Genomic DNA, 57,671 nt, shown 5'->3' with positions numbered 1-57,671 from the left:
TATTGATTTCACGCTGCTTTCCGGCCAGGTGCACGCGCTGATGGGCGGCAACGGCGCCGGAAAATCGACGCTGATGAAGATTATTGCCGGGGTAGAGACCCCTGACAGCGGTGAGCTCATCCTCGGCGAACGTACATTTGCGCGCCTTACTCCCGCCCAGGCCCATCAGCAGGGCGTGTATCTGGTGCCGCAGGAACCGATGTTATTCCCCAATCTGACGGTGCGGGAAAATATTCTTTTTCGTCTGCCGAAGCGGGCGGATAACGAGGCCCATCTGCAGGAAAAGCTTCAGCAGCTTAATTGCCAGCTTAACCTTGAGGCGGCGGCCAGCACGCTGGAAGTGGCCGATCAGCAAATGGTGGAGATCCTGCGCGGGCTGATGCGCGACGCGCAGATCCTGATCCTCGATGAGCCCACCGCCTCATTGACACCGGGAGAAACCGATCGCCTGTTTCGCCAGATCCGCTCTTTGCAGGCGCTCGGTGTCGGGATCGTGTTTATCTCGCACAAGCTGCCGGAGATCCGCCAGGTCGCCAGCCACGTTTCGGTGATGCGCGATGGCGCGGTGGTGCTGAGCGGGGAAACCGCGCACTACGGCGACAACCAGCTGATTGGCGCAATGACGCCGGTCAGTCGCGATCGAGCCCTGAGCGACACGCAAAAGTTGTGGCTGGCGCTGCCGGGCAATCGTCGCACTCAGGCGCAGGATTTTCCGGTGCTGCGGGTCGAAGATCTGACCGGAGAGGGCTTTATCGATCTCAATCTGGAGATCCGCGCCGGGGAGATCGTCGGCCTCGCCGGGCTGGTCGGATCCGGGCGTACCGAATTTGCTGAAACGCTCTATGGTCTGCGACCGGCTCGCGCAGGGCGGGTGTGGCTGGAAAACCGCGATATCAGCCGCGACAGCACGCGCGCCAGGCTGGCCAGCGGGCTGGTCTATCTGCCGGAGGACAGACAGGTTTCCGGCCTGTTTCTCGATGCGCCGGTGCGCTGGAACACGGTGATGTTTAACCAACCGTCGCTGTGGCAGCAGAACCGGCGCGAAGCGGCGGTGGTGGAGCGCTATCACCGGGCGCTGGGGATCAAAATGGCCGATGGCGATCGCCCGGTGCGCACGCTCTCCGGCGGTAACCAGCAGAAGGTACTGTTGGCGCGCTGCCTGGAGGCTAACCCGCTGCTGCTGATCGTCGATGAACCGACCCGCGGCGTGGACGTTTCCGCCCGCGCCGACATCTATCAGCTGCTGAAAAGCGTCGCCGCGCAGAACGTGGCGGTATTGATGATCTCCAGCGATCTCGACGAGTTCGTTGGCCTGGCCGATCGGGTGGTTGTAATGCATCAGGGCAGGCAGAGCGGCGAGCTGGCGCAGCAGGCGGTCAGCGTTGACCGGATGATGACCCTGGCCTTCGGAGGGCAGGCATGAAAACGTTATTAAAGAATCGCGAACTGAGCGCCTTCCTCGCCATCGTGGTGCTGTTTGCCGGGCTGGTGGCGCTCAACCCGGCTTATTTCAGCTTACAAACCCTGGGCATGATTTTCGCCAGCTCGCAAATCCTTTGCCTGCTGGCGCTGGGGGCGACGCTGGTGATGCTCACCCGCAATATTGACGTTTCGGTGGGCTCCACCGTTGGCCTGAGCGCTATCGCGACAGGCGTGGCGCTAAATAGCGGGTATGGGCTGATGACCGCCATCGCCTTTGCGCTGGCGATCGGCGCGCTGGCTGGCGCCTTTAACGGCCTGCTGGTGGTGGGGCTGCGCATCCCGGCGATTGTCGCCACTCTCGGCACCCTCGGCCTTTATCGCGGGGTGATGCTGCTGTGGACCGGCGGTAAGTGGATTGAAGGTTTGCCGAACAGCCTGAAAGCGCTGTCGGAACCGGCATTCATCGGCATTTCTCCGCTGGGCTGGCTGGTGCTGGCGCTACTGCTGGCGGGCGGCTGGATACTATCGCGTACTGCCTTTGGCCGTGATTTTTACGCCGTCGGCGATAACCTTGCCGCTGCCCGCCAGCTTGGGGTGGCGGTGAACCGCACGCGGATGCTGGCATTCACCCTTAACGGCATGCTGGCGGCCTGCGCCGGGATTGTGTTCGCCGCGCAGATTGGCTTTGTGCCCAATCAGACCGGCAGCGGCCTGGAGATGAAAGCCATCGCCGCCTGCGTGCTCGGCGGGATCTCGCTGCTGGGCGGTACCGGCACGCTGCTCGGTGCTTTTCTCGGCGCCTTCTTCCTCACCCAAATCGATACCGTGCTGGTGCTGTTTCGTCTCCCGGCGTGGTGGAACGACTTCATTGCCGGCCTGGTGCTGCTCGGCGTACTGGTGCTCGACGGGCGGCTGCGTCAGGCGCTGACCCGCCATCAGCGGGCGCTGAAATACAGTCGCTTTCAGCCCGGCAATAAAGGGGGCAAGCGCGTGGCCCCGTTTCCTGAACGCAAAAATAAAGAGGTGGCGTAAATGAAGCTCAACTGGGAAAGCGCGCTGCTGGGATTACTGGTGGTGGAGATCCTGCTGTTTGGCACCCTCAATCCGCGCATGCTCGATCTCAATATGCTGCTGTTCAGCACCAGCGACTTTATCTGCATCGGCATCGTGGCGCTGCCGCTGACGCTGGTGATCATCAGCGGCGGGATTGATATTTCGCTCGGTTCCACTATCGGCCTGTGCGCCATCGCGCTGGGGGTGATGATGCAGGCGGGCTGGCCAATGAGCCTCGCGATCCCCCTGACGCTGCTGCTCGGCCTGCTGTGCGGGCTGCTGAACGCGGCGCTGATTCACTACACCGGTATTAGCCCGCTGGTGATTACCCTTGGCACCCTGTACCTCTACGGCGGCGGCGCGCTGCTGCTTTCGGGCATGGCCGGGGCGACCGGCTACGAAGGCATCGGCGGATTCCCGGATAGCTTTACCGCCTTCGCCAATCTGACCCTGTTCGGCCTGCCGATACCGCTGGTGCTGTTCGCCGTTATCACCTTTTTCTTCTGGCTGCTGGCCCACCGCGGGCGCTTTGGGCGGCACCTTTTTCTGCTTGGCCAGAACCCGCGCGCCGCGCGCTACGCCGCGCTTTCCGTTAACGGGATGCCCTACGCGCTGTATGGCCTGGTGGGCGTGGCGTCGGCGGTGGCGGCGCTGGTGATGGTCTCCTATTTCGGCTCGGCGCGCTCGGACTTAGGCCGCGACCTGCTGATGCCGGCGCTGACCGCCGCGGTGCTCGGCGGGGCCAATATCTACGGCGGTTTCGGCTCGATCGTCGGCACGGCGCTTGCCGCGCTGCTGGTGGGCTATTTACAACAAGGTTTGCAAATGGTCGGCATCCCCAACCAGGTGTCGAGCGCGCTGTCAGGGGCGCTGTTGGTTGTGGTGGTGATGGGGCGTTCGCTGAGTCTGCACCGTGAGTGGGTGCGGATGACCTGGCGGCGTCTTTCTCGCGCATAAGACAATCGGAGCATAAACATACGATGAAAACCAAACGAATCCTGCAAACGAGCGCCCTGGCGCTGGCGTTAAGCGTGGCAACCGCTCAGGCGGCGGACCGCATCGCCTTTATTCCTAAGCTGGTCGGCGTCGGCTTCTTTACCAGCGGCGGTAACGGCGCGAAAGAGGCGGGCAAAGCGCTCGACGTGGACGTCACCTACGACGGCCCGACCGAACCGAGCGTCTCCGGCCAGGTGCAGTTGATCAACAACTTCGTCAACCAGGGCTACAACGCGATTATCGTCTCCGCCGTATCGCCGGACGGCCTGTGCCCGGCGCTGAAGCGGGCGATGCAGCGCGGGGTCAAGGTTCTGACCTGGGACTCCGATACCAAACCGGAGTGCCGCAGCATCTATATCAACCAGGGGACGCCGCAGCAGCTTGGCGGCCTGCTGGTGGAGATGGCGGAAAAACAGGTGACGAAACCCACCGCCAAAGTCGCGTTTTTCTACTCCAGCCCAACGGTGACCGATCAGAACCAATGGGTAAAAGAGGCGAAAGCCAAAATTGAAAAAGCGCATCCGCAGTGGGAAGTGGTGACCACGCAGTTTGGCTATAACGATGCTACCAAATCGCTGCAAACCGCCGAGGGGATCTTAAAAGCGTACCCGGATCTCGACGCCATTATCGCCCCGGACGCCAACGCGCTTCCGGCCGCCGCCCAGGCGGCAGAGAACCTTAAGCGCCAGGGCGTGGCGATTGTCGGCTTCAGTACCCCGAACGTGATGCGCCCCTATGTAGAGCGCGGCACGGTAAAAGCCTTCGGCCTGTGGGACGTGGTACAGCAAGGCAAGATCGCGGTTAACGTCGCCGATCGTCTGCTGAAAAAGGGCGATCTTAACGTCGGCGACAGCGTTGATGTGAAAGATCTCGGCACCCTGAAAGTCGAGCCCAACAGCGTGCAGGGTTATCAGTATGAAGCGAAAGGCAACGGCATCGTGCTGCTGCCGGAGCGGGTGGTGTTCACCAAAGAGAATATCAATAACTACGATTTCTGATGGAGGATGAGATGGCTGATTTAGACGATATCAAAGAGGGAAAAAACTTCGGCTTAGACCGTCCGCAGCAGAACACGCTCTATACGCTGAAGGGCTGTGGGTCGCTGGAGTGGGGGATGCAGTCGCGGCTGGCGCGTATCTTTAATCCGCAGAGCAATCGCACGGTGATGCTGGCGTTCGATCACGGCTATTTTCAGGGGCCGACTACCGGTCTGGAGCGTATCGATCTCTCTATCGCGCCGCTGTTCGAGGAGACCGACGTGCTGATGTGCACCCGCGGCGTACTGCGCAGTCAGGTGCCAGCCGCGACCAACAAACCGGTGGTGCTGCGCGCTTCCGGCGGCAACTCGATCCTCAGTGAACTTTCCAACGAGTGCGTGGCGGTGGCGATGGAAGATGCGCTGCGCCTGAACGTCTGCGCGGTGGCGGCGCAGGTCTATATCGGCAGCGAACATGAGCATCAGTCCATCAACAACATCATCAAGCTGGTGGACGCCGGCAACCGCTACGGTATGCCGGTGCTGGCGGTAACCGGGGTGGGTAAAGAGATGGCCCGCGACGCCCGCTACTTCTCGCTGGCCAGCCGCATTGCCGCTGAAATGGGGGCGCAGTTTGTAAAAACCTACTTTGTTGAGGAAGGCTTTGAGAAAGTGACTGCCAGCTGCCCGGTGCCGATCGTCATCGCCGGGGGTAAAAAGCTGCCGGAGCAGGAGGCGCTCGAGATGTGCTGGCGGGCGATTGACCAGGGCGCATCCGGCGTCGATATGGGGCGGAACATCTTCCAGTCCAGCGCGCCGCGCGCGATGCTGAAGGCGGTGAAAAAAGTGGTGCATGAGAACCTGAGCGCCCGCGAGGCGTATCAGTTCTGGCAGGAGGAAAAACAGGGAGAGCTGCAATGAACGTAACGCTGGTAGAAATCAATATCAAACCGGAACGGGTCGACGAGTTTCTTGAGGTATTCCGCGCCAACCACGAAGGGGCGCTGCAGGAGCCGGGCAATCTTCGCTTTGATGTCCTGCAGGACCCGGAGGTGAAGACGCGCTTTTTTATTTATGAAGCCTATAAAGATGATGAAGCGGTGTTGGCGCACAAGAAAACCCCGCACTATCTGGCCTGCGTAGAGAAGCTGGAGGCGCTGATGTCGCAGCCGCGGCAGAAACGCAGCTTTATCGGCCTGCTGCCGGAGGTGTAAGACGAGTCCTCTCCTACGGGAAGAGGGGAAAAGAGGAGCCGTCTGTTAAATCGGGAGCCGGACCGTTCCCTCTCCCTGTGGGAGAGGGTTAGTAGCCTATGGTTTACGGAAAAACTCGTTATACAGCATGTACAGATGCGCCGCGCTCCAGGAGAAGTTCGGCGCGCCTTGCTGAGCGCCGGTGAGCGGATTGTAGTTCTCCTGAATCGGGCCATCGGAGGTGAGCCCCCGGGCGTGCCTGAAGAAGGCGTCCGCCAGCTGCAGCGCCTCTTCGCGGTGGCCGTAGCGCTCCATCCCCTTCAGGCCGAACCAGAACTGGTCCACCCACACGCGGCCGCGCCAGTAAATATCCGCGCCAAACGCCGGATTCGTTAATGCGGCGGTACCCAGCGGTACGAACGTGTTGAACTCTTTGGCGTCCAGCATCACCGAAATGACGTCATCGGCATGCGCCTGAGTGGCTGCGCCGTTGAACAGCGGCGACCAGCCCTCCGGGCCTTTGCCGCGCTCGACGATCGGCCTACCGGCGCAGCCGTTTGCCAGCGGCTGCGCTTCAATGCGAATGTCGTAATAGAATTTGCTCTGCGGGTCGAACATGCAGGTGTTGATATAGTCGGCGAGCTTTTTCGCCAGCGCCCGGTAGCGTTTTGCCTCCTCCGGCTTGCCGAGAAGGGCCGCCATCTCCGCCAGATAGTGGTTGTCGCTGTACATGTAGCTGGCCTGATCGACCGACTCCTGCAGTAGCGAATAGCCGAGCAGATTGCCGCTTTTATCCCGGTTTTCAGCAAATTTCACCGTCCAGTCGCTACGCTTGCCGCCGCCAGCAATGTACTTATCCAACTGATCTTTATCGATAAAGCCGAAAACCGCCGCGTCGTCGCGCCCCGACTCCCAGGAGGCGGCCACCTGCGCCGGGATCTCCAGGCTGTCGTAATCGCCTTTCGCCGTCACCTGCTCGTAGGTTTTCAGGCCGGAAAGCGTCCGTTCTTTATCGCCCTTTTTCACGGTAAACAGCATCGCGCCATCGGCGGTGTTGTGCGCTTTATCGCGGGTCGCGCCGTACTCCGGCACGCCGTTGCCGTTGTGGTCGCGGTTGCGCAGCCACCAGTCATGGTAGGCCACTAGCTTCGGATACATCTCCGCCAGCCAGGCTTTATCTTTCGTAACGTTATAGACTTCCATCACCGACCAGGCCGCCAGGCTCGGTTTGGTATTTCGCTCGTTCCAGTTGCTGCCGTCGCCGCCGCGTTCCGGGCTCAGGTTCCAGGCGATCAGATCCGGAATGAACCCGGCATCCTGCGGCCGCACTTTATCGTCGGCGGCAATCTGCCAGGAGAAGACGGCACGGATGTTCTCTTTCGCGATCTCCGGGTTGAAGTGGGCCATGGCGTAGGCTTGCTTCCAGGTATCCCACGGCCAGGTCTGGTTGCCTGAGAACCAGCGCCCGGTTACCGATGGCGTGACGGTGTTGTGCTTAACGGCGCCGCCCGGCGCGCGCCAGTTACCGTTAAGGGTTTCGATCGCTTTTACCGCCACCCGGGTTTGCTGCGCCGTAGCATCAGGATTGGTCAGCCCCTTTTGCAGATAGCCGTTCCAGCGCGCCTCGGAAGCGCGCAGATAGTGTACCGGTCGCGCAAGAATATCGCGGATTTGCGCTTTCTCGAGCCGAACCTGCTCGGCGTTCAGCAGGTGCGAGTAGGTGGTATAGAGCGTGGTCGAGCCGTTGATTTGCGCGCTGCTGGTGAATCGATGGCCGTCGATTTGGGTGACCGTCGGCAGGGAGCGATGGATCTGATACTGCGATTCGCCGGAGGTCATTAAATCCGATGCGGAGCGGACTTTGCCGAAGCTGACGGTCAGGCCGTCGTGGGTCGCGCTCAGGCGGCGCTGATAGTCCGGGAAAGCCTGGTCGATGGTTTGCGTTGACTGCGGTTTCCCCTCTTTGGCGGAGAGTTTCTCCAGCAACTCGCCGTCCCAGACCAGCTTAAGCGGGCTGCTACTGGTGATTTTAGTCTCCAGTAAAGAGGTGTGCGCGCTGGCAAAGCGTAGGGTCATCTCGATCTGTACCCCGGCAGCGGAGAGCTTTTGCACCAGCGCGCCGGGCAGGCTCCAGGCCTGCAGGGTGAAGGCGACTTTTTTGCCGTTCTGGTATACCGTCAGGCGATCGAAATTGGTCGCCATAAAGTTGATGTACTCCTCAGTGAGCAGCGCGGGTCCGGGAAATCCGCCCATGGTGGCCGGACCATCAGGCAGCAGATGCCCATGCCATGCGCCCAAATCGAAAAACGGGTTGAAGCGCTGGTGGTCATCGTTATCAAAATCCTGCATCGCCTGCGGCGCGCCGCTGCGGTTGATAACATTTTTAAAGTCATCCGCGGTCAGCGCGTGGGCGGAAAAGCTTAGCAGTAGGGCGCAGGCCAGCGGCGTAAGAGTAGTGGTAATCTTCACGGTATTGATATCCCTTTTTACCAATAGAAATATTGCATCAGGAAAACCTGATCGCTCGGGTTGCCGGAGGCATTTTTCATGTAGAAGCGGCTGTCCGCAGCGGTGGCAAAACGTCCGCCGCCGTATTCGTACCAGATGCCGAACTGCATAAACGAGGTGGTTTCCTCGGCGGCGCGATCCGGGCGGTGTTTGGCGTAACTATAGGCGGTAGAGAGATACACGCCCTTGAGCGCTTCATACATAGCGCTGGCCATAAAGCCGGTCTCCGTTCCCGGCACGTCTTTTCCCCTGGCGCGCCCGGTATGATGCCAGGCGCGGGCGGCGAGGTTGGGGGTGAGAATACCGGTCAAAAATAGCTGGCCGGTCCCATCCGTCACCTCAAGCCCATTCATCCAGGTCACCTCGTTCGCGAGATCGTACTGGATGTAGCCGTTGACCATCGCCGGGTAGGTATATTTATCGTCGTAGCGGTCGTATTTGCCGAAATGGAGCCACGCTTTGCCTTCATCGTGGTGCCCGGAGGGGGTCGCGGTCACGCTGTAGCGAAAATCTCCCGCCAGGTTCTGCACCTTGAGCGCGTACATGATATCGCGCGTATTGGGGATCACGTAGCCGAGGTCGGGCGTGAAATCGCCCCACCACTGCAGATCGTCGAGCGATGAATCCTGGCGCAGGCTGAGCATAATCTCGGTGCTGCTCTCGGTTTTATATCCGCCGTAGAAGCGGTTTATTCCACCTTCAAATCCGCCCCAGCCATGGTCCGCTACCCAGGCATTTCCCTGACGATCGGCCTGAACCGTCCAGCCTTCGCCATAAATTAAACCAAACCAGCTGCCATGCTTTATTTCCAGTCCGCCTTCAATATAGGTGCCATCACTATATTTATGCTTGTCCTCGCCTTCTAGATCCATATATCCGCCAACCCCCAATTCACCGTAAAAACGGTATGAGGTGGCATTAAGTTCAGGCGTTTTCATGTCATCATGTTCCGCCGGATGCGCCACATCGACGGCAATAGCCGGTGTGCAAAAAGCCAGGGCGGCAAGCGCCCAGTAAATAGGCCTGTTCTTTTTCATCATTTTATTTAGAGGTACTGTGGTTTTTTGTTTAAGAAAAATAGATTAAGACGCGTCAGAGGCTGGCGCTGCTTCAATTATTTTTTCTTCCCGAGTTAATCCCTTTACGTATTTGCTGTATTTCCACCATGCAAATCCGAGGAAGATAACGATTCCGCCGACGTTATAGAAAATAATCGTCAGAATATTGCCGCCGGTGGGAAAGGTTGAGGCGACGAAGCCGATAGCGAAAATAACAATCAGCATGGAGACCACCGTAATACCGGTGGTGCGGGAACCCATTTTAAAATCGCGCGGCAGATGATCGAGCTTGCGGCGCAGATTAAGGTACGCCAGCATGATAAACAGCGGCGGCAGCATCGAGGCGGCGGCGGTCATATTGATGATGGTATTCATTAAATCCTGCACGGTACTGGAGCCCATCATCGGAATTATCATTAGCGGAATCACAATCAGGAACTGGATCCACGCCGCGCGCACCGGTACGCCGTTTTGATTGAGCTCAACGGTTTTTTTACCAAATATTCCGGGCGGGATTTCGGAGAAAAAGATTTTGACCGGCGTCGCGGTCCACATTAATAACGAACCAAACATGGCGGTAAAGGAGACCAGGCCGACAAAACGGTTGACCACGATTTCGGGCAGGCCAAACCATACCGCCATGCCGTGGAAGACCTGTACCGATCCGCCGGTAAATTTCAGCTCTTTACTGCTGATAAACACGTTTATCAGTACCGAGGAAATGGAGTACAGCACGCCAATCACGATCCCGGCGAGGATAATGACCTTAACAAATGATTTCGATCCGCCTTTCACGTCATTGACGTACACCGCGACGGACTCCGCCCCGCCGGCCGCCATAAAGATCCAGGTGGTGATGCCGAGGAACGCCCAGTTAAAGTTCGGGATCATTGCATCCACGGTAATCGGATCCGCTGGTTGAATACCGCCCACCAGCGCGCCGCCGGAAAGCAGAATGTAGGAGAGCGTCAGCAGCAGCATTAACGATGAGGTGACCGAGGTGATTGGGCCCAGCATTTTTGCGCCGTTGGTGGAAACCCAGGTCGACAGGGCGAACAGCGCCATGCTCAACATCGTGGTGGCCACGGGCGTCAGAATGTACTCGTATCCGAGGAAAGCGTAGGAGGCATAAGCGATTACCCTCGGCAGCAGCGAGGTAAAAAAGAACAGATTCACGAACCAGTAGGTATAGGCGGTAATAAAGGCCCAGCGCCCCCCTAGCGAGCTTTTTACCCAGGCATAAACGCCCGCTTCGGAGTTTTTATTCAGCGAAACGAATTCCGCGATGATCAGACAGAAAGGAACAAAGTAGAGCAGGGTTGCAAGGAAGAACATCGGCGCCGACGCCAGTCCCAGCTCAATATTGTTATTGATCACGTTATTAAAACTGAAGACGGCGGCGAAGGTTAGCGATAGCAGGCCAAACTTGCCGATGGTATTACGTTTGATATCAGACATAACACATCTCCACACATTGTCCTTCAGAGAATGGCCGAAGGGGATTGTGTTGTTTGTAGGGTAGAGGTAGTTAAGTATTGTGGTTAATTTTAGTAAAATATTTAGTAAATAAAAGCGGTAAAAATGAATTGCTTTAACTCGATCACGAAAATGGTCGGGCGACAGATCATGGCTTGTGGGTAAAAAAATCCCGCCAGGGGATATACCGCTGGCGGGGGCAACGGTGGCTTATTTCACCGTATTTGCCGCTGATTTCAGGCCTGGTTGTTGATTCTTGCGCTGTTTTTTCTCAAAGCGGGTTATCCACCACCATGCGAGTCCGGAGAAGACTGCGGTCATAAAGACGTTAATGAAGAAGGCGTTCACCAGGTCGACTCCCGGCGGGAAAGCGGAGGCGGTCATGCTGACCAGGAAAATAACGATAAGCATCGACACCACGGCCATCCCAACTTTTCTTGAACCCATGCGAAAGTCGCGCGGCGTGTCGTCATGTTTCCAGCGGAAAACAAAGTAGGCGGCCATGATAAACAGCGGCGGTAGCATTGCGGTCCCGGCGGTCAGGTTGATGGCGGTGTTCATCATTTGCTGAACGCTGGCGGAGCCGAAACCATTCACGATGAGCATCAGAAAGACGAAGACAAATTGCCACCAGGCGGCGCGCACCGGCACGCCGTGGACGTTCAGCTCGGTGGTTTTTTTGCCATAGATGCCGGCAGGAATTTCCGAGAAGTGAATTTTTACCGGTGCGGCGGTCCACATCATCATGCTGCCGAAAATGGCGATAAACAGAATGATGCCGACGAAGCGGCCCATCAGCGCTTCGGAAATATGGAAATAAGCGCCGAGACCGGTGAAAATTTCCACCATACCGGCTGCATAGGTCAGGTCTTCTCGTGCCACAAAGACGTTGACCAGCAGAGAACCCAGCGCATACATGCCGCCAATCAGGATCCCGGCGGTGATGATAACTTTAATAAACGATTTCTGCCCGCCTTTAGTATCGTTCAGATATGCGGCAACGGTTTCAGCCCCGCCAGCCGCCTGGAAGATCCAGCACATAATCCCCAGCGTCGCCCAGTTGATGGTAGGCGCCATGGCGTGCAGCGTAATCGGCTGCGCGGGGACATGGCCCGCGCCCAGCGCGGTAATAGCACCGACCACGTAAATCGCAAAGAGCGCGAAGACGCCATAAGCCACGCATTCGGAGATTTTCCCCAGCCAGGTCGCGCCTTTGGTGGAAATGTGGGTGGCCATGGCGAACAGAACGATAGAGATCAGCGAAGTGACCATCGGCGAGAAGGGAATGGCGTAACCCATAATGGCGTACGAGGCGTAGGCCACCACGTTCGGCAGCAGCGACAGGAAAAAGAACAGGTTCACAAACCAGTACAGGAACGAGCCGAGATAGGCCGCGCGGGTACCTAAAGGCTGCTTCAGCCAGGCGTACATACCTGATTCGGAATTTTTATTCGCTGACACGAATTCGGCGATGATAAAGACAAACGGAATAAAATAGACCACCGTAGCAAACAGAAAGATAGGGGCGGAACTGAGCCCTAACTCGATGTTATTATTAACGATATTTCGTACGTTAAATACGGCGGCAAACGCCATCGACAGTAGGGCGAACTTCCCTATTTTGGCACGAACTGATTCGGACATAAGTCCTCCGGAAAATGATCTGGCCCGCATTGAGGGCTGGGACCGGGAAGGCCAACGAGTCGATCCGCTGGCCTCACCTTGCGTAACGCGGGCTTACTTATTCAGGAAGTAGCCGTCTTCGATAGTCACTCTGAGCACCACCTTTTTGACCGGCGAGTCACAGATAAAGCGATAAGCTTCGTGGGTATCGCAAATCACCATTTGTCCTTCATGGACCTGCACGGTTTCACCAATGCCTTTCAAATATTCACGGTCAGTTTCATCGCGATAGCAGGCGACGGTCTGCAGCTGCTCTTTAGCGGCAAACTCAATTTTTTGCTGACCCTGGAGGTAGTAATGCACCTCGAAATAGCGGCGGTTGCCAACGAACAGCGCATCCGTGGTGCTGTCGCTTGCCACGCGATAGGAGAGCGAATCGCCTATCGAATGGGCAACTCCAGGCCGGATATTATCGACATTATTGATAGCTTCTACGCAGCGCTGCCATTTACGTCCACTGTGATAAATTTGCTTAAATTGTTCTAAATTATCGAGAATTCTCATTTTTCAGCCTCGCTGTATGAATCGGAGGAAAAGAAACCGGCGCCAAAGCTATGATTCGCCAGCGTCTGCGAGGAAGCGCTCCCGCCTTCCAGCGGCAGCAGCGTAAAGCCATAGTTGAACGGTTTGAGCCACACCCGCCAGCTATCCAGCACCTCGCTCCCCCAGGAGTTAGAGCCCAGGCCGAGCAGTTGGGCGTCGATATTCAGGGTGATGTCATCGCTGCGACGCAGTTCGTTACAGTGCTGCGCGGCGTGCAGATTCTCCGCCGTATAGTGCCAGGCGCTGATGTTGAGCGGATCGCGCGGGACCACCATCAGGCCGCTGCCGTGACGGTCGGTAAACGCGGCCCAGCGGACGTGCTGGCGGTTGCCGTTGTTCTGCGGGAACGGGTAGTTCACGAACATGTCGTCCACGGTGGTGCGCCAGACATCAATGATGTTGCTCTGCTGGCTGTCGGCGTAGTTTTCACCGGGACCGCGACCGTAGTAATTCACCTGTTCAAACTGACCGTTAATGCCCAGCATAAAACCGATGCACGGCACGATATGCGGATAGTCGCCATAACGTTCCCCCGCAAGCTCAACGTTAATATGGCCCTGCGGGGTAATCTGCCAGCGATAGGTACAACGCATGCCAAAATCGAAAACCGGCGGCGCGATAATGCTACGGGTGGTGATAATCACCGTGTCTCCACGCTGTTCGGCGCTGAATTCACGCAGATGCTCCTGCATAATTTGCAGGTGACTGGGCTGCCACAGCCCCTCATATTCCTGCTTGTGGTTATCAATCATCGGCTTGAAGAAGTTAATCTTCGGCTCACGGGTCACCTGGTCTACGCCGTTCACCTGCCATTCGCTCAGTTTGCCGCTGACTTTAGAGAAGACCACGCGGAAGTTATGCCCGGTGATGCTGTAGCTCAGTCGTTCATCAACTATCTGTAGCGGGGTTGCGCTGGCATTCATCAGCGGCGATTTCGTTGCCGTCTGTTCTTTTAGCTGGAACTGGTAAACGACGATCGGATGGTTGGCCTCGCTATACGGCGTGCGCGAGTCTTTGGTCACCAGGATGTTGAGGAAGGTTTCGCGATCGTCCAGTTCTGGCAGGTCAATGGTGATATCGCGGCCGCTGTTTGGCGCAAGATCGCGCACCTTAAGCTGCTGGCTGGCAAGCGTAGCCCCTTCGGCGCGAACTTCCACGCGCAGGGTATAGTCATCAAGCGTCGAGAACCAGAGCTTATTATCGATGCGCAGTTCGCCGCGGGTGATGTCGGTTGCCTGAACTTTTACCGGGGCGATAACCTGTTTGTACTCTCTGAGGCCGGGCCCAGGCGTCTGGTCGGAGAAAATCAGACCGTCAAGACAGAAGTTGTAGTTATTAGGATAGTCCCCGTAATCGCCGCCGAATTTGTACCAAACCGCGCCGCTGTCATCGGTGGCCTGAATCCCGTGATCGCACCACTCCCAGACGTAGTGGCCCTGAATACTGTCGTGTTGATAGAACACGTTCTGGTATTCGCTCAGCCCGCCGGGACCGTTGCCCATCGCATGGGCGTATTCGCAGATAATTCGCGGTTTGGCATGCGGATATTCCCCGAATTCGTTCATCAGCGGCACGCGGGTATACATGGTAGAGATGATATCCACCACCTCCGCGTCGCGATCCTCTTCGTAATGCACCAGACGGGTATCGTCGATCGCTTTAGCGGCATGATACATCGCCCGAATGTTGCAGCCGTAGCCGGACTCGTTACCCAGCGACCAGATAATGATCGACGGATGGTTTTTCTGCGCGTGAATGTGGCGCACGATTCGTTCGACGTATATATGCTCCCATGCCGGATCATCGGTGATGGCGCTCAGATTGCCGACGTTGGCGAAGCCGTGGGATTCGACATCGGTTTCCGCCATCACGAACAGACCGTAAATGTCGCACATCTCATAGAAACGCGGGTCATTGGGGTAGTGGGCGGTGCGTACCGAGTTGATATTGTGCTGCTTCATCAGCAGCAGATCTTTCTCAACGCGGTCCATCCCTACGGCACGCCCCTTCAGATGGTCGTTGTCGTGGCGGTTAACGCCGTGCAGCATCACGTAGCGGTTATTGATGTAGAACAGGCCGTTGCGCACTTTGATATCGCGAAAACCGACGCGCTGCGGGATAACTTCGATAATCTCTCCGGCGGCGTTTTTCAGCGTCATCACCAGGTGATAGAGATAAGGATTTTCCGCCGACCACTGCTGCGGCGCCTTCACGTCGATCGCAAAGTTGACGTTCAGCTGCTGGCTGATGCTCAGGCGCGGCGTTACGCCTTCATACAGCGCCTTTTCGCCGTCGAACAGCGCGTATTCCAGTGTGGCTGCGCCCGGCTGCGCGGCGAGATTTTCCAGCACCAGCTGGCAGGAGAGGGTGGCGTCGACGTAGTCATCGTTAAAATCGGTGCGCAGAGTGAAGTCCTGGACGTGAAGCGGGTTTTTGCCCACCAGATACACGTCACGGAAGATACCCGCCGACCACCACATATCCTGATCTTCTATATAGGTGGAGTCCGCCCACTGCATGACGCGCACGCAAAGCAGGTTGTCGCCGGTTTTTACCGCGTGACTAATATCAAACTCCGCCGTCAGGCGGCTGCCTTTGCTGAAACCGATGTACTGACCGTTAACGTAAATTTCAAAATAGGTCTCAACGCCATCAAATTTAATCAGAGTCTGCTGGTCCTGCCAGCCCTCGCTGAGGGTAAAGATGCGCTGATAGGCGCCGGTAGGGTTGTCGGTCGGCACGTAGGGAACGTCAATCGGGAAGGGAAAGCCTTCGTCGGTATACTGTAGCTGGCCGTGTCCTTCCATCTGCCACATTCCCGGTACGGTAATCGGCCCCCAGTCGCTCATGTATTGCGAGGTGAACGCTTCCGGCACCCGCAGCGGGTTGTTAAAGAAGCAGAATTTCCACTGTCCGCTAAGGGACAAAAAGCGGCTGCTGGTTTCACGGGCGAAGGTTCGCGCCTGGGCCTGCGAATCGTAAGAGAAGAAATAGGCGCGCGGAGGCAGCCGGTTTTCATGAGTGAGTTGAAGATTTTCCCAGCGATTCATATCGCCTCCCTGAACGGACTAAACGGATAGAAAGTATTTTAGTAAAAGTTTTACTAAATTAAACCACCAGGAGTGATTTACTTTAACTCGATCACAAAATGAGCGGGTTGGCCGCCAGCGGTCAGGATGGGGAAAAGGTGCAGAGGATGGGGGATGGAGGAAAATCCCGGAGGCGGCGCGCTGCGCCTGTCCGGGCTACCGTTTGGCAGACGGCGGTGAACCCGTAGCCCGGGCAAGGCGCGATAAGCGCCGCCCCCGGGAGCCAGGCGCAGAGGATTTAGCGTCAGAACGGGGGATTAGCGGGTGGTGCCGCGCAGCTTCAGCACGCTGGGGACAAAGACGTTTAGCGGCAGCGCACGGCCATCGCGGGCTTTTTCAACCAGCAGATTAACGCCCTGGCTGCCCATCATTTCTGAATGAATGCGCACCGTGGAGAGCGGCGGAAAAGTAAAACGCGCGGTGGGGATATCGTTAACGCTAATGAGCGAGATATCTTCCGGGATCGCGAGGCCGCGTTCATGAATAGCCCGCAGCACGCCGATGGCGATAGAGTCTGACGCGACGAACAGCGCGGTGGGGAAATCCGCCCTGGCCAGCATCGTTTTTGCCAGCTCATAGCCGGAGGAGCTGGAAAACCCGCCGCGCCAGATATCTTCTTCCGAAACCACCCCCTTCAGGCGGCCATATTCGACGAAGGCCACTTCGCGAATGTCGGCTTTACCCGGCTCATCCTGGCCACCAATAAAGCCGATGCGCCGCGCGCCCTGGGCGATAAAAAAGTCGATAACTTCTTTGGCGATACGCACCAGATCGATATCGACGGCGTCGTAGCTGCTGCCTGGCTCATGGAAATCAATAAAGCAGACGTTGTCGGTTAACGCCGTGGCTGCGTCGCGAATCGCCCGCGAAGGCTGGCCGACAATCAGAACGCCGGTCACTTTTTTCAGCTCGGGTAGCGCGTTGTTAAAGTAGCAGTTGGTCAGCTCAATACCGAGCTTTTCACACTGCGTTTCGATACCGTGGCGGATCGCCAGATAGTAAGGATCGTTGATTTCCAGATCCTGCTGGTAGCTGTAGATAGCCAGAATATGATGGTGGCCGACGGTATGAACCTGAGTCTTACGCGAGCTGGTGCTTTTATATTCCAGCTTTTCCGCCACCTCAAGAATGCGGTGCTTTGTCTCTTCTTTCACGTTCAGAGTGGGGTCGTCGTTTAATACCCGGGAAACCGTCGCCAGTGAAACGCCTGCTTCGGTCGCGATATCTTTTAGTGTGGCCATTGTTTTCCTTATCTGACGTTGCACCATCGACGCAAACCATTGTAAAGCAAGCGCGGGCCGCTGCATCTCTTTTCAGTAAATTTCCCTCGTATTATTCATCCGCATCGGGAAGTTTATAGCGAACTAAAAAGTGATGGATCTAACATTCCTTACACTATTATGCGGAAACCTCGCCGACTTTTGTTATCTTTTACTAAATTTTTACCTGAGGGGTGCAAGATGGAAACGGTGCTTTATGATGATTTTGCCAGACTGGAAATGCGTACGGGAAAAATTGTAGCTGTAAAACGACATGAGAATGCCGATAAGCTCTATATCGCGCGGATTGACGTTGGCGAGCGCACCTTGCAGACGGTGACCAGCCTGGTGCCCTATTACCGAGAAGAAGAGTTGCTGGGAAAAACGGTCGTGGTCCTGTGCAATCTGGCGAAAGCCAAAATGCGCGGTGAAACGTCGGAGTGCATGCTGTTATGCGCCGAAACCGACGATGGCGGCGAAAGCGTACTGCTTACGCCGGAAAGAGCGATGCCTGCGGGTGTGCGCGTCGTATAGCAAACGCCCTCTCCCGGAGCGGGAGAGGGCAAGCCATTACGCCTCTTCCACCGAAACCCGCAGCGCCGCCAGCGCCAGGCGGGCCGCTTTTAGCACCTGTTCACACTGCTCAGGGGTCAGCGTCAGCGGCGGCTCAACGCGAATCGTTCTTGCGTTGTTGAGCGTTCCGGCCACCAGCACGCGCTGGCGAAACATTTCGCTGGCAAAGTCATAGCCGATTTCGTTATCAATAAACTCAATCGCCATCAGCATACCTTTGCCGCGCACGTCATTCACCAGATCCGGATATTCGCGGGCCAGCTGACGGAAGCCGTCCAGCAGCATATCGCCTTTCTGCTCCGCCTGCGCGGGCAGGTTTTGCGTCAGCAGTACGTTAATGGTCGCCAGCGCCGCCGCGCAGGCCAGCGGGTTGCCGCCAAACGTGGTGGTATGCAGGAACGGGTTATCGAACAGTACCGAGAACACCTCTTCGGTGGCGACCGTGGCGCCAATTGGCATGACGCCGCCACCCAGCGCTTTGGCAAGGCACAGAATATCCGGCTGAACGTTTTCGTGCTCGCAGGCGAACATCTTGCCGGTGCGCCCCATGCCGGTTTGGACTTCATCGAGGATCAGCAGCGCGCCAAACTCGTCGCACAGCTTGCGTACCGCGGGCAGATAGCCCGGCGGCGGCAGAATCACCCCGCCTTCGCCCTGAATAGGCTCAAGGATCACCGCCGCGACGTCATCGCCGGTCTTTTGGCACTCGCTCAGCAGCGTGCGCATCGCATTGATATCGCCAAAAGGTACATGACGGAATCCCGGCAGCAGGGGCATAAAGGGCTTACGGAAAGTGGATTTCGCAGTGGCTGAAAGCGCGCCCAGCGACTTACCGTGAAACGCGCCGCTGGTGGCGACGAAGGTAAACTTGCCGCGCGGAGACTGGTAGGCCTTCGCCAGCTTTAACGCCGCTTCGACCGACTCGGTACCGCTGTTGCTAAAGAAGCTGTATTTCAGTTTGCCCGGCGTTAAGGCCGCCAGGGTTTTAGCCAGCATGGCCCGCAGCGGGTCCAGCAGTTCCTGACTATGAAGGGGTTGTTTAGCGAGCTGATTTTCGACGGCGGAAACGACAACTGGATTACGGTGCCCTACATTAAAAATCCCAAACCCACCCAGGCAGTCAATAAACTCCTGTCCCTGAGTGTCGACAAGCGTATTTAATCCTCCCGCTTGCCACTCTACGGCTCCGTAATCCCCGCCAGCAGTGACCGATTTTCGATACGCTAAAAACCCCGGATTCACATGCTCTTTAAAGTATTCCCTGACCTCCTGGTTAAGTGATTTCATCTCTTCATGATCGAGCGTTCGCTTCTCAATAAGATTCAGTGCGTGTGCGCTGCAGGCCAGAGCCGATGCGCTTGAAGGTAACCTGTTCAAAATATGCTCCTGGGCGGGGCGTATCACATGATACTGAATTAAGTATTGCAGGGATTACGCCACTTCGGCGCGGGCCAGGAAAAACGGGATAAACGCAACGTGAAATCGCAATTGAGCAAAATTTTATTGGCATGTTTTACTCCTGAAGGCGTAAAACGATGCGCTGAAGGGCTACCGCCGCGTGCTTCGCGGCGGTGCAGGCTGCCCGATAATGAGGCAAAGGATTAGTCGAGCTGGGAGATCTCCATCGCCGCGCGGTCAATCACGCCGACAATCTGCTTTAGCTGCGCTTCGGTTATTTCCTGCTGGTTAACTTTTAAATCCAGTACCGCCTTAAAATTCTCCAGCGCGCGCTTCATCTGCGGGTTTTTACGTAGCTCACAACCCACCATTCGCGCCTGCAGTCTGGCCTGAATCTGCTCCAGCGGCTGCTGGTTTTCCGCGTGCAGCTGGCTGCCTTCGGCGGTGATGGCGATTTTTTTGCGACCGTTTTCGTCAGCCACGCTGATTAATCCCTGATCCTGGAGTAAATCGAGCGTCGGGTAGATGACGCCGGGGCTGGGACTGTAGTTGCCCTGGGTCATGGTTTCGATCTCTTTAATCAGTTCGTAACCGTGGCTGGCATTACGGGTGAGGATGTCCAGAATGACCAGGCGCAGCTCGCCATGGCCAAAGAAGCGCTGCCGGCGTCCGCCGCCTCTGCGACCGTGTTCGCCATGTTCGCCGTGGCGTCCGCGTGGCCCACGGCCTTCTTCGTGATGATCTCTCATGATTTTTTCCTTTGAGTTTTTTGATATATCTAATTTATATCTAAAAATACTCAAGTCGCAACCTTGTGGCAGATTTATTTTTTATATAGTTGATAATTAGAGATTTAATTCTATTTTTTGACTTTTGTGGCGTTTTACTATGGCTATATCAAAAAGTGCTTGCATTCTTTTTTAATGGCAATCATTATCATTTGCAATATTTTTAGATATATCTATTCCGTTCACCAAGGCGATGAAAGATGACAACGAGCAGGAATCCTAAATACCCGCAGCGCGTGCGTAATGAGCTGCGTTTCCGTGAGTTAACCGTATTGCGCGTCGAGCGTATCGGCAGCGCATTCCAGCGTATCGTGCTGGGCGGAGAGGCGCTGGAAGGCTTTGTCTCCCAGGGTTTCGACGACTATACCAAGCTTTTTTTCCCCACTGCGGGTGCTGCGTTTACGCCGCCGGAGGTGACGGATGAAGGCATTAACTGGGGCGAAGGCGTACGTCCGGCGACCCGCGATTATACGCCGCTTTACGACGCCGACCGTCATGAGCTGGCGTACGACTTTTTTATTCACGATGGCGGTATAGCCAGCAGCTGGGCGCTGGCGGCGAAACCGGGTGATAAGCTGGTCATCGGCGGCCCGCGCGGTTCGCTGGTGGTGCCGGAAGATTACGTCTGGCAACTGTATGTGACCGATGAGTCAGGCATGCCCGCGCTGCGCCGCCGTCTGCTGGGATTGCGGCAGCTTCCGACGCGCCCGCAGGTCACGGCGATCGTCACCATTGGCGATGAGTCTTATCAAGATTACCTGGCCGATCTCGATGGCTTCAATATTGAGTGGGTGGTGGGACATCACTCCTCTGCCGTGGCCGAGCGTCTGGCGCAGGTTGTGGTTCCAACCGAAGATTATTTTATCTGGGTGACCGGGGAAGGCGCGGTGGTGAAATCACTGCTGGCGCGTTTTGAAGGTCCGGAGATTGACCCGCAGCTGGTGCGTTCGCAGGCCTACTGGCACAGCAAGTAAGCGCGGGAGAAAACCCGGGTTGCGGCTGGCGCCTGACCCGGGCTACCAGACCTGCAGACGGCGGTGAACCATGGGGCGACCGGCCCGCAGACGGCGGTGAACCTGTAGCCCGGGCAAGGCGCGTTAAGCGCCGCCCCCGGGAGCAGGGGCGGTGCCAGAGAGACTATTTCTGCGCCAGCGCTTTAAACACCATGGCCACCGCGTGGGCTCCGGGGTCCATATTGCCGCGCAGACTATCGCTGTTCAGGTACGATGCGCGTCCTGCACCTGCTTTGCTGGCGTGAAGCGTACGATCCGCGCCCGCCTGCGCCGCCGCGAAAGCGGCCTGCAGATTTTCCGGTTCGGCCAGCAGCGCCGCCAGCGCCGGTTGCAGGGCGTCAATCATGGTTCGGTCGCCTTCGTCGGCACCGCCGTAAAACTTCATCTGTGCCAGACCGGCGTTTAGCGCTTCGGCGACGCTTGCCCCCTGTTCCAGCTTCTGCCCGGCGGCGGTAAAGAAAATCGACATCAGCACGCCGCTGGAACCGCCCATCACAACCGTCAGACGCTCGCCAATCAGGGCGAACAGCGTGGCGAGGTTAGCCAGCGGCAGCTGACGGCGCTGAAGTAAGTCGGCGATATCGCGTGCGCCAGCGGCAAAGGTGGAGCCAGTATCGCCGTCGCCAACCTTCGCATCCAGCGCATTGAGGTCCGCTTCCAGATCGGATAGCGTACCGGTCACCCGCTCTACGTAGCCTGCAACCTCGCTATTCTCCGAGGGCGTAAACTCCACCCGCGTACTGCGCAGCGACGAGGGCATCACGCTGATTGCGCGCGGCTGCACTGGCGTCTGCCAGCCGGCGGTTTCGACCGCGGAGAGCAGCGCTTTCTCAATGCTCTCTTCCAGCACGATGGCGGTGAGGGAAAAGCCTTTCATATCCAGCGCGGTGACCAGCGACGCCGGGCCTATCAGCCAGTCAATTCGCTGATGCAGCGGGGTATTGGCCAGCTCGCGGGTCAAAATTGCCATTTCGGCAATCGATACGCCGCCGAGATTATTGATCATCACCGCCAGGCGGCCGGTTTCCGGCAGGGCGGCGCTGAGCTTCTCTACCATCAGCGTAACGATTTCCGCACTGTTCTGCGTGGCGATAACCGAAGCGCCCGGTTCGCCGTGGATCCCCATCCCCAGTTCGGCCTGATCCGGATGATGGCGCGGAGTCGTTTCCGCATCCTGCGGCAGGTGACAGCTGGAAAGGGCCAGACCGAGGCTGAAGGTGTGTCTGGCGGCATACTGCGCCTCGCGCAGCACGGTCGCCAGATTGTGGCCGCGTTCGGCGAAGTAGCCGGCCACTTTATGCACCAGAATCGTCCCGGCAATACCGCGCGGGTGTTTGTTATCCGGCAGCGAAATATCATCGCCAACGATCAGCATTTCGACGTTATAGCCCATGCGGCGCGCTTTCTCCGCGGCGAGGCCGAAGTTCAGACGATCGCCGGTGTAGTTCTTGACGATCAGCAGGCAACCGGCATCGCCGGTCACGGCCTGGATGGCGGTCAGCACCGCATCGACGCTCGGCGAGGCAAAAAGATCGCCGCAGACGGCGGCGGTCAGCATGCCTTTACCGACAAAGCCCGCGTGGGCCGGTTCGTGACCGGAACCGCCGCCGGAGATCACCGCCACGTTGTTTTTGTCGAGATCGCGACGCACCACCACGCGAATGGCGGGATCGCTTTCCAGCTGCGCCAGGTTATTCCACGGGCTGGCGATAATGGTTCCTTCAATCACTTCATTGACGAGGTTGGCGCGCTGATTAAAAAAGAATTGAGACATAACGGATCCTGAAAGTTAAGCGAGTTCCCGGAGGGGACAGCCTCCGGGGCGAGAAGGTTAGAGCAGGCTAGGCGCGAATCACGCGCTTGCCGGGAATATCAAGGATGACGGTCTCCCCCTTTTGTAGCGTGGTCAGGACATCGCTCTGCTGGCAAAGCATCGCGATACCCGCCTGACGGGCGATAATGGCGCCGTGAGAGAGTTCACTGCCGGCCTGCAGACAGATCCCCTTCACCCGATCCGCATCGAGCTGCAGGACGGTAGAAGGAAAAATATCGTCGGCCACGAGGATCGAGGGGCCGTCAAACTGCGGTAGTACTTCGTTGCTCCCGTTAAGGTGACGCAGCGTGCGGTGCAAAATATCTTCAATATCAATATAGCGCGCCTGTAGGTAAGGATCGTCGAGATGACGATATTGTTGGCTTAAATCGTTCAGCACCTGATGCCACGCCCACTCCGCGCTGCATTGCTCGTCGCGCACCCTATCGCAGGCGGCGGCGTATAAATCAGGGTCATCGAGCAGGGTATGATGCCCGGAGAAGATGGCCGCGATGTCGGCGGAAAACTTCGCCTCCGCCAGGGTCGTCAGCGCGCTAAGCTCTTCCAGCGTCCGATCGATGGCCCGTTTTAGCCGCAGCTGCTGCTGACCGATGGCGACGCCTTTTTCCCGTGAGACCTTCTCCTGCGGCTGGGAATAGAGTACGACCTTACCCTGTACGCGATTGGCGCAGGCGGGCTGAGTCGCAGACGCCGCCTCGGTTTGCTCGCCGAAATTCTCCGCCGCCAGCGCCTGGAACGCTGCCAGCGCGGCATCGGCATCCGGCCCGCGAGCAAGCAGTCTTAAGGTATCGTTACGGCGCACCTGAAGCAGGGCGATTTGGTTGAGGCTGTCGGGCGTGACGCACTTACCTCCTTTCTCCAGCACCAGGTCGGCGTTGAATCCCGCCAGCGCGGCGACCAGCTTTGACGCCGGGCGAACATGCAGGCCGTTGTGGTTTTGAATCACCACGGAAACCGAGCGCGCATCGCGGTCGTCGATCGGCGCGGCGGTCAACGCCGCGTGTTGCGGTTGCGATGGCAATCCCAGCTGTACGCGTTTTGCCTCCAGCGCGTTCATGGCATCTTCGATGACCTTGTCGATGCAGGCCCCGGCGGCGGCGCTCACCGTCGCCGCCAGCGTTCCTTCCACCAGCGGCGCCGCGCACAGGCGAACCTTCGCCGCAATGGCCGGATCGAGGAGATCCAGCGCGGTTTCGGCGCTCAGCAGGGCGCTGCCAATATCCATCATCACCAGGATATGATCGGCGTCGGCTACGGACTCGATGGCTTCCATAACCTTAATGGGATCGGTGCCGATCGGGCTGGTGGGATCGTCAATTCCGGCGGCGATCGCCAGCTTACAGCCATCGTTCATTAACATCTGCCGGGCCAGTTCTCCGACACCTTCGCCCAGACGAGCGCTATGCGAAACAATCACCAGGTTTACCATCGCGTTTTCCTTACTCTTTGGCCGCTGCGGCCAGCATCTGAACCATCAACATTACCGAGGTCGCGCCCGGATCCTGGTGCCCGATGCTGCGTTCGCCCAGGTAGCTGGCCCGCCCTTTGCGAGCCTGCATGGCGATGGTGGCCTGGACGGCGGCTTGCGCCTGTTCGCAGGCAGCATCAAGAGCGCTTTGGATCGACAGGTGCTGTTCGCTGGACTGGCGCAGCGATTCCACTACCGGCAGCCAGACGTCGCACATGGTTTTATCGCCCGGCTCGGCTTTGCCGCGATTCACCACGCCTTCCGCGCCTTCGCGGATGGCTTGATAAAGCTCGTCCAGGGTCAGACTCTGATGGGCCTGGGTCACCTGAGCGGCGCGGATAAAGAAGGTGCCGAACAGCGGGCCGCTGGCCCCACCGACGTTGGACAGCAGCGTCATGCCGGTATTTTTAAGAATGAAACCAATGTCTTTATCGGCAATCGAAGGCAGCTTTTCCACCACCTTGCTAAACCCACGATGCATATTCAGGCCGTGGTCGGCATCGCCGATCTCCCGGTCCAGACCGGTCAAAAAATCGCTCTCTTTGGTGAAGATATCGCCGCAGCGATAGAGCCAGTCTACGATTTGCGTTCTGCTTAATGACATGTCGTGCTCCTTATTTTCCCCAGTTCAGCGCCGGGGTGTGAACCGGGGCGTCCCATAATGCCAGCGTCTCGTCATCGGCTTTTAACAGGGTGATGGAAAAACCGACCATATCCAGAGAGGTACAGTAGCTGCCGATAAGATTGCGCTCGATCGCGATGCCGGTTTCCTCGCAGCGCTGCGTCAGACGGTTATAGACGCCGTAGAGTTCGGACAGCGGCGTGGCGCCGAGGTTGTTGACCAGCGCGATAACCCGATCGCCTTTTTGCAGCGCCTGCTTGGTCTGCGTTATCTCCTGCCACGCGCCCTTCACGTTGTCCCAGTGGCGCAGCGTGCGGCTATAGGCGCCGTTTTCCAGCAGAGTATCGAACATTTCGTCAACGGTGCGATCGAGGGAGGTGAAGCGGCGGCGGTCGATGCCCGGTTCGCCGTGAATGCCGACGCCGAACTCCATCTCATCGTCCTGCAGTTCGAATGAGGGCTGGCCGGCGGCCGGAACGGTGCAGGCGCCCAGCGCGATGCCGATAGAGTGGCCGAGGTTGTTAAGCTTGCGCCCCAGTTCAGCGCATGCTGCCAGCGAGTCGCCGCGCTCGGCGGCCGCGCCCACCAGTTTTTCAATCAGCACGGTATTGGCCACGCCGCGCCGTCCGGCGGTATAGAGGCTGTCTTTTACCGCCACATCGTCATCGACTACCACGGTGGTGACCTTGATGCCGCTTTCGTGTAGCAGCTCGGTGGCGGTTTCAAAGTTAAGAATATCGCCAGTGTAGTTTTTAATAATCAGCAGCACGCCTTCGCCGCCGTCGATGTTCATGGCGCACTCAAACATTTTATCCGGCGTTGGGGAGGTGAAAATTTCCCCCGGACAGGCCCCGGAAAGCATGCCCAGGCCAATATATCCGCAGTGCATCGGCTCATGACCGCTGCCGCCGCCGGAAAGCAGCGCTACTTTCCCGGCCACCGGTGCATCGGCGCGGGTGACGTAGACCGGATCATGATGCAGCGTTAGTTCAGGGTGCGCTTTTGCCAGGCCCGCCAGTTGTTCACTCAGGACATCTTCGACACGGTTAATCAGTTTTTTCATTGTTTATTCTCCATCGGAGTTTCGATGCGGCCTCTCTGCTGACGGAAGCGGTCATCGTGTAGGGGTATCGCCTGTCGATATGCGATATCGGGCGATGTATTGATTCTGGCTGAGTTAACGGGAAAAAAAATCGCCATAAAATGAGTTTCATTACGAAACGCGCACGGTGAATTTTGTTCCGTTATGAAACGCTTTTGCCGGGAGAAATCGAAAAATGCGAGCCAGGGCGACTATTTCATCTCACTTCACATACTTGCCAGACGCGGGGGGAGAAAAAATTTTACCTCTCCAGGCGCCAGTAGCGGCGAAAAACGCCGTACTTCATCCACTTTTTCCGCTTGTTTTGCGCTCAACGAGCGGATCGAGATCGCAATCCCGTCGTTTCATATGAATTCATGTTTCAATATGAAACGATAAAATGTGCACCCTGTTTCATATCGGGACAAAAAGGGGAAACATTTTTTTGCCCGCGGCTCGCCCTACAGTGATGACATCGCTCAGGTAGCGCTTTTGTTCCCGCTTTTAATACCAGGCCGGACGGGGAAATACCGGGGCACATCGTGTCAAAACATGCACTTATTTGAGGGTGAACGGAATGCTAAAAGTTATTCAATCTCCAGCCAAATATCTCCAGGGACCGGATGCATCCACGCTGTTTGGCGAATACGCTAAAAACCTGGCGGACAGCTTTTTCGTGATTGCCGATGACTTCGTGATGAAGCTGGCGGGTGAGAAAGTGTTGAACGGTTTGCATAGCCACAATATCAGCTGCCATGCGGAGCGCTTCAACGGCGAGTGCAGCCACGTTGAGATCAATCGCCTGATCGCCATTCTGAAGCAGCACGGCTGCCGCGGCGTGGTGGGCATCGGCGGCGGCAAGACGCTCGATACGGCGAAAGCGATAGGCTATTACCAGAAGCTGCCGGTGGTGGTGATCCCGACGATTGCCTCCACCGATGCGCCAACCAGCGCGTTGTCGGTTATTTATACCGAAGCCGGTGAATTTGAAGAGTATCTTATTTACCCGAAAAATCCGGACATGGTGGTGATGGATACGACGATTATCGCTAAAGCCCCGGTACGCCTGCTGGTGGCCGGGATGGGCGATGCGCTTTCAACCTGGTTTGAAGCCAGGGCCTGCTATGACGCCAGAGCCACCAGCATGGCCGGCGGCCAGTCGACGGCGGCGGCGCTGAGCCTGGCGCGCCTGTGCTATGATACGCTGCTGGCGGAAGGCGAAAAGGCCCGCCTCGCCGCTCAGGCCGGAGTGGTGACCGATGCGCTGGAACGCATCGTTGAAGCGAATACCTACCTTAGCGGAATCGGCTTTGAAAGCAGCGGCCTGGCCGCCGCGCACGCCATTCACAATGGTTTCACCATCCTCGAAGAGTGCCACCACCTGTACCATGGCGAGAAAGTCGCGTTTGGTACCCTGGCGCAGCTGGTGCTGCAAAATAGCCCGATGGAAGAGATCGAAACGGTGCTGAACTTCTGCCATACCGTCGGCCTGCCGGTCACGCTGGCGCAAATGGGCGTTAAAGAGGGCATCGACGAGAAAATTCAGGCGGTAGCAAAAGCGACCTGTGCGGAAGGCGAAACCATCCATAACATGCCGTTCCCGGTCAGCGCGCAGAGCGTGCATGCGGCAATTCTGACCGCCGACCTGCTTGGACAGCAGTGGCTGGCGCGTTAATTTAGCGTCGTCCTGTCCCGCCTCGTTAATGAGAAGGGGCGTTTTATCCCCCTCTGGCGGTTACCGCCGGAGGGGTTGTCGTTTAAGTAACAGCGGAAATGGATATGACTGCGCAGACTCAGAGCTTTCCCCTGGTGATAACCCAGTCGTGGCATCGTTGCAGTAAGTTTATGCAGCGGGAAACCTGGCAGACGCCGCATCAGGCGCAGGGGCTGACCTTCGAATCAATTTGTCGGCGTAAGACCGCGCTGCTAACGATTGGCCAGGCGGCGCTGGAAGATGCCTGGGAGTATATGGATAACCGCCCCTGCGCATTGTTTATCCTTGATGAGTCCGCCTGTATTCTCAGCCGCTGCGGCGATCCGCAGACCCTTGACCAGCTGGCGGCGCTGGGGTTTCGTGACGGTAGCTACTGCGCGGAAAGCATCATCGGCAGCTGCGCGCTCTCGCTGGCCTCCATGCTCGGGCAGCCGGTCAAAACGACGGGCGAGCAGCATTTTAAACATGCGCTGCACGGATGGTCGTTTAGCTCTACGCCGGTGTTTGATAACCATGGGCGCCTGTTCGGTTCCATTTCTTTGTGCTGCCTGATGGAAGAACAGGCTTCGCCGGACCTCTCCCTGACCCTGGCTATCGCCAGGGAAGTGGGCAACTCGCTGCTCACCGATAGCCTGCTGGCCGAGTCGAATCGCCACCTTAACCAGATGTACGGTCTGCTGGAGAGCATGGATGACGGGGTGATGGCGTGGAATGAGCAGGGTATTTTGCAGTTTCTGAACGTGCAGGCCGCGACGTTGCTACACCTTGATGCCCAGGCCAGCCAGGGGAAAAACATCAATGAACTGGTGACGCTGCCGGCTCTGTTGCGCCGGGCGATCAAGCACGCGCGCGGGCTGAACCATGTGGAAGTCACCTTCGAGAGCCAGCATCAGTTCGTTGATGCCGTCATCACGCTCAAGCCGATCGTCGAAGAGCAGGGCAACAGTTTCATCTTGCTGCTGCATCCGGTCGAGCAGATGCGTCAGCTGATGACCAGCCAGCTTGGCAAAGTGAGCCATACCTTTGAGCAGATGTCGGCTGACGATCCTGAAACCCGGCGGTTAATTCACTTTGGCCGTCAGGCGGCGCGCGGCGCTTTTCCAGTGCTGCTGTGCGGTGAGGAAGGGGTGGGTAAAGAGCTGCTCAGCCAGGCGATTCACAATGAGAGCGAGCGGGGTGGCGGACCGTATATCGCGGTTAACTGCCAGCTGTATGCCGACAGCGTCCTTGGGCAGGATTTTATGGGCAGCGCGCCGACGGACGAGGAAAACGGGCGTCTTAGCCGTCTCGAGCTGGCCAACGGCGGGACGCTGTTTCTGGAAAAAATCGAATATCTGGCGCCGGAGCTGCAGTCCGCGCTGTTGCAGGTGATCAAGCAGGGGGTATTAACCCGTCTGGATGCCCGGCGTTTGATCCCGGTGGACGTTAAAGTCATCGCCACCACTACCGTCGATCTTGCCAACCTGGTGGAACAAAACCGATTTAGTCGCCAGCTTTACTACGCGCTGCACTCTTTTGAAATCGTTATTCCGCCGCTGCGGGCGCGGCGTAACAGTATTCCTTCGCTGGTCCAAAATCGTCTTAAGAGTCTGGAGAAGCGTTTTTCCTCGCGGTTGAAGATGGATGACGATGCGCTGGCGCAGCTGGTGGCCTACTCCTGGCCGGGTAATGATTTTGAGCTGAACAGCGTGATTGAAAATATCGCCATTAGCAGCGAGAACGGCCATATCCGTTTGAGTAATCTGCCGGAATATCTCTTTGCCGAGCGGCCAGGCGCCGACGCGGGTTCCTCGCTGCTGCCCGCCAGCCTGACCTTCAGCGCCATTGAAAAAGAGGCCATCATCCATGCCGCCCGCGTGACCAGCGGGCGGGTACAAGAGATGGCGCAGCTGCTGAATATTGGCCGCACCACGCTGTGGCGAAAAATGAAACAGTACGATATCGATGCCGGCCAGTTTAAGCATAAAAATCAGGAGTAACCGGGCACCCAGCCTGACGCCGCGATGGTACTTGTTCGCGGCGTTAGCGATCGCTCTATCAGAAAGCCTGGCGGAAGATAGCGACAATCTCTTTCTCGTTACCCTTGCGCGGATTTGAGAAGGCGTTGCCGTCTTTCAAGGCCATCTCCGCCATATAGGGGAAGTCAGCCTCTTTAACTCCCAGCTCGCTCAGATGCTGCGGAATGCCGATATCGGAAGAGAGGCGGGCGATGGCGCAAATGGCCGACTCGGCGGCGTCCATGGTTGAAAGTCCGTGGATGTTTTCTCCCATAAATTCGGCGATGTCGGCAAACTTTTCCGGATTGGCGATCAGGTTGTAGCGCGCAACGTGCGGCAACAGAACCGCGTTCGCCACGCCGTGCGGCATATCGTACAGGCCGCCAAGCTGATGGGCCATGGCGTGAACGTAACCGAGGTTGGCGTTATTGAAAGCCATTCCCGCCAGCAGGGAAGCGTAGGCCATGTTTTCGCGGGCTTGCAGGTTGCTGCCCAGCGCGACGGCCTGGCGCAAGTTCCGGGCGATCAGGCGGATGGCCTGGATCGCGGCGGCATCGGTGACCGGGTTGGCATCTTTGGAAATATAGGCCTCCACGGCGTGGGTTAACGCATCCATGCCGGTTGCGGCGGTCAGCGGGGCCGGTTTGCCAAGCATGAGCAGCGGGTCATTGATGGAGACCGAGGGCAGGTTACGCCAGCTGACGATAACGAACTTCACTTTTGTTTGGGTGTTGGTCAGTACGCAGTGGCGGGTCACTTCGCTGGCGGTACCGGCGGTGGTATTCACCGCGACGATCGGCGGCAGTGGGTTAGTCAGGGTTTCTATGCCGGCATAGCGGTAAAGATCCCCTTCGTGGGTAGCCGCGATACCAATCCCTTTACCGCAGTCATGAGGGCTACCGCCGCCGACGGTGACGATAATATCGCACTGTTCTTGACGAAAGACCGCCAGGCCATCGCGCACGTTGGTGTCTTTTGGATTTGGCTCGACGCCATCAAAAACCACCACCTCAATACCGGCTTCCTGCAGATAGCCGAGAGTTTTATCCACCGCGCCGTCTTTGATGGCCCGCAGACCTTTATCGGTGACCAGCAGCGCTTTTTTACCGCCCAGCAGCTTACAGCGTTCGCCGACGACAGAAACAGCATTGGGACCAAAAAAGTTCACGTTTGGCACCAGATAATCAAACATACGATAGCTCATAATATATCTTCCTGGTTGGATTTATTATTTAGAGAAACCCTTCAGAGCCGTTTCGGCTAATAACATGTCCTGTTCGACGGTACCGCCGCTCACGCCAACGGCGCCGATGACTTCCTCGTTAAAAATAACTGGCAGGCCGCCGCCAAAAGGAATGATTCGCTGCTGGTTGGTGAGTTGTAATCCATATAGCGGTGCGCCCGGTTGGACTAACGCTGTAATTTGATGAGTGCCTTTTTGCAGGCCGCATGCCGTATAGGCTTTATTGAGCGCAATATCGCAGCTGGTTATAAATGCCTCATCCATACGCTGCATTAGGAGCATATTTCCGCCGCGGTCAACAACGGCAAAGACCACCGGCACGTTCATTTCAAGGGCTTTCGCCTCAACGGCAGTAGCCATTTCTTTTGCAGCCGCCAGCGTGATAGTGGCGATGTGTTTGATCTTATCCATAATCTCTCCTGTTAATATCCAGGGCTGGAACGCGATAATTATCGCAGGCACATATTTCAACTGCTGTTTGCGGGCTTATTCTCTCGCCGCAGGTTATTAAGTCAATAGCGAGAAAAATACTATCTAATTGAGTTTTTTATTACCGCAGGCTGTTTTTTGATAACGATCGTTTAGCTGTATCACAGTTTGTTATTAATCTTCTTTTGCATGTTTCATCATGGAACTTCTTTTTTTTAATCTGTGCCAGACTGGAACGAAATTAATTTGCTTAACTTACGGCTTTACATCTCTTTTTGCTGATTAACGGCGAGAAGAAGGCGAGTTTATCGATAAGCCGTCGCGCAGGGTGAAGTTTTTCTGCCTCTTTACTCAGCGGGCATCGCACCGTGATGCGAGCGCGCGGCGTGGAGGGGAGCAAAACGCCGCATTAGTCGAGCAGAAAAGCGCCACGCAAGCGTTTAGCTGGGGCCTGAATCAAAGAAAGGCAACGATCTCTTTGATATCCCGACGGAGTTGGGTCCATATTATAAACATGTTCATTACGTGGTTAATTTTAAGGATAAGAGCATGCCAACAGCAATCGATAAAGCCCTGGATTTTATTGGTGGTATGAACACATCGTTACCGGTGCCGAATACTATGGATGAAAGTACCGCTAAGGGGATCCTGAAGTATTTGCATGAACTAGGCGTACCGGCCAGCGCTGCGCAGGTCACGGCCCGTGGTGAGAAGGAGGGGTGGAGTGCCGGGTTCACGCAAAAAGTAGCCGGATGGGCGGACAAAATTGCCTCTGGCAACCGCATTATTATCAAAAACCCAGAATACTTTACTGCTTATATGCGCGAACAGCTGCAGGCGCTGGCGTAAGCCGCCTGTCGCCATATTCACCATAAGACGTGGCGCTATACAGGAGCCGCAAAACGCAAAAAGGGCTGACGATTTCTCGCCAGCCCTTGCTGTATCTGGTGGCCCCTGCTGGACTTGAACCAGCGACCAAGCGATTATGAGTCGCCTGCTCTAACCACTGAGCTAAGGGGCCGTGGCGAAGGATTATAAAGTAACTGTTGCCCGCAATCCAGCCTAAAACGCACGCCTGCTGTTTTTATAAACAACGCATTTTCAATCCTTTATAATTACCTTTTAGGTATTGAGCTGGGGAAAACATGATCAACGATATTCTGGCGCCGGACCTGCGGGTGGTCTTTTGCGGTATCAATCCGGGGAAGTCTTCCGCCCATACCGGTTTTCATTTCGCCCATCCGGGAAATCGCTTCTGGAAGGTGATTCATCAGGCCGGGTTTACCGACCGTCTTCTGAAACCCGAAGAGGAGCTGCAGCTGCTGGATACCCGCTGCGGGATTACCATGCTAGTCGAGCGCCCGACGGTACAGGCCAGCGAGGTCGCGCTGCTGGAGCTCCGCGATGGCGGAAGAGAGCTGGTGAGGAAAATGGAAGAGTATCAGCCGCGCGCGCTGGCGATCCTCGGTAAACAGGCTTTCGAGAAAGCGTTTCAGGTACGCGGCGTAAAATGGGGCAAACAGCAGGTGACCATAGGCGCGACGGAAGTATGGGTGTTGCCAAATCCCAGCGGGCTCAACCGGGCGACGCTGGATAAGCTGGTGGAGGCCTACCGGGAGCTTGACGAGGCGCTGGCAACGCGAGGGCTTTAATTCGCCCCGGGCGGTTCCAGGCGGGTAAATTCGCCGATAGGACGGCGAATTCTATTATTTTCGCCATAGTCGTCAACGTAGCCTGCGCGAAGGATCATTTGCGGCGGCTGGCTTAAGCCTAAGGTTTCCGCCAGCTGTTTACGGAACGCTTTATCCTCCAGCATCTGGCTCACCGGCTGAACAGAGATGCCGTAGCGGACGGCATCCAGCCAGAAGGCCTGCAGATTCATGCCGCTGCGCAACATCAGCGGAAAGGTTTCTTCTCCGCCGATGATAAAAAATCCGGCGCTTTGCGCTACGCTGCTGGCCGTTTTACTGATGCTTTCCGCGGCGAAGGATTCTCCCTGGGCTTTTTGCCGATCGAAAAATGAGTAATAGAGCAGTTTTTTTATCCCGGTGATGCCTAACTGTTCTGCGGGCAGGCCGTCTTTCAACCGGCGGGCCTCTTCGTTGGAAAAGCGCAGCCAGTGAGCGAACTCCGCTCTTTTGGCCGCATCGAGCGCCTGAGCCTTTGCTGCCTGGATGGCAAAACTCTCAAGCTTATTAAACCCGGCGCTGCCGCGTGGATAATAATTTAAATACGGCTGGTGCTGTTTGAGCAGGGCAGCGAGATCGCGGGGCGCAAGGGCAATATCCTGAAACGGACGTTTGTCGGTGTGCCGGCGCTCAATTAACTTCAGCACGGCGGGCTGTTTGAGAGAAGAGGCGCGGTGGAGGGGGCTTAACGTCATGCGGGCAACATCACCATTGCGCGCCATCGCCGGTAAAATGTCTATTTCCGCCCGCATGCCAAATGCGGCGGCTGCCTGGCGGAAGTTCTCCAGGAACGCGCCCAGAGAAATACTGGCTTCTCGCCCCGCCGGGTCGATATGCGGGAGGGCTTTACTGCGGTCGAACGCCAGGGTGAATCGCCGTGCGTCCGGGTTATAGCGAATCTGCCAGGGCTGAGTATTATGCGCATTTGGCGCCAGCGAGGCGTAATACACTATATGGCGCTGTTCGGTTGGCAGCGCAAATGGTAGTGAAAGATCTTTGGTCAGGCGCAGGGGCTTCGCTTTATGATAGGCACAGGCGCAAACCACTATCATACCTATTAGTAAGGACAGAAATATTTTCTTTATCATCGACTCGCGCCTTTTTCTATCATTAATAATAAAGCGTCAAAAGCGAAGTTAAGAAAGGATTTTCGGTCCTTCTCAAGATGCCGCAAAATATAGGCTTCTTTACTTGCTGATTTCTCTATCAGCCCGGTCAGGCAGAGCCAGAACAGCATCATGACGTCTGCCATTGGAGCATTTAACTGAAGCTCTTTGTTTGCTGCCGCGTGGGAAATTTCTCCGGCGATAATATGATTAATCTCCTCGCCGAGCATATAGATATTAGTCAGTACTTTATTATTTTTCATCTCTTTTTCTGAGCAACCTATTTTCCCGGTAATGCCGGGGAAATAGACGATGCCGGAGTCGTGGATAGCAACCAACGACTGGCAAAGCTCATGATAAAACTCGCGGAAGGGGGCCTGCCGGCTGACTATTTTAACCACCTCCTGGTGAAAGCGCTCCATTCCATCGAGAATAAGGTGATCGACAATATCCTGTTTACGGTCAAAGTAGGTGTAAAGCGTAGTTTTACTGAATCCGGCTTCGTGCGCAATCTCATCCATGGTCGTTCCTTCTATACCACGGTTAAGAAATAACGTATTGGCGGTGGCCAGAATAACCGTTCTATTAAAATCAGCCAGCTGAATCTTTCGTTTGCTATTCATTGAATATCCCTATTATTTAGATTCGCGTTGTCCATTAAGTGCGATTTATGAACTAATAGTACAAATATAAAACTATGAGTCCAGTTGTTTGGCTTTATGGTATTAAATAATAAGAATATGACCCGGATATATATTGATAATTTCTGGATGCAGGTATTAATATTTATTAAAGGAATGATTTGCGATTAGCCATAAAAAAAGCCAGTCAGTTGACTGGCTTTTTTGCGCTAAGCGGCGATGATTAATCGTCGAGGAAGCTACGCAGCACTTCAGAACGGCTCGGATGGCGCAATTTACGCAGCGCCTTCGCTTCGATCTGACGGATACGTTCGCGGGTTACGTCGAACTGTTTACCCACTTCTTCCAGCGTGTGATCGGTATTCATGTCAATACCAAAGCGCATACGCAGGACTTTTGCTTCACGGGCGGTCAGGCCAGCCAGAACGTCATGGGTGGCGGCGCGCAGGCTCTCAGTGGTGGCAGAGTCCAGCGGCAGCTCGAGGGTGTTATCCTCGATGAAATCTCCCAGATGCGAATCTTCATCGTCGCCAATCGGCGTTTCCATGGAGATCGGCTCTTTGGCGATTTTCAGCACCTTACGGATTTTATCTTCCGGCATCAGCATACGCTCGGCCAGCTCTTCCGGTGTCGGTTCGCGGCCCATCTCCTGCAGCATCTGGCGGGAAATACGGTTGAGCTTGTTGATAGTCTCAATCATATGCACCGGAATACGGATGGTGCGCGCCTGGTCTGCGATAGAGCGGGTGATCGCCTGACGGATCCACCAGGTTGCGTAGGTGGAGAACTTGTAGCCGCGACGGTATTCAAACTTATCTACCGCTTTCATCAGACCGATGTTACCTTCCTGGATCAGATCGAGGAACTGCAGACCGCGGTTGGTGTATTTCTTGGCGATCGAGATAACCAGACGCAGGTTCGCTTCAACCATCTCTTTCTTCGCGCGGCGCGCTTTCGCTTCACCGATGGACATGCGACGGTTGATATCTTTTACCTGCTCAATGGTCAGGCCGGTCTCTTGTTCAATCTGCTGCAGTTTCATCAGGCCGCGCTGAACGTCTTCTTTCACGTCAAGCAGCTTTTCTGACCACGGCTTATTCATCGCGATGGCCGCATTGAACCAGGTTTCGCTGGTTTCGTTGCCGGTAAACAGAGTGATGAAGTTTTTCTTCGGCATTTTGCACTGCTCAACGCACAGCTTCATGATGATACGTTCTTGAGTACGAACGCGATCCATCATGATGCGCATGCTGTTAACCAGGTAATCGAACTGCTTCGGCACCAGGCGGAACTGTTTGAACACTTCAGACAGCTTGAGAATCTCTTCCTGCGCTGCGGCGTGGCTACGACCTTTCGCTTTGATGGTATCGCGGGTCAGTTCGTACTGCGTGCGCAGCTCGGCGAATTTCTCGCGCGCCAGCTCAGGATCGATGCTGTTGTCATCATCGCTGCTGTCGTCGTCTTCTTCTTCATCTTCGTCTTCGTCGTCATCCATCTCTTCCTGAGAGAGTTCAGAACCGACGTGCGTCGCCGTTGGCGCCATGTCTTCTTCGGCGTTCGGGTCAACAAAACCGGTGATCAGATCGGACAGACGCGCCTCTTCCGCCTCAACGCGATCGTACTGCTCCAGCAGATAGGTGATGGCTTCCGGGTATTCAGCAACCGAGCACTGCACCTGGTTAATACCGTCTTCGATACGTTTAGCGATGTCGATTTCGCCTTCGCGCGTCAGCAGTTCGACGGTACCCATTTCACGCATGTACATGCGCACCGGGTCGGTAGTGCGTCCGATTTCAGACTCAACGCTGGAGAGAACCTGCGCCGCAGCTTCTTCCGCATCTTCGTCAGTATTGTTGTTAGTTTCAGCAAGCAAAAGATCATCGGCATCCGGTGCTTCTTCCATCACCTGAATGCCCATGTCGTTGATCATTTGGATGATGTCTTCGATCTGATCGGAGTCGACGATATCTTCCGGCAGATGGTCATTGACCTCGGCATAGGTCAGATAGCCTTGCTCCTTACCACGTTGGACAAGAAGCTTCAGCTGTGACTGCGGGTTTTGCTCCATAAGACGGTATCCACACTTAATTCGTTTGATTGGTGTAAGCAGATGAACTGCCAACATTTAAAGCGAGGGCGTACTTATATTTTTGCCGCTGCGCCTCGCGCGGCTGTCGGGGTCTTCCCGAACGATATTCGGCACTTAAGCCGTTAAATTCATTTTTTTTCCAGGGCTTGTCTGATTTCCCAGAACTCCCGGCGTTCTTCACTGCTTAAACCGTGAGTGCGGTCGCGAGCTATCAACTCTTCTTGCCGCTGTTCAAGCATTGCATCAAAAATTCGGTTTAGCGTGTCGGTGAACATTTTTTCAACATTCTCATCCCTTATATCGTTCCAGGCTGAGAGTTTTTCAAGTGTTGAGTATTCACTAGTCCCGCGATAGTTCTCTAATAGCTGCCCCGTGGTCAGGCCCGGCTGCGCAACACAGAGGTTCACCAGCTCGGAGAAGAGGCTGAGTCCCGGTAATTTGCTCTGCGCCAGCCCCTGCAAAGGGGGCACCAGCGGCGCCAGATTGGGATTCTGCACCAGCAGTCCTATAAGTATACGCATAGGCGTCTGTTTTATCTGCTGAGCCGGGCGTACGACGCCACTTTCTGCCTGTTTCGGCATTAAACGATCAAGCTGGGTATCATCAAAAATGCCCAGCTTCAGGCCCAGCATCTGGCGCAGCTGAATACGATGCGCATCGCCAGGCACCTGGCTAATGAGCGGCAGCGCTAGTGCGGCCAGCTGCGTACTGCCATCCGGCGAACTCAGATCGACCTGCGGTAAGAGACTGTTAAATAAAAACATGGAGAGCGGCTGAGCCTGCTCCATCCGTGCTTCAAAAGCCTCTTTACCCTCTTTACGTACCAGCGTATCCGGATCTTCACCATCGGGCAGGAACATAAAGCGTAGCTGACGACCATCGGTCATGTACGGCATTGCCGTTTCCAGCGCACGCCATGCGGCATCTCGACCGGCGCGGTCGCCGTCGTAACAGCAAATTACGTTGTTCGTCGCACGGAATAATATATGCATGTGGTCGGCCGTGGTCGATGTACCCAGCGATGCAACGGCATAGTTAATACCGTACTGCGCCAGAGCGACGACATCCATATACCCTTCGACAACCAGCAACCGCGGTGGTTCTGCCTGGTGCTGCTGCGCTTCATAAAGGCCGTAAAGCTGGCGGCCCTTATGGAAAATATCGGTCTCCGGGGAGTTGAGGTATTTCGGCGTATCGTTACCCAGTACGCGACCACCAAATCCAATCACCCGGCCTCGTTTGTCGCGAATCGGAAACATCACGCGATTGCGGAAACGGTCGTAAGTTCTTCCCTGGTCATTATTGACCAGCATTCCGGCATCGAGCAGCAGTTTCCTGTTGTCGACATTACCGCCGAAACGTTTTAATGCGTTATCCCAGCCTGGCGGCGCAAAACCAATAGCAAACTGCTGGACAACTTCGGCACTCAGGCCGCGTTGCTCCAGGTACTGGCGCGCAGGTTCGGCATTAGGTTGGTTGAAGGATTGCTGATAAAAGTCATTTAACCCTTCCATTAGCTGATAGAGATTTTGCCGCTGATGGCGCTCTATCTGACTCAGGCCCGTTCCGGCTTCATACGGCACTTCAAGATTATGCATAGCAGCCAGCTCTTCGACGGTTTCCACGAACTCGAGCTTGTCGTAGTTCATCAGGAAGTCGATAGCGTTGCCGTGCGCACCGCAGCCAAAGCAGTGGTAAAACTGTTTTTCACCGTTGACGGTGAAAGAGGGGGTTTTTTCGTTATGGAACGGACAGCACGCGTGATAATTCTTGCCCTGCTTTTTCAGCTTCACCCGCGCGTCGATCAGATCGACGATATCGGTGCGCGCCAGCAGGTCATTGATAAATACTCGTGGAATTCGTCCAGCCATATGCCCCGTTGTATACACTTCCCCTTCAAACTGCCTCTGCGTTGGCTTCGCTCGTTCACCCCTGTCGCTTACTTCAGTAAGCTCCGGGGACTTACTCCCTTGCCGCCTTGATGCATCTTGAATGATTGGGTGTATATGCTAATGCATAAACGAAAATAAGCCGCGCATTCCTTTCGGAAGCACGGCCTTACAACTACAACTCGGTCTGAATTGAGAGCCTGGCTCCCAACAGATTAGTACAGACGAGTGCGGCGTGCGTTTTCGCGAGCCAGTTTCTTCGCGTGACGTTTCACTGCGGAAGCTTTAGCGCGTTTACGTTCGGTAGTCGGTTTTTCATAGAACTCACGACGACGAACTTCCGCCAGAACACCTGCTTTTTCGCATGAACGTTTGAAGCGACGCAGCGCTACGTCGAACGGCTCGTTTTCACGTACTTTAATTACCGGCATGTAACTCTCACCTTTGATAAATTCGGTTTGCCGCTGGCATCAACGCCAGCTTATTTCAAAATGGTGCGGAATTTTACTGCAATTGCTGCTGCTTTGTAAAGCACCGACGCGATTTTTGAAAGGGACTTTTATAAGGACAGGGAGTATACACGAAGTGAGCGCCAGGGGTGAGGAAAGTTTTACATCAACCCGCATTGGTCCTACACTGCGCGGTATTGAAACGAGGTAAAACTAGCCATGCGTGTACTGGGAATTGAAACATCCTGCGATGAAACCGGCATCGCCATTTATGACGACGAAAAAGGTCTGTTAGCCAACCAGCTGTATAGTCAGGTGAAATTGCATGCTGACTACGGCGGCGTGGTGCCTGAACTGGCCTCGCGCGACCACGTGCGTAAAACCGTCCCTCTGATTCAGGCGGCGCTCAAAGAGGCCGGGATGACGGCAAAAGATATTGATGCCGTTGCGTATACGGCGGGCCCAGGCCTGGTTGGCGCGCTGCTGGTCGGCGCGACGGTAGGCCGCTCGCTGGCCTTCGCGTGGAACGTGCCGGCGATCCCGGTACACCATATGGAAGGGCATCTGTTGGCGCCGATGCTGGAAGATAATCCGCCGCAGTATCCGTTTGTCGCGCTACTGGTTTCCGGCGGCCATACCCAGCTGATTAGCGTCACCGGTATTGGCCAGTATGAGCTGTTAGGCGAGTCGATTGACGACGCGGCAGGGGAAGCCTTCGATAAGACGGCTAAACTGCTCGGCCTGGATTACCCTGGCGGCCCGATGCTGTCGAAGATGGCCTCCCAGGGCACCGAAGGGCGTTTTGTCTTTCCGCGCCCGATGACCGACCGTCCCGGGCTGGATTTTAGTTTCTCAGGCCTGAAAACCTTTGCTGCCAACACCATCCGCAGCAACGGCGATGACGACCAGACGCGCGCCGATATCGCCCGCGCTTTCGAAGACGCGGTCGTGGATACGCTGATGATCAAGTGCCGCCGGGCGCTGGAGCAAACCGGTTTTAAACGGCTGGTGATGGCTGGCGGCGTCAGCGCTAACCGTACGCTGCGCGCGAAGCTGGCGGAAATGATGAAAAAGCGCGGCGGGGAAGTCTTCTATGCCCGTCCTGAATTCTGTACCGATAACGGTGCGATGATTGCCTATGCGGGTATGGTTCGTCTGCGTTCCGGGGCAAAAGCGGAGCTGGGCGTCACCGTTCGTCCGCGCTGGCCGCTGGCTGAACTTCCGGCGGCATAATTTCTGCTGTTTTACAGGCCGACGTCCTGTCGGCCTGCCTTCTCGACTTATTCCATACTCTTACACAGCGAGCAAATCGCCCCCTGATGTTTATGCGAATGCATCACGTCAGGACGTTCGTACTCTTCCCGGCAGCTCAGGCAGCGGTAAACGGTGATCGACGCATTACCCTGCGCATCGTAGCGCGGCTCGGCGATACCGTCATCGTGCTGTTTAATGTAATAGCGCCCGCGGGTGGCGATTCCCATGACCGGCGTCATCACGAACGCTACCGCCAGCGCGATCAGCGGCGAGAACGGTGCCAGCGTTTCGCCCAACAGGCCGAAGAAGGCGCTAATCGAAAGGCCTGCCGCGAGGGCAAAAGAGACTACGCCTACCGGGTTGACGTTGTAGATCATCCCGCGGCGATACTCCGGCTGCGCCGGCGCCAGCTTCAGCACCCCTTTATTGACGGTGATATCGGTGGCGACCACCACCACCCAGGCGATGGCAAAGTTAGAATAGAAGCCAAGGATCCACGCCAGAGCGCTAAACATGTCGCCCTCCATCAGGGCGAGAGCAATCGTCAGGTTGACGATGACGAAAATAATTCTCCCCGGATAACGTTTGGTGGTGCGCGTCCAGGCGCTGGTCCACGCCAGCGAGCCGGAATAGGCGTTAGTGACGTTTATTTTTATCTGCGAGATAACCACCAGCACCACCGCGAGGGTGAGCGCCAGCCAGCCAGGGACCAGGTTATCGAAGACGCTGACGAACTGCTGTACCGGTTCGGTGTTGTGCACCGCCGGGAAGCGGGTCAGCAGATAGAACCCGAGAAAAGCGCCGATAATCTGTTTAATCGCACCTAACACGACCCAGCCCGGACCGGCGGAGAACACCGCCAGCCACCAGCTTTTGCTGTTTTCTGCGGTCTTCGGCGGCATAAAGCGCAGGTAGTCGATCTGCTCGCCAATCTGCATGATCAGCGACAGGCATACCCCCGCGCCGAGCATAATGGCGGTTAAATCTACCGTTGAGGCGTTGTTTTTACCGGCGAAGTTCATAAAGCCGTCCACCAGATCCGGGTCTTTGGCGATAAGCCACGCCACCGGAACCACCATCAGGACCAGCCACAGCGGCGTCGTCCAGACCTGAAGGCGAGTCAGCGCCTTCATGCCGTAGACCACCAGCGGCAATACCATCAGGGTGGCGATGAGGTAGCCCATCCACAGCGGGATCCCTAAGCCCACCAGCAGCCCCTGCGCCATAATCGAGCCTTCGAGGGCGAAAAAGATAAAGGTAAATCCGGCAAAGATAATGCTGGTGATCACCGAGCCAAAGTAGCCGAAACCGGCGCTGCGGGTGATTAAGTCGAGGTCGATGTTATAGCGCGCGGCGGTAATCGCCAGCGGAATACCGGTAAGAAAAATAACCAGTGCCGCCAGCAGGATCGCGTAAATCGCATTGGTGGTACCCCAGGCCATGCCGATGCTGGCGCCGATAGAAAAGTCGGCCAGGTAGGCGATACCGCCTAATGCCGTCACCGCGACAACCCCTGGTCCCCAGCGGCGAAAGCTCAGCGGGGCATAGCGAAGCGTATAGTCTTCCAGCGTTTCTTTGGAGCCGGAGGCACTGGTTTGCGCAGGTAAATCAGTTTTTATATCCAGTGATGACATAGTCATTCCTTAATGGTTGGGCATGACTGGAATTAGCAAACCTTATGCCACATCGCAGGGCAGGCGCTGTCAGGGCTTCATGAAGGGGATGGCTAAAGAGAGGGCAGGGTATGCACCATCCCGACATCTTTGCGTCGGGATGGTGCAGAGGTTATTTGCCGAGCATACCTTTGTCTTCGATAAAGGCGATGATATTTTGCAGGCCGTCGCCGCTTTTCAGGTTGGTGAAGCTCCACGGACGTTCGCCGCGCATGCGCAGGGTATCGCGCTCCATCACTTCCAGAGACGCGCCCACGTACGGTGCAAGATCGGTTTTGTTGATCACCAGGAAGTCGGATTTGGTGATCCCCGGCCCGCCTTTGCGCGGGATCTTTTCTCCTTCCGCCACGTCGATGACGTAGATGGTGAGATCCGCCAGCTCCGGGCTAAAGGTCGCGCTCAGGTTATCGCCGCCGCTTTCCACAAAGATCAGATCGAGATTGCCGAATTTCTCGCTTAGCGCTTCCACTGCGGCCAGGTTCATCGATGCGTCTTCGCGAATGGCGGTATGCGGGCAGCCGCCGGTTTCGACGCCGACAATTCGCTCTGGCTCCAGGGCGCCGGCTTCGGTGAGAATGCGCTGATCTTCTTTGGTGTAGATATCGTTGGTCACCACCGCCAGCTGCCAGGTGTCGCGCATGGCTTTGCAGAGGGCTTCCAGCAGCGCGGTTTTTCCGGAGCCGACCGGGCCGCCGACGCCGACGCGCAGCGGTTGCTTAATTATGTTCATATCTTCTCCTAAGAACGGAATAATCGGGAATACTGGGTTTCGTGCCGCGAGGAAGCGATAGCCGCAAGCGGCGTCGCCGAACCGATTGCGCAATCCGGGGCCGCAAGGGCGCTGTCCATGTCCGCCGCATAGCGGTCGCACAGGCGCAGAATCAACTGCTGGGCCGCCTGCTGGCCGAAGGGCACCAGCTTGACGCCCGCCATCACCGCGCTTTCAATCCAGCTATAGCCAAGGCTCAGGGCCAGGTCAGTAATGGCTATTTGCCAGCGTACGCCAAGCCACGCCATACCGGTTAACTGGCTTTGCTGACACAGCTTGCGCCACTCGGGCGGGCAGTCCGGCTGCCAGTCGGCCAGCAGCCGGGTGAAGGCTGCGCCGCGGTTGCGCTCTTCATCGCGCAGCTCGCGGGTTTCCCGGCAGGCGAGCAGATAAGCGGTCCAGCGCCGGGCACAGTCCAGATCGCCCGCTTCGCAGGCCCGGTAGAGCCGGGCAAACAGCGGCAGGTCGACGGTAAAAAAGCTCTGCTCCATCTGCCGCAGCTGCCAGCGCTCAAAGGCGGCGGTATCCGTTACCCAGCCCGCTTCCACCGCCCACTCCAGCCCCTGGGACCAGCTGTAGCCGCCAACCGGGAGGCTGCTGCTGGCAAGCTGCATCAGCCGCAGACGTTTTTCCGGCGTCGGCATTTAGTGGCTGTGCTCGTGATTGTGATGATGATGATGGCCGTGCGACTCGCTGGCGTAGGCGCCGGCTTCCGGTTCAAACGGCAGATGCGCGAAATCCACGGCCAGGCCAAACTGGCGCAGCATATCGTCCAGGACGTGGTCGTGATGGTAGCGCAGCTCGCCGGGCATAATCTGCAGCGGGACATGGCGATTGCCGAGGTGATAGCAGGCTTTCGCCAGCATAAAAGGATCCTCGCAGCGCACGACCGAAACGGCTTCATCGGCGGCAATCACTTCAATGAATTCGCTGCCGTTTTCGTTACTGAGAATATCGCCGCCGCGCAGCAGCAGACCGCGCGGCAGCAGCAGGCCCGCCTGACGGCCATCGTTGAGGGTGACTTTAATACGGCTTTTTACCCGCACGTCAATCGGCAGGGTAACGCTGGCCGTGGCCTGCGCCGGGGTCTCTACCCGCTGGGTCAAATAAAGCATTTGCGCTCCTTAAAACAGGAAATAACGTTGCGCCATGGGTAACACGTCCGCCGGTTCGCTGGTTATCAGTTCGCCGTCGATGCGCACCTCGTAGGTTTGTGAATCCACGGTAATATTGGGCAACAGGCCGTTGTGGTGCATATCGGCTTTTTGTACCGTGCGGCAGCCTTTAACCACCGCCGTCGCGCTGTGCAGGTTCAGCCGTTCAGCGACGCCGTTTTCCGCCGCCGCCTGCGACAGGAAGGTCAAACGGCAGCGGTGACGAGCGCTGCCCAGCGCGCCGAACATCGGGCGATAGTGCACCGGCTGCGGCGTCGGGATAGATGCGTTGATGTCGCCCATCGGCGCCATGGCGATCATGCCGCCTTTGACGATCGTCGCCGGTTTTACGCCGAAGAATGCCGGGGACCACAGCACCAGATCCGCCAGTTTCCCCACTTCAATCGAACCGACTTCATGGGCGATACCGTGGGTTAACGCCGGATTAATGGTGTATTTGGCGATATAGCGCTTCACGCGGAAGTTATCGTTATCGCCGCTCTCTTCCGCCAGCGGGCCGCGCTGAACTTTCATCCGGTGCGCCACCTGCCAGGTACGTAACACCACTTCGCCGACGCGACCCATGGCCTGCGAATCGGACGAGGTAAGGGAGAAGGCGCCCAGGTCGTGCAGGACGTCTTCCGCGGCGATGGTTTCCCGCCGAATGCGCGATTCGGCAAACGCCACGTCCTCGGCGATATCCGGGTCGAGATGATGGCAAACCATCAGCATGTCCAGATGCTCGTCAATGGTGTTGACGGTGTAGGGCAGCGTCGGATTAGTCGACGAGGGCAGAATATTGGGGTGTGCGCAGGCGGTAATAATATCTGGCGCATGGCCGCCGCCCGCGCCTTCGGTATGGAAAGTATGGATAGTGCGCCCGCCGATGGCCGCCAGGGTATCCTCAACGAATCCCGACTCGTTAAGGGTATCGCTGTGCAGCGCAACCTGAACGTCCATTTCGTCGGCTACGGTCAGCGCGCAGTTGATTGCCGCTGGCGTCGCGCCCCAGTCTTCGTGAATTTTCAGGCCGATAACCCCGGCCGCGACCTGCTCACGCAGCGCATCCGGATTCGAGCCATTACCTTTACCCAGCAGGCCGACATTGACCGGCAGGCTGTCCGCAGCCTGCAGCATCCGCGAGATGTACCACGGACCCGGGGTGCAGGTCGTGGCGTGGGTACCCGCCGCCGGGCCGGTCCCGCCGCCGATCATGGTGGTGACGCCGGAGACCAGCGCTTCTTCCGCCTGCTGCGGGCAGATCCAGTGAATATGCGTATCGACGCCGCCGGCGGTGACGATCTTGCCTTCTGCGGCAATAATTTCCGTGGCCGCGCCGATCGGGATCGTGACGTTGGGTTGAATATCCGGGTTGCCGGCTTTGCCGATGGCGAAGATCCTTCCATCTTTGACGCCGATATCGGCTTTAACGATCCCCCAGTAATCGACGATCAGGGCATTAGTCAGCACCAGATCCGCGCACCCGGCAGAAAGCATCTGCCCCTGTCCCATACCGTCGCGGATCACTTTACCGCCGCCGAATTTGACCTCTTCGCCGTAGGTGGTCAAATCATCTTCGACCTCGATCCACAGCTCGGTGTCCGCCAGACGAACTTTATCGCCGGTGGTGGGGCCGAACATGTCGGCATAGGCTTGACGTGAAATCTCACTCATCATTTGCCTCCAGCTCACCCATTATTTCGCCGCGAAAACCGTGCACGACGCGGGCTCCGGCCAGCGCTACCAGCTCCACCTCGCGCTTTTGGCCCGGCTCGAAGCGCACTGCGGTTCCGGCCGCGATATTGAGACGGTAGCCCGTTGCCTGCTGGCGATCGAACTTCAGCGCCGGGTTGACCTCGGCGAAGTGATAATGGGAGCCGACCTGAATCGGCCGGTCGCCGTGATTTTCAACGATAATGCAGCAGGTAGCCCGGCCAACGTTAAGCGCTATCTGGCCCGGTTTAACCTGATATTCTCCTGGGATCATCGCGCTACCTCAGATTATCGGGTTATGGACGGTAACCAGCTTCGAACCGTCCGGAAAGGTGGCTTCGACCTGGATATCGGGGATCATTTCCGGTACGCCTTCCATGACCTGCTCGCGGCTCAGGACGTGGCGCCCTTCTTCCATTAGCTCTGCGACGCTTCTGCCGTCGCGCGCGCCCTCCATAATAAAAGCGCTAATCAGGGCCACGGATTCGGGATAGTTGAGCTTCAGGCCGCGGGCCAGGCGACGCTCCGCCACCAGCGCAGCGGTAAACAGCAACAGTTTGTCTTTTTCTCTGGGTGTCAGTTCCATAGCGTTCTCTTAAGTCAGCCAGATTCGGGGGAGTACCGGAGATTTGCCGGTCAGGTGCGGGCGCATAAACTGCCAGATATCGCGCATCGCCCGCTGGCAACGCAGATTATCGTCACTTAAAAAGCGTACCGTCAGCAGGCCGTCGGTGAGCGTGGCGCCGGCATAGTTTGCCAGCGGCGTAAGTTTTTCGCGTACGCCTTCCAGCAGCGTCTCGTTCGCCGGGTAGAACAGCATTGTTCCCACCCATGGCTGCTGCGCGATGCAGGCCAGCTCTCCATCGGCCAGGTTCAGGCGCTCAATCAGCAGCGGAGAGCCGTCGACCCACACCTCCAGTCGGTTGGCGAGCGCGCCGTGGCTAAAGGTTTCGCCGATGACCGGACGGCCAAGACATAGCAGGTCCCAGGCCAGCAGCGTGCTGGAGGAGGAGAGGTGAAACGCAGTATGCAAAGCGGCGTGAGCGCCGGGAAAGAAAATGGCATCCTGCGGCAACCACTCGAGCGTTGCGTTATCGCCCAGCGTCAGGGTTTGCAGAAGCCGCGCCTGCGCGCCGCTGCTGCGATAAAACTTGCTGGCGCCGGGCATGGTGATCAGCGTATGGCAATCGGACTCAATCGTGGCGCTGATGGTGAGTTCATCGCCGCCGACGATACCGCCGGGCGGATGAAGCAGATAGAGGTGGCAGGTCTCTTCTTCGGGATAAAACGGACGCTGAACGGTGAGTGGACCGACATGACGACGGGAGGCGAGCGTTGTTTTCCCGCCGAGAAGCTGAAAGCGGAGGTCCAGCGTGGCCTGCCAGCCTTTTTTATTCTGTGGTAACACCGTGCCGTGCAATGTCGCGCCCCTGCAAAATCAAGATAAAACAGCAGCGAAGAGTATTGATCGGGGGCCAACCATCCCGGTCATATGAAAAGCTTATGCCCGTCATACTTCGAGCCGCAGCCGCGTTGGCTACGGGCTACTCGGCCCATCCATGGGCCTCGCCCTGGCGGGCCGTCGCAAGCGACGTTCAAATCTGCTCCCGGCAGATTTGTCGTTCGCCCGAATCACTGACTGGAGTAAGTTCATCGGGACTCACTCACCGCCTTGCCGCGAAGTTGCGTCGAAGCAAAGGTTATTTCTGCTCCGGCGTTTTTTTCTTCTTTTTGAACCGGGTCCAGATGCGGGTTTCCTGACGCCGCCACAGACGCTGAATGTTGTCGTGATGGCGCAGCAGAATCAGGCATGAGAGCATCGAAACCGGGAAAGTATACTGCGGTTTGAACCACCAGACATAGAATGGCGCGATCAGCGCGCTGACGATCGCCCCCAGCGAGGAGTAGCCGCTGAGCAGAATCGTGAGCAGCCAGGTTCCGGCCATCACGCCGGTGAGATCCCAGCCGATAGGGGCGATGGCACCGAAAGCGGTCGCCACGCCTTTACCGCCGCGAAAGTTAAAAAATACCGGCCAGATATGGCCTACGCAGGCGGCAATGGCCACCAGACCGAGCCAGAACGGCGTCAGGCCTAGCGCCCACGCTCCCCAGACCGGCAGCATGCCTTTCAGTACGTCAAAAATAAGCACCGCTACGGCTGCGCCCTTGCCGCCAATTCGCAGGACGTTAGTCGCCCCTGGATTGCCGGAGCCGCTGTCGCGAGGGTCGGGAAGGCCAGCGAGGCGGCAAACGAGAATGGCGCTGGAGATTGAGCCGCAGAGGTAGGCGAGGATAACCAGTCCAGGCGCGATTGCACTCATCAGCTGTTCCATTTTGAAAGTGTCGTTTTATCCCCGGTGCGCTGCGCGTTATCCGCGCATTGGCTCGCAGAGACCCATAGCGATGCTATGCTCCTGGGGCCTTGCCGCGTCGCTCTCTTCCTGCAACGCAAATTATTTAGGGGATGTCTTTGCATCTGTGGATAATACGCATAATTGGCCGGAAGTGGTATCCGGTTTAGCCAAAAAGCAGGCAGGTCGTGATGGATATTGTATTTATAGAGCAACTTTCGGTAATCACCACTATTGGTGTTTATGACTGGGAACAAACCATTGAACAGAAGCTGGTGTTCGATATCGAAATGGCGTGGGATAACCGCAAAGCGGCGGCCAGCGATGATGTCAGCGATTGTCTCAGCTATGCTGATATCAGCGAGGCGGTCATCAACCACGTTGAAGGCGGGCGCTTTGCGCTGGTCGAGCGCGTGGCGGAAGAGATTGCTGACCTGCTGCTGGAAAAGTTTCAATCTCCATGGGTGCGTATTAAAGTCAGCAAGCCTGGCGCGGTAGCCCGGGCGGCCAACGTTGGCGTCGTGATTGAACGTGGCCTTAATCTGAAACAAAACTTTTCAGGTCATACTCGTTAAACAAATTGTGTTTATACCGGTCATAGAATCCGACCATCAGGCTATTTTATTTGCCGTTTTGTCCCCGGGAAGCGCCCGAAAGCCGCGCGTACAACCTGTACGCTCCCGTTTCTGCGCGCTGTCCGTGGCCAATATTGAAGCCTGATAGCCTGGTTATTCGTTTCTGGTTTTTTCATATTACTTTTTAAAGGGTTTAATTGGATGAGCGATATACACTCGCTGCTGGTGGCGGCAATATTGGGTGTGGTTGAAGGTTTGACCGAGTTTTTACCTGTTTCCAGTACTGGTCATATGATTATTGTCGGTCATCTGCTGGGTTTTGAAGGCGATACCGCAAATACGTTTGAAGTAGTGATTCAGCTTGGTTCCATTCTTGCCGTTGTTGTGATGTTCTGGCGTCGTCTGTTCGGCCTTATCGGTATTCATTTCGGCAAAAAGCCCGAGCATGAAGGCCAGGGCAGCGGTCGCCTGTCGCTTATCCATATTCTCTTGGGGATGATCCCGGCGGTAGTGCTGGGGCTGATTTTCCACGATACCATCAAGTCTCTGTTTAACCCGATAAACGTGATGTACGCGCTGATTGTCGGCGGCGTGCTGCTGATCGCAGCGGAAGTGCTGAAGCCAAAACAGCCCCGCGCGGTGGGCATTGATGATATGACCTATCGTCAGGCGTTCGTGATCGGCTGTTTCCAGTGTCTGGCGCTGTGGCCGGGCTTCTCGCGTTCCGGGGCGACAATTTCCGGCGGGATGCTGATGGGCGTAAGCCGCTATGCGGCCTCTGAGTTCTCATTCCTGCTGGCGGTGCCGATGATGATGGGCGCGACCGTACTGGATATGTACAAAAGTATTGGTTTCCTCAACGCCAGCGATATTCCGATGTTTGCCGTCGGTTTTATCACGGCGTTTATCGTCGCGCTGATTGCGATTAAAACCTTCCTGCAGCTGATTAAACGTATTTCGTTTATCCCGTTTGCCATCTATCGCTTTATCGTCGCGGCAGCGGTGTACGTGGTCTTCTTCTAAGCGCCAGCCCTCAGTCCTGCGGCTGGGGGCAACGCTTTTCTTTCCAGCGGGCGACGGCCTGAATCCGCCGACGCGTCAGCTCTTCACGAATCTCAATTCCCTGAAACCCTTCCGCAACGACCTCTTTTGTTGAGACCGCTCGGGCAACGTCCCATGCTTCCAGCAGCAGGCGACCCTGAGGGTAATCGCAGGCCTCAAAACCGGTGCGCCCGCGCACGTCGGCTTCACTGGTCAAGGCGATTTGCCTGACCCGCTGCGGCTTGCGCCAGGCATCAATATTATCGAACAGCTTGACCAGCGTTTTTGGCTGCAGCATGGGCAGGGTGTGAATCAGATCGTGAAATTCGGCGACCAGCTTTGCCAGATCGCGCAGCTCGTTGGGTACCCGCAGACGGGCGCAGAGCTGTTCGACCAGCTTTACGCCAGCCGGGCCGTGACCATGATGACGCGGCCAGAGCTCTTTTGGCGTCAGTCCTTTCCCGAGGTCGTGGCACAGGGTAGCGAAACGTACGTCGATTTCGGGTGACAGCATCGCCGCCATGGTGACGGTCATCAGGGTGTGCAGGCCGGTGTCGATTTCCGGGTGCCATTTAGCCGGAGCCGGTACGCCGTAAAGGGCGTCGACTTCCGGGAACAGCACCTTGAGCGCGCGGCAGTCGCGTAAGGTCTGGAAGAAGACCTGCGGGTTGCGGGTGGTAAGGGCGCTTTCCGTCTCTTTCCATACCCGCTCCGGCGTGAGATGCGCAAGCTCACCGGCATCGGCCATTGCGCGCATCAGCGCCATGGTTTCATCGGCGATACGAAACCCCAGATGCGCGTAGCGGGCGGCAAAACGCGCCACGCGCAGAACGCGTAGCGGATCCTCGCTAAAGGCGGGCGAGACGTGGCGCAGCAGGCGCTGGCGTAAATCAGACTGGCCGCCGTAGGGATCGATAATCTGACCGTCGGCGTCCTGGGCCAGCGCATTGATCGTCAGATCGCGGCGCAGCAGGTCTTGCTCAAGGGTAACGTCAGCGGCGGCATAGCAGGTAAAACCGGTGTAACCGGAACCGGACTTGCGCTCGGTGCGCGCCAGGGCATATTCTTCGCGGCTTTGCGGATGAAGGAACACGGGAAAATCACGGCCTACCTGCTGGTAGCCCGCGTCAAGGAGTTGCTGAGGCGTGGCGCCAACCACGACCCAATCTTTGTCTTTAACCGGTAGCCTTAATAACGCATCTCGTACTGCACCACCGACCAGATAAACCTTCACGCCTTACTCTCCCGTCTTCATTTTCTTACGATGATACGTAAGTCTGGCAGAGAAGACGAATTAGTTCATCCAACGGTCTTTGCGTTTGCGGCTCGGTACCAGGTGCGGCAATACCAGTCCCAGAATCAGGCCGACGCCCAGCACGCCGCCGCCGTACATAAACCACTGCATGATAATGGTGCGCTGTTTGTCATCAAGCTGCAGATTTGCGGCATTCACCTTCTTCTGCGCGACAACCAGCTCATTTTTCAGCTTTTGATTCTCTTCTTTCAGGCCGTTGATGACGGCATCGCTACCGGCGACTTTCTTCTGCATGTCCGCCGTGCGCTGGTTCCAGGTGGTATCAATGTTATTCAGTTTATCGGTCAGGGTTTTGACCTGGTTTTCCAGATCCGGCACGCGAGTGCGCAGGCTGGGCTCGTTGCTCAGCTCTTTCAAGGGGATCCAGGCGGTACGGCCGCTGCTGTCGCGCACCTGAGCATAGTTAGTGCTGTCGTTAGTTTGCAGCACTGCGACTTCTTCGCCGGCGTTGATGGTGCCCACAAGGCGATAGTTATCGCCCGGACCGCTGCGCACCCAGGTATTCAGTTCATCTGAAACGTAACGTTTTTCTTCCGCGTGAACCGCCGTGGCGGCGCTCAGCGCCAGCAAAGTCAATGTAATAAGGCGTAATTTTGGCATCAGGTCATCGTTTGGTCATAAAAAGTTGAACGATAGTAGTGGCATCGCCGAAGCGACGCAAAGTTTTCCGCCACAATCGGAATCATCCATCAGGTGGCCCGGCAAAATGCGCATTGCATGGCGATTCGCCGCAAAATACTATTTACTGACAAGAAATATCGTTGTTAGTTCGCCGCAATTTCCCGGCACAGCATATAAGCGGAAGAATTCAGTCATGGCTCAAGAAATCGAATTAAAGTTTATCGTTGATCAGAATGGCGTTGACGCGCTGCGTCAGCACCTCAATACGCTGGAGGCAAAGCACACGCCCGCGGGTCAATTACTGAATATTTACTATGAAACGGCGGATAACTGGCTGCGCCGCCACGACATGGGGCTGCGCGTTCGCGGCGACCAGGGGCGCTATGAGATGACGCTGAAAATCGCCGGGCGCGTCGTCGGCGGTCTGCATCAGCGTCCGGAATATAACATTCCGCTGGAAAGCCCTGAGCTGGCGCTGGAAAAGCTTCCGGCTGAAGTCTGGCCGCAGGGTGAACTGCCGGCGGAGCTTGCTGAGAACGTACAGCCGCTTTTCAGCACCGATTTTGAGCGTGAGCGATGGGTGGTCAAAGAAGGCGACAGCGAAATTGAAATCGCACTCGATCGCGGCGAAGTCAAAGCCGGCGAGCATCAGGAACCCATTTGCGAGCTGGAGCTGGAGCTTCTGTCCGGTAATACGCAGGATATTCTGACCCTTGCCCGCGGCCTGCTGGATACCGGCGTACTGCGTCAGGGAAGCCTGAGCAAAGCGGCGCGAGGTTATCATCTGGCGCAGGGCAACGAAGAACGCCCGCTGACCGCGTTAACGATCCTTCGCGTCGCGCCGAAAGCAAGCGTCGAACAGGGGCTGGAGGCGGCGCTGGAAAGCGCGCTGGCGCACTGGCTATATCATGATGAAGTCCTCAATCGCGGCAATGCGAAAGCGAAAGCGGAGATTTTGCACGCTATCGCCCGCGTGCGGCACGCGCTGGTACTGTTTGGCGGTATTGTCCCGCGCAAGGCCACCACGCTGCTGCGTGAACGTTTGAGCGAAGCCGAGGCGGCGCTGGCGGAAGCCGAAACGACCCAGGCGGCGCTTTTCAGCGTGGCGACCGTCAGAGCGAAGCTGGCGCTCACCGATCTGCTGGTTAACCGCGGCTGGCGTCCTTTCCTGAACGCAGCCGGAGAGCAGAAAATTGCCGGATCGTTTAAACGCTTTGCGGATATTCAGCTCTCCAGGGCGGCGGCGGAGCTGAAAAACGCTTTTCGTCAGCCGTCCGCTGACGGTTATGCCGATCAGCTTCCGCGTCTGACCCGCGAAATTGACACCGTTCAGCTGTTATCCGGCGCCTATGCCGATGCTGCCGCGCCGTGGCTGGAAAACTGGCAAGAAACCCGCCGGGCGATTGCGCATAATGACAGCAGCGTTATCGAATATTTTCGTCGCCAGGCGCTGGCCGCAGAGCCGTTCTGGCTGCATAGTGGAAAACGATAATTTCAGGCCAGGGAGCCCCTAAGATGCCGCTTTCTTCGCAATTACAGCAGCACTGGCAGACGGTCGCTGGCCGGCTGCCAGCGGATTTTCCCGTATCGACGTTGAGCGATCGGGCGCAATCAGTTATGGCATTCAGCGATTTCGTCGAACAGAGTCTGATCGCGCAGCCGCAGTGGCTGGCGGAGCTTGAAAGTGCGCCCCCCGAGGCGCAGGAGTGGCATCACTACGCCGAATGGCTGCAGGTGCGCCTGGCCGAGGTCAATGATGAAGCCGCGCTGATGCGCGAGCTGCGCCAGTTTCGCCGTCGGATCATGGTGCGTATCGCCTGGGCCCAGGCGCTATCGCTGGTCAGCGAAGAGAGCAGCCTGCAGCAGCTAAGCGCGCTGGCGGAGACCTTAATCGTCGCCGCGCGCGACTGGCTATACGCTGCCTGCTGTCGCGAATGGGGCACTCCATGTAATGCTGAAGGTTCGCCGCAGCCGCTACTCATCCTCGGGATGGGCAAGCTCGGCGGCGGCGAGCTGAACTTCTCCTCCGACATCGATCTGATTTTCGCCTGGCCGGAACATGGCGCCACGCGCGGCGGGCGTCGCGAACTGGATAACGCCCAGTTTTTTACCCGCCTCGGGCAGCGCCTGATTAAGGTACTGGATCAACCCACCCAGGATGGTTTTGTCTACCGCGTGGATATGCGCCTGCGCCCGTTTGGCGATAGCGGTCCGCTGGTGTTGAGCTTTGCCGCGCTGGAAGATTATTACCAGGAGCAGGGACGCGATTGGGAGCGCTACGCGATGGTGAAAGCGCGAATTATGGGCGATAACGATGGCGTCTATGCCAACGAGCTGCGCGCCATGCTGCGGCCGTTTGTCTTCCGCCGCTATATCGATTTCAGCGTGATTCAGTCTTTGCGCAACATGAAGGGCATGATTGCCCGGGAAGTGCGCCGCCGGGGATTAAAAGACAATATCAAGCTCGGCGCGGGCGGCATCCGAGAAGTGGAGTTTATCGTCCAGGTCTTCCAGTTGATTCGCGGCGGCCGTGAGCCAATGCTGCAGCAGCGGGCGCTGCTGCCGACGCTGGCCGCCATCGAAGAGCTACATCTGCTGCCGGAAGGGGATGCGCAGAGGCTGCGCGAAGCCTATCTGTTTTTGCGTCGCCTGGAAAACCTGCTGCAAAGCATCAACGACGAGCAGACGCAAACCTTGCCGCAGGATGAACTTAATCGCGCCCGGCTGGCCTGGGGGATGGGCGTTGCCGACTGGGAGACACTCAGCGCGCGGCTGGCGGAACAGATGGCTAACGTGCGGCGCGTGTTTAATGAACTGATCGGCGACGATGAAACGCAGTCGCCGGATGAGCAGCTTGAAGAGTACTGGCGCGAGCTGTGGCAGGACGCGCTGCAGGAAGATGATACCAGCCCGGCGCTGGCGCATCTTGTAGACAGCGATCGCCGCAGCGTGCTGGCGCTGATCGCCGATTTTCGCAAAGAGCTGGACCGGCGCACGATTGGTCCGCGCGGTCGTCAGGTGCTTGACCAGCTCATGCCGCATCTGCTTAGCGAAATTTGTTCGCGCGCCGATGCTCCGGTACCGCTGGCGCGTATTACGCCGCTGCTCACCGGAATTGTCACCCGCACCACTTACCTGGAGCTGCTGAGCGAATTCCCCGGCGCGTTAAAGCACCTGATTAGCCTGTGCGCGGCGTCGCCGATGGTCGCCAGTCAGCTGGCCCGCCATCCGCTGCTGCTGGACGAACTGCTGGACCCGAATACGCTTTATCAGCCAACGGCCACCGATGCCTATCGCGATGAACTGCGCCAGTATCTGCTGCGCGTACCGGAAGATGATGAAGAGCAGCAGCTGGAGGCGCTACGCCAGTTTAAGCAGGCGCAGCTGCTGCACATCGCTGCGGCCGATATCGCCGGAACGCTGCCAGTGATGAAAGTGAGCGATCACTTAACATGGCTGGCGGAGGCGATGATTGACGCAGTCGTCCAGCAGGCATGGCTGCAGATGGTGGCCCGTTACGGGCAGCCGACGCACCTGCACGATCGCCAGGGGCGCGGTTTTGCGGTGGTCGGCTACGGCAAGCTGGGGGGCTGGGAGCTGGGCTACAGTTCCGATCTCGATTTGGTGTTCCTCCACGATTGCCCGATGGAGGTGATGACCGACGGCGAACGCGAAATCGACGGCCGTCAGTTTTATCTGCGCCTGGCGCAGCGCATCATGCATCTTTTCAGTACCCGCACCTCGTCAGGCATTCTGTACGAAGTGGATGCTCGCTTACGCCCCTCTGGCGCAGCGGGGATGCTGGTCACTACCGCCGATTCCTTTGCTGATTATCAGCAGAATGAGGCATGGACATGGGAACACCAGGCGCTGGTTCGCGCCCGCGTAGTGTATGGCGATCCTGAGCTACAGGCGCGCTTTGACGCCATTCGTCGGGATATTCTTACTACCCCGCGAGAAGGCGAAAAACTGCAGACCGAAGTGCGGGAAATGCGCGAAAAAATGCGCGCTCACCTGGGGAATAAGCATCACGATCGCTTTGATATTAAAGCCGATGCCGGTGGGATCACCGATATTGAATTTATTACTCAGTATCTGGTCCTACGCTATGCCAGTGATAAACCGAAGCTCACGCGCTGGTCCGATAACGTTCGTATCCTGGAACTGCTGGCGCAGAACGACATTATGGACGAGGCAGAGGCGAGGGCGTTAACTCACGCTTACACTACGCTGCGCGATGCGCTACATCACCTGGCGCTGCAGGAACAGCCGGGGCACGTGGCGCCAGATGCGTTTAGCCAGGAGCGTGAACAGGTCAGCGCCAGCTGGCAGAAGTGGTTGATGGCTTAACTAAAAAACCGGGTGTGCTATTATCGCGCGCAAAGTTTGCGTCTCGCAGGAGAGAGTAATGAAAGTAACGCTGCCAGAGTTTGAACGTGCAGGAGTGTTGGTGGTTGGCGATGTGATGCTGGACCGCTACTGGTATGGTCCCACCAGCCGTATTTCGCCGGAAGCGCCGGTACCGGTGGTGAAGGTGGAAAATATCGAAGAACGTCCTGGCGGCGCGGCAAACGTGGCGATGAACATTGCGTCGCTCGGCGCGACCTCCCGCCTCGTTGGTCTGACCGGGATTGACGATGCCGCCCGTGCGTTAAGTAAGGCGCTGGCTGACGTCAACGTGAAGTGCGACTTCGTATCCGTCCCGACGCATCCGACGATTACCAAACTGCGCGTGCTGTCGCGCAACCAGCAGCTGATTCGTCTCGATTTTGAAGAAGGGTTCTCCGGCGTCGATCCGCAGCCGATGCACGAACGTATTCAGCAGGCGCTGGGCTCTATTGGCGCCCTGGTGCTCTCTGATTACGCCAAAGGCGCGCTGACCAGCGTCCAGACCATGATCAAGCTGGCGCGCGATGCGGGCGTTCCGGTGCTTATCGATCCGAAAGGCACGGATTTTGAACGCTATCGCGGCGCTACCCTGCTGACGCCTAACCTCTCAGAATTTGAGGCGGTAGCGGGTAAATGTAAGGATGAAGAAGAGATCGTTGAACGCGGCATGAAAATCATCGCCGATTTCGACCTCTCTGCGCTGCTGGTGACCCGTTCCGAGCAGGGGATGACGCTGCTGCAGCCGGGGCGACCGCCGCTGCATATGCCCACGCAGGCCCAGGAAGTCTATGACGTTACCGGCGCGGGCGACACGGTCATCGGCGTGCTGGCGGCGACGCTGGCTTCCGGCAATACTCTGGAAGAAGCTTGCTACTTTGCCAACGCGGCGGCTGGCGTCGTGGTGGGTAAACTCGGTACCTCTACCGTTTCGCCTATCGAACTGGAGAACGCGGTACGCGGGCGCTCCGAGACCGGTTTTGGCGTGATGAGCGAAGAAGAACTCAAGCTGGCGGTAGCCGCGGCGCGCAAGCGCGGCGAGAAAGTTGTGATGACCAACGGCGTGTTCGATATTTTACACGCGGGCCACGTTTCCTACCTGGCGAACGCTCGCAAACTGGGTGACAGGCTGATTGTCGCGGTGAACAGCGATGCTTCAACCCGGCGTCTGAAAGGCGAGTCTCGTCCGGTCAACCCGCTGGATCAGCGAATGATCGTGCTGGGCGCGCTGGAGGCCGTCGACTGGGTGGTTTCTTTTGAAGAAGATACTCCGCAGCGGCTGATTGCCGGAATTCTGCCGGATCTGCTGGTGAAAGGTGGGGACTATAAGCCGGAGCAGATTGCCGGCAGCGAAGAGGTGTGGGCAAACGGCGGCGAGGTGCTGGTGCTCAACTTCGAAGATGGCTGCTCAACGACCAATATCATCAGGAAGATCCAGAAAGATAACAATCAGTAATGTTTTCTCTCTTCACTGGAGCGGCTGCTAATCCGGATCTGGTAAGCGAAAATAAGCGTAACCAGCGATAACGCTGCAAATTCGT

Annotated in this window: 48 protein-coding genes, 1 tRNA gene and 2 pseudogenes (1 of these 51 running past the window's edge); 19 read left to right on the top strand and 32 right to left on the bottom strand. The window is 57.0% G+C overall.

The features are described 5' to 3' along the window. The 6 genes and pseudogenes from lsrA to lsrG all read left to right on the top strand — a co-directional run. Window positions 1-1,423 carry the 3' portion of an autoinducer 2 ABC transporter ATP-binding protein LsrA gene (gene lsrA, locus K2184_RS13040; RefSeq protein ID WP_004105943.1) on the top strand. The gene continues 65 nt to the left of window position 1, outside the view, so the window shows 1,423 of its 1,488 coding nt (coding positions 66-1,488); its start codon lies off the left edge, out of view; it ends in the stop codon at window positions 1,421-1,423. Further along, window positions 1,420-2,454 (top strand): autoinducer 2 ABC transporter permease LsrC, encoded by a 1,035-nt coding sequence (gene lsrC, locus K2184_RS13035; protein ID WP_016808028.1) that lies wholly within the window; start codon window positions 1,420-1,422, stop codon window positions 2,452-2,454. The genes lsrA and lsrC overlap by 4 nt, the downstream gene beginning before the upstream one ends. After that, window positions 2,455-3,448 (top strand): annotated as a pseudogene (lsrD, locus tag K2184_RS13030) (autoinducer 2 ABC transporter permease LsrD). It abuts the gene before it with no gap. 7 nt (window positions 3,449-3,455) lie between these two features. Further along, window positions 3,456-4,469 carry an autoinducer 2 ABC transporter substrate-binding protein LsrB gene (lsrB, locus tag K2184_RS13025; RefSeq protein WP_016808027.1) on the top strand — a complete coding sequence of 338 codons (1,014 nt, stop codon included), beginning with the start codon at window positions 3,456-3,458 and terminating at the stop codon, window positions 4,467-4,469. A gap of 11 nt (window positions 4,470-4,480) precedes the next feature. Further along, window positions 4,481-5,368, top strand: a complete 888-nt coding sequence (gene lsrF / locus K2184_RS13020; RefSeq protein ID WP_004105939.1) for a 3-hydroxy-5-phosphonooxypentane-2,4-dione thiolase — start codon at window positions 4,481-4,483, stop codon at window positions 5,366-5,368. Next, the gene (gene lsrG, locus K2184_RS13015) at window positions 5,365-5,661 is read left to right on the top strand and encodes a (4S)-4-hydroxy-5-phosphonooxypentane-2,3-dione isomerase (protein ID WP_004105938.1); all 297 of its coding nucleotides are present in this window, start codon (window positions 5,365-5,367) and stop codon (window positions 5,659-5,661) included. Before lsrF ends, lsrG begins: the two co-directional genes overlap by 4 nt. Before the next feature lie 96 nt (window positions 5,662-5,757). On the opposite strand, the gene ygjK is transcribed toward lsrG, so the two are convergent. From ygjK to ebgR, 7 genes are all read right to left on the bottom strand, one after another. Further along, complete coding sequence (gene ygjK, locus K2184_RS13010) at window positions 5,758-8,109, bottom strand: alpha-glucosidase (protein ID WP_163524785.1); 2,352 nt, start codon at window positions 8,107-8,109, stop codon at window positions 5,758-5,760. A 17-nt stretch (window positions 8,110-8,126) separates the two neighbouring features. Further along, a complete protein-coding gene (gene ygjJ / locus K2184_RS13005; RefSeq protein WP_064356193.1) occupies window positions 8,127-9,185 on the bottom strand; it encodes a protein YgjJ in 1,059 nt (352 codons plus the stop codon). A 45-nt stretch (window positions 9,186-9,230) separates the two neighbouring features. Continuing rightward, window positions 9,231-10,664: an amino acid permease gene (locus tag K2184_RS13000; RefSeq protein ID WP_163524783.1), complete on the bottom strand. Its 1,434-nt coding sequence runs from the start codon at window positions 10,662-10,664 to the stop codon at window positions 9,231-9,233. A 228-nt stretch (window positions 10,665-10,892) separates the two neighbouring features. Further along, window positions 10,893-12,326 (bottom strand): amino acid permease, encoded by a 1,434-nt coding sequence (locus tag K2184_RS12995; RefSeq protein ID WP_004105934.1) that lies wholly within the window; start codon window positions 12,324-12,326, stop codon window positions 10,893-10,895. 93 nt (window positions 12,327-12,419) lie between these two features. Next, window positions 12,420-12,869, bottom strand: a complete 450-nt coding sequence (locus K2184_RS12990; RefSeq protein ID WP_004105933.1) for a beta-galactosidase subunit beta — start codon at window positions 12,867-12,869, stop codon at window positions 12,420-12,422. Beyond that, the gene (ebgA, locus tag K2184_RS12985; protein ID WP_163524781.1) at window positions 12,866-15,958 is read right to left on the bottom strand and encodes a beta-galactosidase subunit alpha; all 3,093 of its coding nucleotides are present in this window, start codon (window positions 15,956-15,958) and stop codon (window positions 12,866-12,868) included. The genes K2184_RS12990 and ebgA overlap by 4 nt, the downstream gene beginning before the upstream one ends. A 296-nt stretch (window positions 15,959-16,254) precedes the next feature. Further along, window positions 16,255-17,238, bottom strand: coding sequence for a transcriptional regulator EbgR (gene ebgR / locus K2184_RS12980; RefSeq protein WP_004105931.1), 984 nt, complete (start codon window positions 17,236-17,238; stop codon window positions 16,255-16,257). 219 nt (window positions 17,239-17,457) lie between these two features. Between ebgR and K2184_RS12975 the strand changes: the two genes are divergently transcribed. After that, entirely contained in the window at window positions 17,458-17,790 is a 333-nt protein-coding gene (locus tag K2184_RS12975; protein ID WP_004105930.1) for a tRNA-binding protein, read from the top strand. A gap of 36 nt (window positions 17,791-17,826) precedes the next feature. On the opposite strand, the gene ygjG is transcribed toward K2184_RS12975, so the two are convergent. Both ygjG and K2184_RS12965 read right to left on the bottom strand, forming a co-directional pair. After that, window positions 17,827-19,206 carry a putrescine aminotransferase gene (ygjG, locus tag K2184_RS12970; protein ID WP_004105929.1) on the bottom strand — a complete coding sequence of 460 codons (1,380 nt, stop codon included), beginning with the start codon at window positions 19,204-19,206 and terminating at the stop codon, window positions 17,827-17,829. 224 nt (window positions 19,207-19,430) lie between these two features. Beyond that, a complete protein-coding gene (locus K2184_RS12965; RefSeq protein ID WP_004105928.1) occupies window positions 19,431-19,976 on the bottom strand; it encodes a PadR family transcriptional regulator in 546 nt (181 codons plus the stop codon). A gap of 239 nt (window positions 19,977-20,215) precedes the next feature. Here K2184_RS12965 and K2184_RS12960 point away from each other — a divergent pair, with 239 nt between their 5' ends. After that, a complete protein-coding gene (locus K2184_RS12960; protein ID WP_368082913.1) occupies window positions 20,216-20,989 on the top strand; it encodes a siderophore-interacting protein in 774 nt (257 codons plus the stop codon). Window positions 20,990-21,152: 163 nt separating this feature from the next. Here K2184_RS12960 and K2184_RS12955 read toward each other — a convergent pair whose 3' ends face one another. The 4 genes from K2184_RS12955 to dhaK form a co-directional block, all read right to left on the bottom strand. Beyond that, window positions 21,153-22,802, bottom strand: a complete 1,650-nt coding sequence (locus tag K2184_RS12955; RefSeq protein WP_123830004.1) for a glycerone kinase — start codon at window positions 22,800-22,802, stop codon at window positions 21,153-21,155. 67 nt (window positions 22,803-22,869) lie between these two features. Further along, entirely contained in the window at window positions 22,870-24,291 is a 1,422-nt protein-coding gene (gene dhaM, locus K2184_RS12950; RefSeq protein ID WP_017145396.1) for a dihydroxyacetone kinase phosphoryl donor subunit DhaM, read from the bottom strand. Between the two features lie 10 nt (window positions 24,292-24,301). Further along, complete coding sequence (dhaL, locus tag K2184_RS12945) at window positions 24,302-24,934, bottom strand: dihydroxyacetone kinase subunit DhaL (protein WP_004115682.1); 633 nt, start codon at window positions 24,932-24,934, stop codon at window positions 24,302-24,304. Window positions 24,935-24,944: 10 nt separating this feature from the next. Then, window positions 24,945-26,015 (bottom strand): dihydroxyacetone kinase subunit DhaK, encoded by a 1,071-nt coding sequence (gene dhaK, locus K2184_RS12940; RefSeq protein ID WP_017145397.1) that lies wholly within the window; start codon window positions 26,013-26,015, stop codon window positions 24,945-24,947. A 595-nt stretch (window positions 26,016-26,610) separates the two neighbouring features. Between dhaK and K2184_RS12935 the strand changes: the two genes are divergently transcribed. Together K2184_RS12935 and dhaR are read left to right on the top strand one after the other, a co-directional pair. Next, entirely contained in the window at window positions 26,611-27,708 is a 1,098-nt protein-coding gene (locus K2184_RS12935) for a glycerol dehydrogenase (protein WP_004115678.1), read from the top strand. A gap of 104 nt (window positions 27,709-27,812) precedes the next feature. Further along, window positions 27,813-29,726 (top strand): dihydroxyacetone kinase operon transcriptional regulator DhaR, encoded by a 1,914-nt coding sequence (dhaR, locus tag K2184_RS12930; RefSeq protein WP_108705061.1) that lies wholly within the window; start codon window positions 27,813-27,815, stop codon window positions 29,724-29,726. A 58-nt stretch (window positions 29,727-29,784) separates the two neighbouring features. Here dhaR and dhaT read toward each other — a convergent pair whose 3' ends face one another. Together dhaT and K2184_RS12920 are read right to left on the bottom strand one after the other, a co-directional pair. Then, window positions 29,785-30,948 carry a 1,3-propanediol dehydrogenase gene (dhaT, locus tag K2184_RS12925; RefSeq protein ID WP_053064437.1) on the bottom strand — a complete coding sequence of 388 codons (1,164 nt, stop codon included), beginning with the start codon at window positions 30,946-30,948 and terminating at the stop codon, window positions 29,785-29,787. 24 nt (window positions 30,949-30,972) lie between these two features. Next, complete coding sequence (locus tag K2184_RS12920; protein ID WP_004105919.1) at window positions 30,973-31,398, bottom strand: GlcG/HbpS family heme-binding protein; 426 nt, start codon at window positions 31,396-31,398, stop codon at window positions 30,973-30,975. Window positions 31,399-31,941: 543 nt separating this feature from the next. On the opposite strand from K2184_RS12920, the gene K2184_RS12915 reads away from it, so the two are divergent. Then, on the top strand, window positions 31,942-32,265 hold the full coding sequence (locus K2184_RS12915) for a DUF1889 family protein (protein WP_071530277.1): 324 nt from the start codon (window positions 31,942-31,944) through the stop codon (window positions 32,263-32,265). A 96-nt stretch (window positions 32,266-32,361) separates the two neighbouring features. On the opposite strand, the gene K2184_RS12910 is transcribed toward K2184_RS12915, so the two are convergent. Then, a tRNA-Ile gene (locus K2184_RS12910) sits at window positions 32,362-32,437 on the bottom strand. Window positions 32,438-32,561: 124 nt separating this feature from the next. Here K2184_RS12910 and mug point away from each other — a divergent pair. Beyond that, window positions 32,562-33,068: a G/U mismatch-specific DNA glycosylase gene (mug, locus tag K2184_RS12905; RefSeq protein WP_004105914.1), complete on the top strand. Its 507-nt coding sequence runs from the start codon at window positions 32,562-32,564 to the stop codon at window positions 33,066-33,068. Here mug and K2184_RS12900 read toward each other — a convergent pair. From K2184_RS12900 to rpsU, 5 genes are all read right to left on the bottom strand, one after another. Next, the gene (locus K2184_RS12900) at window positions 33,065-34,192 is read right to left on the bottom strand and encodes an Acg family FMN-binding oxidoreductase (RefSeq protein ID WP_032745322.1); all 1,128 of its coding nucleotides are present in this window, start codon (window positions 34,190-34,192) and stop codon (window positions 33,065-33,067) included. The genes mug and K2184_RS12900 overlap by 4 nt on opposite strands. Continuing rightward, complete coding sequence (locus tag K2184_RS12895) at window positions 34,189-34,833, bottom strand: TetR/AcrR family transcriptional regulator (protein WP_163524779.1); 645 nt, start codon at window positions 34,831-34,833, stop codon at window positions 34,189-34,191. The genes K2184_RS12900 and K2184_RS12895 overlap by 4 nt, the downstream gene beginning before the upstream one ends. Before the next feature lie 241 nt (window positions 34,834-35,074). Then, window positions 35,075-36,919, bottom strand: coding sequence for an RNA polymerase sigma factor RpoD (rpoD, locus tag K2184_RS12890; protein WP_004105908.1), 1,845 nt, complete (start codon window positions 36,917-36,919; stop codon window positions 35,075-35,077). A 149-nt stretch (window positions 36,920-37,068) separates the two neighbouring features. Further along, window positions 37,069-38,811 carry a DNA primase gene (gene dnaG, locus K2184_RS12885; protein ID WP_016808010.1) on the bottom strand — a complete coding sequence of 581 codons (1,743 nt, stop codon included), beginning with the start codon at window positions 38,809-38,811 and terminating at the stop codon, window positions 37,069-37,071. Between the two features lie 233 nt (window positions 38,812-39,044). Then, the gene (gene rpsU, locus K2184_RS12880) at window positions 39,045-39,260 is read right to left on the bottom strand and encodes a 30S ribosomal protein S21 (RefSeq protein ID WP_001144069.1); all 216 of its coding nucleotides are present in this window, start codon (window positions 39,258-39,260) and stop codon (window positions 39,045-39,047) included. A 237-nt stretch (window positions 39,261-39,497) separates the two neighbouring features. Here rpsU and tsaD point away from each other — a divergent pair, with 237 nt between their 5' ends. Next, window positions 39,498-40,511: a tRNA (adenosine(37)-N6)-threonylcarbamoyltransferase complex transferase subunit TsaD gene (tsaD, locus tag K2184_RS12875; protein WP_004105903.1), complete on the top strand. Its 1,014-nt coding sequence runs from the start codon at window positions 39,498-39,500 to the stop codon at window positions 40,509-40,511. A 47-nt stretch (window positions 40,512-40,558) separates the two neighbouring features. Here the strand turns inward: tsaD and K2184_RS12870 are convergent, their stop codons facing one another. From K2184_RS12870 to K2184_RS12835, 8 genes are all read right to left on the bottom strand, one after another. Further along, complete coding sequence (locus tag K2184_RS12870; protein ID WP_025105908.1) at window positions 40,559-42,166, bottom strand: purine-cytosine permease family protein; 1,608 nt, start codon at window positions 42,164-42,166, stop codon at window positions 40,559-40,561. A 151-nt stretch (window positions 42,167-42,317) separates the two neighbouring features. Further along, complete coding sequence (gene ureG / locus K2184_RS12865; protein ID WP_032729229.1) at window positions 42,318-42,935, bottom strand: urease accessory protein UreG; 618 nt, start codon at window positions 42,933-42,935, stop codon at window positions 42,318-42,320. Between the two features lie 8 nt (window positions 42,936-42,943). Beyond that, window positions 42,944-43,618 (bottom strand): urease accessory protein UreF, encoded by a 675-nt coding sequence (locus K2184_RS12860; RefSeq protein ID WP_032729230.1) that lies wholly within the window; start codon window positions 43,616-43,618, stop codon window positions 42,944-42,946. Further along, window positions 43,619-44,089, bottom strand: coding sequence for an urease accessory protein UreE (gene ureE, locus K2184_RS12855; protein WP_004105893.1), 471 nt, complete (start codon window positions 44,087-44,089; stop codon window positions 43,619-43,621). Window positions 44,090-44,098: 9 nt separating this feature from the next. Further along, window positions 44,099-45,802 carry an urease subunit alpha gene (gene ureC / locus K2184_RS12850; RefSeq protein ID WP_016808009.1) on the bottom strand — a complete coding sequence of 568 codons (1,704 nt, stop codon included), beginning with the start codon at window positions 45,800-45,802 and terminating at the stop codon, window positions 44,099-44,101. Next, the gene (locus K2184_RS12845) at window positions 45,795-46,115 is read right to left on the bottom strand and encodes an urease subunit beta (RefSeq protein WP_004105889.1); all 321 of its coding nucleotides are present in this window, start codon (window positions 46,113-46,115) and stop codon (window positions 45,795-45,797) included. Before K2184_RS12845 ends, ureC begins: the two co-directional genes overlap by 8 nt. 9 nt (window positions 46,116-46,124) lie before the next feature. Beyond that, on the bottom strand, window positions 46,125-46,427 hold the full coding sequence (locus tag K2184_RS12840) for an urease subunit gamma (RefSeq protein ID WP_004105887.1): 303 nt from the start codon (window positions 46,425-46,427) through the stop codon (window positions 46,125-46,127). A 9-nt stretch (window positions 46,428-46,436) separates the two neighbouring features. Then, window positions 46,437-47,261 (bottom strand): urease accessory protein UreD, encoded by an 825-nt coding sequence (locus K2184_RS12835; RefSeq protein WP_004115638.1) that lies wholly within the window; start codon window positions 47,259-47,261, stop codon window positions 46,437-46,439. Between K2184_RS12835 and K2184_RS12830 the strand changes: the two are divergent. Then, a pseudogene (locus K2184_RS12830) lies at window positions 47,251-47,334 on the top strand (short-chain dehydrogenase); the annotation flags it as partial. The gene K2184_RS12835 and the pseudogene K2184_RS12830 sit on opposite strands and share 11 nt — an antisense overlap. A 207-nt stretch (window positions 47,335-47,541) precedes the next feature. Here K2184_RS12830 and plsY read toward each other — a convergent pair. Beyond that, window positions 47,542-48,162, bottom strand: a complete 621-nt coding sequence (gene plsY, locus K2184_RS12825) for a glycerol-3-phosphate 1-O-acyltransferase PlsY (protein WP_004105883.1) — start codon at window positions 48,160-48,162, stop codon at window positions 47,542-47,544. A 221-nt stretch (window positions 48,163-48,383) separates the two neighbouring features. Between plsY and folB the strand changes: the two genes are divergently transcribed. Together folB and bacA are read left to right on the top strand one after the other, a co-directional pair. Further along, entirely contained in the window at window positions 48,384-48,767 is a 384-nt protein-coding gene (gene folB, locus K2184_RS12820) for a bifunctional dihydroneopterin aldolase/7,8-dihydroneopterin epimerase (RefSeq protein WP_004105881.1), read from the top strand. A 201-nt stretch (window positions 48,768-48,968) separates the two neighbouring features. Beyond that, complete coding sequence (gene bacA / locus K2184_RS12815; protein WP_004105879.1) at window positions 48,969-49,790, top strand: undecaprenyl-diphosphate phosphatase; 822 nt, start codon at window positions 48,969-48,971, stop codon at window positions 49,788-49,790. 10 nt (window positions 49,791-49,800) lie between these two features. On the opposite strand, the gene K2184_RS12810 is transcribed toward bacA, so the two are convergent. Together K2184_RS12810 and K2184_RS12805 are read right to left on the bottom strand one after the other, a co-directional pair. Continuing rightward, entirely contained in the window at window positions 49,801-51,042 is a 1,242-nt protein-coding gene (locus K2184_RS12810; protein WP_004105877.1) for a multifunctional CCA addition/repair protein, read from the bottom strand. Window positions 51,043-51,102: 60 nt separating this feature from the next. Further along, window positions 51,103-51,723 (bottom strand): TIGR04211 family SH3 domain-containing protein, encoded by a 621-nt coding sequence (locus tag K2184_RS12805; RefSeq protein ID WP_004105876.1) that lies wholly within the window; start codon window positions 51,721-51,723, stop codon window positions 51,103-51,105. A 214-nt stretch (window positions 51,724-51,937) separates the two neighbouring features. Here K2184_RS12805 and K2184_RS12800 point away from each other — a divergent pair, with 214 nt between their 5' ends. From K2184_RS12800 to hldE, 3 genes are read left to right on the top strand one after another with little or no spacing between them, the layout of a single operon-like run. Then, the gene (locus K2184_RS12800; protein WP_049593629.1) at window positions 51,938-53,236 is read left to right on the top strand and encodes a CYTH domain-containing protein; all 1,299 of its coding nucleotides are present in this window, start codon (window positions 51,938-51,940) and stop codon (window positions 53,234-53,236) included. 23 nt (window positions 53,237-53,259) lie between these two features. Next, window positions 53,260-56,094 (top strand): bifunctional [glutamate--ammonia ligase]-adenylyl-L-tyrosine phosphorylase/[glutamate--ammonia-ligase] adenylyltransferase, encoded by a 2,835-nt coding sequence (glnE, locus tag K2184_RS12795; protein WP_017145409.1) that lies wholly within the window; start codon window positions 53,260-53,262, stop codon window positions 56,092-56,094. Between the two features lie 58 nt (window positions 56,095-56,152). Continuing rightward, window positions 56,153-57,586, top strand: coding sequence for a bifunctional D-glycero-beta-D-manno-heptose-7-phosphate kinase/D-glycero-beta-D-manno-heptose 1-phosphate adenylyltransferase HldE (hldE, locus tag K2184_RS12790; RefSeq protein WP_004115631.1), 1,434 nt, complete (start codon window positions 56,153-56,155; stop codon window positions 57,584-57,586). The last annotated feature ends 85 nt before the right edge of the window (window positions 57,587-57,671 follow it).

The sequence above is a fragment of the Klebsiella sp. K5-306 genome, assembly GCF_051835185.1.
In the GTDB taxonomy this organism is placed as follows: Bacteria; Pseudomonadota; Gammaproteobacteria; order Enterobacterales; family Enterobacteriaceae; genus Klebsiella; species Klebsiella oxytoca.
The sequence above is the reverse complement of the archived record's forward strand: the minus strand, read 5'-3'. Positions and strand labels throughout refer to the sequence as shown.

Bases quoted from the DNA above. Each gene is read 5' to 3' on its own strand.
- glnE (WP_017145409.1), top strand. From the start codon at position 53,260: ATGCCGCTTTCTTCGCAATTACAGCAGCACTGGCAGACGGTCGCTGGC.
- K2184_RS12995 (WP_004105934.1), bottom strand. From the start codon at position 12,326: ATGTCCGAATCAGTTCGTGCCAAAATAGGGAAGTTCGCCCTACTGTCG.
- K2184_RS12895 (WP_163524779.1), bottom strand. From the start codon at position 34,833: ATGAATAGCAAACGAAAGATTCAGCTGGCTGATTTTAATAGAACGGTT.
- rpsU (WP_001144069.1), bottom strand. From the start codon at position 39,260: ATGCCGGTAATTAAAGTACGTGAAAACGAGCCGTTCGACGTAGCGCTG.
- dhaK (WP_017145397.1), bottom strand. From the start codon at position 26,015: ATGAAAAAACTGATTAACCGTGTCGAAGATGTCCTGAGTGAACAACTG.
- plsY (WP_004105883.1), bottom strand. From the start codon at position 48,162: ATGAGTGCAATCGCGCCTGGACTGGTTATCCTCGCCTACCTCTGCGGC.
- dhaR (WP_108705061.1), top strand. From the start codon at position 27,813: ATGACTGCGCAGACTCAGAGCTTTCCCCTGGTGATAACCCAGTCGTGG.
- lsrC (WP_016808028.1), top strand. From the start codon at position 1,420: ATGAAAACGTTATTAAAGAATCGCGAACTGAGCGCCTTCCTCGCCATC.
- K2184_RS12805 (WP_004105876.1), bottom strand. From the start codon at position 51,723: ATGCCAAAATTACGCCTTATTACATTGACTTTGCTGGCGCTGAGCGCC.
- K2184_RS12900 (WP_032745322.1), bottom strand. From the start codon at position 34,192: ATGATAAAGAAAATATTTCTGTCCTTACTAATAGGTATGATAGTGGTT.
- ureC (WP_016808009.1), bottom strand. From the start codon at position 45,802: ATGAGTGAGATTTCACGTCAAGCCTATGCCGACATGTTCGGCCCCACC.
- K2184_RS12965 (WP_004105928.1), bottom strand. From the start codon at position 19,976: ATGAGAGATCATCACGAAGAAGGCCGTGGGCCACGCGGACGCCACGGC.
- K2184_RS12870 (WP_025105908.1), bottom strand. From the start codon at position 42,166: ATGTCATCACTGGATATAAAAACTGATTTACCTGCGCAAACCAGTGCC.
- bacA (WP_004105879.1), top strand. From the start codon at position 48,969: ATGAGCGATATACACTCGCTGCTGGTGGCGGCAATATTGGGTGTGGTT.
- dhaM (WP_017145396.1), bottom strand. From the start codon at position 24,291: ATGGTAAACCTGGTGATTGTTTCGCATAGCGCTCGTCTGGGCGAAGGT.
- dnaG (WP_016808010.1), bottom strand. From the start codon at position 38,811: ATGGCTGGACGAATTCCACGAGTATTTATCAATGACCTGCTGGCGCGC.
- mug (WP_004105914.1), top strand. From the start codon at position 32,562: ATGATCAACGATATTCTGGCGCCGGACCTGCGGGTGGTCTTTTGCGGT.
- hldE (WP_004115631.1), top strand. From the start codon at position 56,153: ATGAAAGTAACGCTGCCAGAGTTTGAACGTGCAGGAGTGTTGGTGGTT.
- K2184_RS12845 (WP_004105889.1), bottom strand. From the start codon at position 46,115: ATGATCCCAGGAGAATATCAGGTTAAACCGGGCCAGATAGCGCTTAAC.
- K2184_RS12800 (WP_049593629.1), top strand. From the start codon at position 51,938: ATGGCTCAAGAAATCGAATTAAAGTTTATCGTTGATCAGAATGGCGTT.
- K2184_RS12840 (WP_004105887.1), bottom strand. From the start codon at position 46,427: ATGGAACTGACACCCAGAGAAAAAGACAAACTGTTGCTGTTTACCGCT.
- ygjJ (WP_064356193.1), bottom strand. From the start codon at position 9,185: ATGAAAAAGAACAGGCCTATTTACTGGGCGCTTGCCGCCCTGGCTTTT.
- folB (WP_004105881.1), top strand. From the start codon at position 48,384: ATGGATATTGTATTTATAGAGCAACTTTCGGTAATCACCACTATTGGT.
- K2184_RS12975 (WP_004105930.1), top strand. From the start codon at position 17,458: ATGGAAACGGTGCTTTATGATGATTTTGCCAGACTGGAAATGCGTACG.
- K2184_RS12960 (WP_368082913.1), top strand. From the start codon at position 20,216: ATGACAACGAGCAGGAATCCTAAATACCCGCAGCGCGTGCGTAATGAG.
- K2184_RS12990 (WP_004105933.1), bottom strand. From the start codon at position 12,869: ATGAGAATTCTCGATAATTTAGAACAATTTAAGCAAATTTATCACAGT.
- lsrB (WP_016808027.1), top strand. From the start codon at position 3,456: ATGAAAACCAAACGAATCCTGCAAACGAGCGCCCTGGCGCTGGCGTTA.
- K2184_RS13000 (WP_163524783.1), bottom strand. From the start codon at position 10,664: ATGTCTGATATCAAACGTAATACCATCGGCAAGTTTGGCCTGCTATCG.
- lsrG (WP_004105938.1), top strand. From the start codon at position 5,365: ATGAACGTAACGCTGGTAGAAATCAATATCAAACCGGAACGGGTCGAC.
- tsaD (WP_004105903.1), top strand. From the start codon at position 39,498: ATGCGTGTACTGGGAATTGAAACATCCTGCGATGAAACCGGCATCGCC.
- rpoD (WP_004105908.1), bottom strand. From the start codon at position 36,919: ATGGAGCAAAACCCGCAGTCACAGCTGAAGCTTCTTGTCCAACGTGGT.
- lsrF (WP_004105939.1), top strand. From the start codon at position 4,481: ATGGCTGATTTAGACGATATCAAAGAGGGAAAAAACTTCGGCTTAGAC.
- K2184_RS12935 (WP_004115678.1), top strand. From the start codon at position 26,611: ATGCTAAAAGTTATTCAATCTCCAGCCAAATATCTCCAGGGACCGGAT.
- dhaT (WP_053064437.1), bottom strand. From the start codon at position 30,948: ATGAGCTATCGTATGTTTGATTATCTGGTGCCAAACGTGAACTTTTTT.
- dhaL (WP_004115682.1), bottom strand. From the start codon at position 24,934: ATGTCATTAAGCAGAACGCAAATCGTAGACTGGCTCTATCGCTGCGGC.
- K2184_RS12860 (WP_032729230.1), bottom strand. From the start codon at position 43,618: ATGCCGACGCCGGAAAAACGTCTGCGGCTGATGCAGCTTGCCAGCAGC.
- ureG (WP_032729229.1), bottom strand. From the start codon at position 42,935: ATGAACATAATTAAGCAACCGCTGCGCGTCGGCGTCGGCGGCCCGGTC.
- K2184_RS12955 (WP_123830004.1), bottom strand. From the start codon at position 22,802: ATGTCTCAATTCTTTTTTAATCAGCGCGCCAACCTCGTCAATGAAGTG.
- ebgA (WP_163524781.1), bottom strand. From the start codon at position 15,958: ATGAATCGCTGGGAAAATCTTCAACTCACTCATGAAAACCGGCTGCCT.
- ebgR (WP_004105931.1), bottom strand. From the start codon at position 17,238: ATGGCCACACTAAAAGATATCGCGACCGAAGCAGGCGTTTCACTGGCG.
- K2184_RS12920 (WP_004105919.1), bottom strand. From the start codon at position 31,398: ATGGATAAGATCAAACACATCGCCACTATCACGCTGGCGGCTGCAAAA.
- ureE (WP_004105893.1), bottom strand. From the start codon at position 44,089: ATGCTTTATTTGACCCAGCGGGTAGAGACCCCGGCGCAGGCCACGGCC.